Annotated in this window: 39 protein-coding genes; 17 read left to right on the forward strand and 22 right to left on the reverse strand. The window is 31.8% G+C overall.

All coding sequences use genetic code 11. The features are described from left to right. Positions 1–131: 131 nt before the first annotated feature. From KPL55_RS20020 to KPL55_RS20045, 6 genes are read right to left on the reverse strand one after another with little or no spacing between them, the layout of a single operon-like run. Positions 132–296 (reverse strand): hypothetical protein, encoded by a 165-nt coding sequence (locus KPL55_RS20020; protein WP_216308524.1) that lies wholly within the window; start codon positions 294–296, stop codon positions 132–134. 33 nt (positions 297–329) lie between these two features. Continuing rightward, positions 330–1,850 carry an oxaloacetate decarboxylase subunit alpha gene (locus KPL55_RS20025; RefSeq protein WP_216308525.1) on the reverse strand — a complete coding sequence of 507 codons (1,521 nt, stop codon included), beginning with the start codon at positions 1,848–1,850 and terminating at the stop codon, positions 330–332. Between the two features lie 57 nt (positions 1,851–1,907). Beyond that, positions 1,908–2,942, reverse strand: a complete 1,035-nt coding sequence (locus tag KPL55_RS20030; RefSeq protein ID WP_216308526.1) for a 5-oxoprolinase subunit C family protein — start codon at positions 2,940–2,942, stop codon at positions 1,908–1,910. 34 nt (positions 2,943–2,976) lie between these two features. Then, positions 2,977–3,702, reverse strand: coding sequence for a 5-oxoprolinase subunit PxpB (pxpB, locus tag KPL55_RS20035; RefSeq protein ID WP_216308527.1), 726 nt, complete (start codon positions 3,700–3,702; stop codon positions 2,977–2,979). Positions 3,703–3,717: 15 nt separating this feature from the next. Beyond that, complete coding sequence (locus tag KPL55_RS20040; protein ID WP_216308528.1) at positions 3,718–4,947, reverse strand: NRAMP family divalent metal transporter; 1,230 nt, start codon at positions 4,945–4,947, stop codon at positions 3,718–3,720. Between the two features lie 15 nt (positions 4,948–4,962). Continuing rightward, positions 4,963–5,736 (reverse strand): LamB/YcsF family protein, encoded by a 774-nt coding sequence (locus tag KPL55_RS20045; protein ID WP_216308529.1) that lies wholly within the window; start codon positions 5,734–5,736, stop codon positions 4,963–4,965. Positions 5,737–5,991: 255 nt separating this feature from the next. Between KPL55_RS20045 and KPL55_RS20050 the strand changes: the two genes are divergently transcribed. Genes KPL55_RS20050 through KPL55_RS20070 form a run of 5 tightly spaced genes read left to right on the forward strand, consistent with a single transcriptional unit; the run spans position 5,992 to position 9,279 of the window. After that, the gene (locus tag KPL55_RS20050) at positions 5,992–6,657 is read left to right on the forward strand and encodes a nucleotide-binding protein (RefSeq protein WP_216308530.1); all 666 of its coding nucleotides are present in this window, start codon (positions 5,992–5,994) and stop codon (positions 6,655–6,657) included. Positions 6,658–6,700: 43 nt separating this feature from the next. Next, positions 6,701–6,910: a 4Fe-4S binding protein gene (locus KPL55_RS20055; protein ID WP_216308531.1), complete on the forward strand. Its 210-nt coding sequence runs from the start codon at positions 6,701–6,703 to the stop codon at positions 6,908–6,910. 17 nt (positions 6,911–6,927) lie between these two features. Beyond that, a complete protein-coding gene (locus KPL55_RS20060) occupies positions 6,928–7,998 on the forward strand; it encodes a 3-methyl-2-oxobutanoate dehydrogenase subunit VorB (protein WP_216308532.1) in 1,071 nt (356 codons plus the stop codon). After that, complete coding sequence (locus KPL55_RS20065) at positions 7,998–8,747, forward strand: thiamine pyrophosphate-dependent enzyme (protein WP_216308533.1); 750 nt, start codon at positions 7,998–8,000, stop codon at positions 8,745–8,747. The genes KPL55_RS20060 and KPL55_RS20065 overlap by 1 nt, the downstream gene beginning before the upstream one ends. 1 nt (position 8,748) lies before the next feature. Further along, positions 8,749–9,279, forward strand: a complete 531-nt coding sequence (locus tag KPL55_RS20070; RefSeq protein ID WP_216308534.1) for a 2-oxoacid:ferredoxin oxidoreductase subunit gamma family protein — start codon at positions 8,749–8,751, stop codon at positions 9,277–9,279. A gap of 64 nt (positions 9,280–9,343) precedes the next feature. On the opposite strand, the gene KPL55_RS20075 is transcribed toward KPL55_RS20070, so the two are convergent. The 3 genes from KPL55_RS20075 to KPL55_RS20085 all read right to left on the reverse strand — a co-directional run bounded on the left by KPL55_RS20075 (position 9,344) and on the right by KPL55_RS20085 (position 12,172). Further along, on the reverse strand, positions 9,344–9,685 hold the full coding sequence (locus KPL55_RS20075) for a hypothetical protein (RefSeq protein ID WP_216308535.1): 342 nt from the start codon (positions 9,683–9,685) through the stop codon (positions 9,344–9,346). A gap of 734 nt (positions 9,686–10,419) precedes the next feature. Then, positions 10,420–11,916 (reverse strand): NAD(P)H-hydrate dehydratase, encoded by a 1,497-nt coding sequence (locus KPL55_RS20080; protein WP_216308536.1) that lies wholly within the window; start codon positions 11,914–11,916, stop codon positions 10,420–10,422. 25 nt (positions 11,917–11,941) lie between these two features. After that, positions 11,942–12,172 (reverse strand): hypothetical protein, encoded by a 231-nt coding sequence (locus KPL55_RS20085; protein WP_216308537.1) that lies wholly within the window; start codon positions 12,170–12,172, stop codon positions 11,942–11,944. Positions 12,173–12,394: 222 nt separating this feature from the next. Between KPL55_RS20085 and KPL55_RS20090 the strand changes: the two genes are divergently transcribed. Together KPL55_RS20090 and KPL55_RS20095 are read left to right on the forward strand one after the other, a co-directional pair. Then, the gene (locus KPL55_RS20090) at positions 12,395–12,727 is read left to right on the forward strand and encodes a PadR family transcriptional regulator (protein WP_216308538.1); all 333 of its coding nucleotides are present in this window, start codon (positions 12,395–12,397) and stop codon (positions 12,725–12,727) included. Further along, on the forward strand, positions 12,720–13,397 hold the full coding sequence (locus KPL55_RS20095; RefSeq protein WP_216308539.1) for a hypothetical protein: 678 nt from the start codon (positions 12,720–12,722) through the stop codon (positions 13,395–13,397). The genes KPL55_RS20090 and KPL55_RS20095 overlap by 8 nt, the downstream gene beginning before the upstream one ends. Positions 13,398–14,093: 696 nt before the next feature. Here KPL55_RS20095 and KPL55_RS20100 read toward each other — a convergent pair. From KPL55_RS20100 to pbp4b, 7 genes are all read right to left on the reverse strand, one after another. Then, complete coding sequence (locus KPL55_RS20100; RefSeq protein ID WP_216308540.1) at positions 14,094–14,552, reverse strand: hypothetical protein; 459 nt, start codon at positions 14,550–14,552, stop codon at positions 14,094–14,096. 19 nt (positions 14,553–14,571) lie between these two features. After that, complete coding sequence (locus tag KPL55_RS20105; RefSeq protein ID WP_216308541.1) at positions 14,572–15,204, reverse strand: HAD family hydrolase; 633 nt, start codon at positions 15,202–15,204, stop codon at positions 14,572–14,574. Further along, positions 15,194–15,871, reverse strand: a complete 678-nt coding sequence (locus KPL55_RS20110; protein WP_216308542.1) for an epoxyqueuosine reductase — start codon at positions 15,869–15,871, stop codon at positions 15,194–15,196. Before KPL55_RS20110 ends, KPL55_RS20105 begins: the two co-directional genes overlap by 11 nt. A 369-nt stretch (positions 15,872–16,240) precedes the next feature. Further along, entirely contained in the window at positions 16,241–16,588 is a 348-nt protein-coding gene (locus tag KPL55_RS20115; RefSeq protein ID WP_216308543.1) for a hypothetical protein, read from the reverse strand. Positions 16,589–16,846: 258 nt separating this feature from the next. After that, positions 16,847–17,614, reverse strand: a complete 768-nt coding sequence (locus KPL55_RS20120) for a GNAT family N-acetyltransferase (protein ID WP_216308544.1) — start codon at positions 17,612–17,614, stop codon at positions 16,847–16,849. A gap of 199 nt (positions 17,615–17,813) precedes the next feature. Further along, positions 17,814–19,739, reverse strand: coding sequence for a glycoside hydrolase family 3 protein (locus KPL55_RS20125; protein WP_216308545.1), 1,926 nt, complete (start codon positions 19,737–19,739; stop codon positions 17,814–17,816). Between the two features lie 11 nt (positions 19,740–19,750). Then, a complete protein-coding gene (pbp4b, locus tag KPL55_RS20130; protein WP_216308546.1) occupies positions 19,751–22,930 on the reverse strand; it encodes a penicillin binding protein PBP4B in 3,180 nt (1,059 codons plus the stop codon). Positions 22,931–23,221: 291 nt separating this feature from the next. Here pbp4b and KPL55_RS20135 point away from each other — a divergent pair, with 291 nt between their 5' ends. The 7 genes from KPL55_RS20135 to KPL55_RS20165 all read left to right on the forward strand — a co-directional run bounded on the left by KPL55_RS20135 (position 23,222) and on the right by KPL55_RS20165 (position 33,419). Further along, positions 23,222–24,019, forward strand: a complete 798-nt coding sequence (locus KPL55_RS20135) for a YIP1 family protein (RefSeq protein ID WP_216308547.1) — start codon at positions 23,222–23,224, stop codon at positions 24,017–24,019. A gap of 18 nt (positions 24,020–24,037) precedes the next feature. After that, positions 24,038–25,456 (forward strand): zinc ribbon domain-containing protein, encoded by a 1,419-nt coding sequence (locus KPL55_RS20140; protein ID WP_216308548.1) that lies wholly within the window; start codon positions 24,038–24,040, stop codon positions 25,454–25,456. A gap of 144 nt (positions 25,457–25,600) precedes the next feature. Then, complete coding sequence (locus KPL55_RS20145; protein ID WP_216308549.1) at positions 25,601–26,743, forward strand: GntR family transcriptional regulator; 1,143 nt, start codon at positions 25,601–25,603, stop codon at positions 26,741–26,743. Between the two features lie 252 nt (positions 26,744–26,995). After that, complete coding sequence (locus KPL55_RS20150) at positions 26,996–28,381, forward strand: extracellular solute-binding protein (RefSeq protein ID WP_216308550.1); 1,386 nt, start codon at positions 26,996–26,998, stop codon at positions 28,379–28,381. Positions 28,382–28,480: 99 nt separating this feature from the next. Next, on the forward strand, positions 28,481–29,392 hold the full coding sequence (locus KPL55_RS20155) for a carbohydrate ABC transporter permease (RefSeq protein ID WP_216308551.1): 912 nt from the start codon (positions 28,481–28,483) through the stop codon (positions 29,390–29,392). Positions 29,393–29,396: 4 nt separating this feature from the next. Then, the gene (locus tag KPL55_RS20160; RefSeq protein WP_216308552.1) at positions 29,397–30,233 is read left to right on the forward strand and encodes a carbohydrate ABC transporter permease; all 837 of its coding nucleotides are present in this window, start codon (positions 29,397–29,399) and stop codon (positions 30,231–30,233) included. A gap of 30 nt (positions 30,234–30,263) precedes the next feature. Continuing rightward, the gene (locus KPL55_RS20165) at positions 30,264–33,419 is read left to right on the forward strand and encodes an alpha-mannosidase (protein WP_216308553.1); all 3,156 of its coding nucleotides are present in this window, start codon (positions 30,264–30,266) and stop codon (positions 33,417–33,419) included. A 61-nt stretch (positions 33,420–33,480) separates the two neighbouring features. On the opposite strand, the gene KPL55_RS20170 is transcribed toward KPL55_RS20165, so the two are convergent. From KPL55_RS20170 to KPL55_RS20180, 3 genes are all read right to left on the reverse strand, one after another. Continuing rightward, positions 33,481–34,149 carry a metallophosphoesterase family protein gene (locus KPL55_RS20170; RefSeq protein ID WP_216308554.1) on the reverse strand — a complete coding sequence of 223 codons (669 nt, stop codon included), beginning with the start codon at positions 34,147–34,149 and terminating at the stop codon, positions 33,481–33,483. Between the two features lie 3 nt (positions 34,150–34,152). Then, complete coding sequence (locus KPL55_RS20175) at positions 34,153–34,458, reverse strand: putative quinol monooxygenase (protein WP_216308555.1); 306 nt, start codon at positions 34,456–34,458, stop codon at positions 34,153–34,155. Between the two features lie 71 nt (positions 34,459–34,529). Next, on the reverse strand, positions 34,530–35,456 hold the full coding sequence (locus KPL55_RS20180; protein WP_216308556.1) for a DMT family transporter: 927 nt from the start codon (positions 35,454–35,456) through the stop codon (positions 34,530–34,532). Between the two features lie 275 nt (positions 35,457–35,731). Between KPL55_RS20180 and KPL55_RS20185 the strand changes: the two genes are divergently transcribed. Then, the gene (locus KPL55_RS20185) at positions 35,732–36,622 is read left to right on the forward strand and encodes a LysM peptidoglycan-binding domain-containing protein (RefSeq protein WP_216308557.1); all 891 of its coding nucleotides are present in this window, start codon (positions 35,732–35,734) and stop codon (positions 36,620–36,622) included. Between the two features lie 346 nt (positions 36,623–36,968). Here KPL55_RS20185 and KPL55_RS20190 read toward each other — a convergent pair whose 3' ends face one another. Beyond that, positions 36,969–37,442 carry a hypothetical protein gene (locus KPL55_RS20190; RefSeq protein WP_216308558.1) on the reverse strand — a complete coding sequence of 158 codons (474 nt, stop codon included), beginning with the start codon at positions 37,440–37,442 and terminating at the stop codon, positions 36,969–36,971. A gap of 197 nt (positions 37,443–37,639) precedes the next feature. On the opposite strand from KPL55_RS20190, the gene KPL55_RS20195 reads away from it, so the two are divergent. Further along, on the forward strand, positions 37,640–38,872 hold the full coding sequence (locus KPL55_RS20195; RefSeq protein ID WP_216308559.1) for an ABC transporter permease: 1,233 nt from the start codon (positions 37,640–37,642) through the stop codon (positions 38,870–38,872). Next, positions 38,860–40,071, forward strand: a complete 1,212-nt coding sequence (locus KPL55_RS20200; protein WP_216308560.1) for an ABC transporter permease — start codon at positions 38,860–38,862, stop codon at positions 40,069–40,071. The genes KPL55_RS20195 and KPL55_RS20200 overlap by 13 nt, the downstream gene beginning before the upstream one ends. A gap of 113 nt (positions 40,072–40,184) precedes the next feature. Here KPL55_RS20200 and KPL55_RS20205 read toward each other — a convergent pair whose 3' ends face one another. Beyond that, entirely contained in the window at positions 40,185–40,802 is a 618-nt protein-coding gene (locus KPL55_RS20205; RefSeq protein ID WP_216308561.1) for a hypothetical protein, read from the reverse strand. Between the two features lie 140 nt (positions 40,803–40,942). After that, a complete protein-coding gene (locus tag KPL55_RS20210) occupies positions 40,943–42,082 on the reverse strand; it encodes an aldo/keto reductase (protein WP_216308562.1) in 1,140 nt (379 codons plus the stop codon). Between the last annotated feature and the right edge of the window lie 204 nt (positions 42,083–42,286).

Here is a 42,286-nt window from a genome sequence, read left to right on the forward strand (position 1 = left end):
GAAGCAAAGAAGAACAAACACACTGCATAAGAAATGCGACCAACAATTTGATCGCATCATCTTATACATTTTTAATTATTTTACGTGTCTACTTGACAGGTGTCGGTTCAAATTGAATGCCCTTACCTATTTTATACTCCATTTTCATTGCTCCCGAAATAATGCTTGGTGTTATCCGGTTTATCCAAACTACCTATTTCAGTTATATTAGCACCCTCTTCGCCACTCGCTTTTGTTACTTCCTCTATATCTACTTCATAAACTTTATCATTTAGCGTTATCCTATACTTCTTCATATTATTAACACCTTCCTAGGTAAATTACACTCATCATTTTATTCTTCTAATATTCAATATTCGAAACTCTGAATTAGGTTCATCTCTAGCTGCCATAGTAGATGCTACAAGTGCTACTACTATCCTCTCTTCTTCATCTATTCCATATATTTCTTTATCATCACTATTTGTTATTATTTCCTTATAACTATCATTAGTGTTGTTGTTTGTGTTACCATTTAACCTATCCTGAAAGAATTTTTTTGAACTTCGTGGAAATAGTGCATAAGATAACACGTCTTCATAACTAGTGGCCAAATCTCCAATTTCATTTTCATATTTGTCCATCTCCGGCGCAAGTAAGTCCGCTGGTCTTTGAGTTATAATTTTTATGTCCCCTATGATTTTTTTCTTTATTTCATCTTTTATAGGTGTTGGCGGAATTCCATAAAGTCCTTTAACATAATCTTTTAATTCTTTTGGAATTATTTTATATCGTACGCCAGAGAGTATATTAAATATTGCTTGAGTTCCTACCATTTGAATAAGAGGGGTAATTAGTGGTGGAAACCCTAAATCTTCTCGCACTCTAGGTATCTCTGTAAGGACTTCTTTATATCTAGATTCAACCCCTTGCTCCTTAAGCTCTAATAAAAGGTTCGATAACATCCCTCCAGGAACCTGAGATGTAATAATTCTAGGCTCTACATTCATAACCCGTGGATTTAGTATCCCATTTTCTCTGTATTTCTCTTTTATAGGTCTAAAATAGTCTGCTATTTCACCTAATAAATTAATATCTAATTTAGGATCACGTGGACTCTCTTTTAAAGTAAGGACCATCGACTCTGTAGGTGGTTGTGATGTACCCTCTGAAAAGGGAGAAATTGCAGTGTCTATAATATCTACTCCTGCTTCAACAGCCTTTAAATATGTCATAGATGCTATTCCACTAGTACAATGAGCATGTAAACACAATGGTATTTTTACCGCCGCTTTTAATTTTCCCACTAATTGATATGCAGAATATGGTGTTAATATACTTGCCATATCATTAATACAAATTGAATCTGCCCCTAACTCCTCAAGTTTTATTGATAATTCAACATAGTAGTCTATTGTATGTACTGGGCTAGTTGTATAACATATAGCACACTGACAGTGCGCTCCGCTTTCTTTAATAACTCTGATTGAGGTTTCCATATTTCTTGTGTCATTTAATGCATCAAATACCCTTATTATATCTATACCATTTTCTATAGACTTCTTAATAAATGCCTCTACTACATCATCCGCATAATGCTTATATCCTAGAAGATTCTGACCTCGAAGGATCATTTGAAGTTTAGTATTTTTAACAATCTTGCGAATTTCTCTAAGTCTTTCCCAAGGGTCTTCATTAAGGAAATGGAGACATGAATCGAAAGTTGCTCCTCCCCATACCTCCATTGAATAATACCCGACCTTATCCATTTTTTCTAGGATTGGTAATATCTCTTTTGTTGTTAGTTTGGTAGCAATTAAAGATTGTTGGCCATCTCTTAGTACTGTTTCAGTTATTTTAATTGGATTCACTGTATGATCCCTCCAAGATATTTCCCTAATCTATAATGATTTTTGTTGCATTTTCCCTTATATAATTTCCTCTACAACCACTTCATATTCCTTGCCATTTACTCTTACTTTAAGCCTTTTACCATTTATTGAGCTGGATTCGAATTCTTCCAAAATATCTCTTATGAAATCAAAGTCATTCATATACTTCCTATATACTCTATGAGCTTCCTCAATTGTTATTAATTTAAACCTGATACTGTCACCAGGCTTTAACTGACCCACTATGTTTATATCAGGAGTTATTATTGTAGCAATTTTCGTATATCCACCAGTAGTTTGCCTATCTGCCATCATAATTATGGGAGCCCCATCTCCTGGGACCTGCACCGAACCCATGGTTATTCCATCAGAAATAATGTCAGCACCATGTTTGTGAGAAATTTTAGTTCCTGATAACCTGTATCCCATTCTATCTGCTTCATTTGTCACTTCATATGCACAATCCAAAAATGTGTTTATCCCATCTTTGGTAAAATAATCATCTTGAGGACCCATTACCACTCGTACAATATTATCTTTGGAGTACGATGGTATTAGCTCAATTGGAAGCTTTTTGATACTTTTAAAATTATTTTCATCTAAACTTCCAATGTTAATTTCGTCACCAGCCTTAAGCATCCTGCCCTCAAAGCCTCCGACTTTCCCCTTAACATAGGTAGACCTGCTACCCATAACCTCTGGCACATCAATGCCATGCTCAATTGCTATATAACTCCTACACCCATTTTTTACAGTTCCAAAGGAAAGTTCATCGCCATCGAACACTTTAACTCCACACCACATTTCAATAGCCTTATTATTTATCATTGGCATTAGATCGCCGCCTGTAACTGCAATCAGGGCATCACCTTCAAATTTTATTTTCAGTCCGAAAAGCATAGTTTCTAAACACGCCTCACTATCAATGTTCCCAACAAGAATATTAGCCACTCTTAGTGAGAACTGATCCATTGCACCTGAAACGGACATACCGGATTTTTGATGATTATACCTGCCAATGTCCTGAATGGTAGTATACATCCCTGGCTTTAATATTTTCATTATTGTCATATACTTACCTTCTTTCCTTGCCCTTATAATTACTTTATATTTTCCTTGTAATTACTTTATATTTTCCTTCTGACTCTAAAGCCTCAATATTTTTGTATTCATTCTCATCTATTTTAACAAATTTTATATAATCACCTGCATTTAAAAGTACAGGATCTTTCCTATATGGATCATACAATTTAACAGGAGTCCTGCCAATTAATTGCCACCCACCAGGGCTTTCTACAGGATATATTCCTGTCTGTTTTCCTGCAATTCCTACACTTCCAACAGGTATTTTAGTTCTTGGATTTTGAAGCCTAGGAGCCTCGATTTTATCACTCATACCTCCAAGGTACGGAAATCCAGGTGTAAACCCAATCATATAAATTAAATACTGCGTATCTGTGTGAATTTTTATGACTTCATCTATTGATATTTTATTATGATCTGCAACGTACTCAATATCAGGGCCATACTCCCCACCATAAAGTGTTGGTATCTCTATAACCTTAGCTCCAGGAAGTTTTAATTCATGCATCCTTGAAATAATGGATTTTATAACTTCTATAAGTTCATCCAGTTCCATTATCATAGGGTCATAAATTACCATAAGTGACCTGTATGTTGGAATAGTCTCATTTATTCCTATAATACCTTCCTGCTCTATTACAACTGTAAGACTTCTAATTTTTGAATTAACCTGTTCTTCAATTTCATCTCCAAATTCAACAACTAGACCTCTATCTCCGGCGATTAAATACTTAACTTCTTCATACATATTGTATTTTACCTCCTATTTAAATAATGCTACTATTCCACCCATAGACTGGTAACCTGCAATTATTGCTAATATCACAACAATATAACCCGAATACATAAGCAATTTTGAATGTTTATATTCTCCAATAATATTCTTCTTTGTAGATGCAATAAGTATTATACCAAGTGCAATCGGAAGAATTAATCCATTAAGTGAACCAGCTACCACAAGTAACTCTACAGGTTTTCCAAGCGTTAAAAATATAAGAGTTGATATAACAATAAACCCTATAATAAATTTTGAGGTGTGTTTTTCAAAAACTGGTGCTAGTGTTTTTAAAAACGATACCGATGTATAAGCTGATCCAACCACTGATGTTAGCGCTGCTGCAAAAAGTACAACTCCAAATAACATATAACCAAAATTACCTGCTCCAAGTTTAAAAGCTTCAGCTGCAGGATTTACCGTTCCAAGCGGTTTGCCAATGTTTACAACAACTCCAAGAACAGCTGCAAAAAGAAGTATTCTCATAAGTGACGCTATTGTTATTGCAAGTACTGAACTTCTATTTATATCCTTCAAATGCTTAATTCCTGTAATTTTTGCATCAATTAGTCTGTGTCCTCCAGCAAATGTTATATATCCACCTACTGTTCCACCAACAAGAGTTATAAATGGCAAAAATGAAAAATCAGTTGGTACAAATGTACGTGCAATCATCTCCCCAACTGGAGGCTGAGTTTTAAATGCCACATATCCTATAAGAATAAGCATTAGAACGCCTAGCACTTTTGCAAAAGTGTCCATTGCTTTTCCAGCTTCTTTAGACATAAATATTATAATAGCTATAATAGCACTAATAATAGCTCCTAGTTTAACGTTTAAGCCGAATAATACATTAAGACCAAGGGCGGCGCCTCCGATATTTCCTATATTAAATGCAAATCCTCCAATACATATTAGAATTGCTAGGAATACACCAAGACCAGGTAACGTCTTGTTTGCAATATCTTGCGCCCTAAGTCCTGATACTCCAATAACTCTCCATATATTGAGCTGTGCTACAAAATCCACTATAACTGTAAGCAGTATTATAAAACCTAAATTGGCTTTAAACGTTTCTGTAAACACTGCAGTTTGTGTTAAAAAACCCGGTCCTATAGCCGAAGTAGCCATAAGGAATGATGCTCCAATTAGCACACCCCAATTACTTTTCTTTTCTATGTTACTATCTTGATTTTGCGAATTTGATTTATTACTCATAAATTTATATTCCTCCTATTTTATAATGTGACTAAGTGGTTTTATTTCAACTCTTGCTTTAAATAACTCTTCTTTAATAAGCTTTACAAAATCAACAGCCTCTGGATTGTCCCCATGAACACATATCGAATCCACATTAATATTTATATCTTCACCGTTTATTGCTGTAACCTTTCCTTCTGTAACCATTCTTATTACCCTGGAAATAGCTATATTCTTGTCATGGATCATTGAACCTGGAAGACTTCTTGCAACAAGAGTTCCATCAGAATTATATGCCCTGTCTGCAAAAACTTCATTTGCAGCTTTTAATCCTTTCTCTTTAGCAGCATTTATAAGTTCACTCCCTGCAAGTCCAAGAACTATTAAATCTCTGTCCACTTCCCATATACCATCTATTATTGCACGTGCTAGTTTGCCATCTTTAGCTGCCATGTTATACATTGCTCCATGAGGCTTTACATGCTGCATTTTAGCCCCTGCTGCCCTTACAAATCCGTATAAAGCTCCAATCTGATATATAGTATATAACTTCATCTCATCAGGAGATACTGTCATATTTCTTCTTCCAAAACCCATAACATCAAAGAATCCAGGATGCGCACCAATACCTACACCATTTTTAAAAGCCGCCTTCACAGTATCCCTCATAACAACAGGGTCACCTGCATGCCATCCGCATGCGATATTAGCTGATGATACGTATGATAGAACTTCTCCATCAAGTCCTATCTTGTAAGCTCCAAAACTTTCTCCTACATCACTATTTAGATCAACAAATTTTTTCATACTACTTTTTCTCCTTTGCTACGTTATAAATCGTCTTGTTATTAATTATCTTATAATTTCAGATGATGAATTGAATTTATCCTTAATTTTATCATTTATTGAGCCTAGTTTCAATGAATTATTCATTTTGTTACAAATTGCCTAATAAGCGCAATACTTTTACAACCTGGTTTATTGGTGACCTTTTGTGGTAGTATAGAGTTATAAATTTAATATTTTTAGTAATAAAAAAATTTATTATAAGTGGGTGTTAATATGAGCAGAATTAGCATTTTTACAGGTCATTTCGGAAGTGGAAAAACAGAGATTGCTCTAAACTATGTCATGGATCTTGCTAAAACAGGAAAAAAAGTAGCCTTAGTCGATATCGATATAGTAAATCCATATTTTTGCTCTAGACACATGAAAGATAAACTAGAGAAGCTAGGGGTTAAACTTATAGCCTCAAGTGCAAGTCTCATGAATGCTGAGCTGATGGTAATACCATCCAATGTTTATGCTGTATTTAATGACAAAAGCTATGAAGTTGTAATGGATATAGGTGGAGATGATCAGGGATCACTTGTTCTTAGGCAATATAATGAATATTTAAAGCAAGAATCTTATGATATGTATTTCGTTGTAAATAATAACAGACCATTTACTTCTAATAAAGAGGAAACAATAGAATACCTGAGATCAATCGAAAGGGCATCAGGTCTTATTGTTACTTATCTAATCTCGAACACCAATTTATCCTATGAGTCAAACACTGAAGATATAATTAAAGGTGATAAAATAGTTTCAGAAATTTCTTTTGAGCTTAAAATTCCATACAAGTACATTGTTTGTACAAAAGACTTGGAAGAAAGTATTAAAAACAAAGTACATGCCCAGGTATATTCTATTGATATATATATGAAACCACCATGGCGAGAATAAAAAAACGCTAAAATGTAATCGTTTTATATAAGGAGGGGTTTAAATGCCAAAGGTAACATTTAGGGAAGATAGATGTAAAGGGTGTAAGCTTTGCATTAGTGTATGTCCAAAAAACATTATTACCATGTCCAATAAATTGAATATCAAAGGACATCATCCTGCCTCAATAACTTCTGATAATATGAAAGACTGTATTGGATGTGCCTCATGTGCAATAATGTGTCCTGACTGCGTAATTACAGTGGAAAAATAACAAAGGGGGAAATTATTATGGGTAAAAAAGTTTTGATGAAGGGTAATGAGGCAATTGGAGAAGCAGCCATTAGAGCAAATTGTATGGGATTCTTCGGTTACCCAATTACCCCACAGACCGAAGTTGCAGCTTTTATGTCACGGCAGATGCCCAAAATAGGCAGAGTTTTTTTGCAAGCTGAAAGTGAAGTTGCGGCAATAAATATGGTATACGGCGCAGCAGGAAGCGGAGTTCGATGTATGACCTCATCAAGTAGTCCAGGAATAAGTCTAATGTCTGAAGGCATTTCATATATAGCAGCAGCAGAACTTCCTTGCGTTATAGTAGATATTGTTAGGGGCGGTCCCGGGCTCGGAAGTATACAACCAGCTCAATCGGATTATTTTCAAGCAACACGTGGTGGTGGTCATGGTGACTATAATATGCCTGTTCTCGCACCGGCATCAATTCAGGAAATGGTAAATTTAGTTCAAGATGCTTTCGATATAGCTGATATATATAGAACTCCCGTTATGGTTATGGGTGATGGAATGCTGGGTCAAATGATGGAGCCAGTTGAATTTGAGGATAGACCAGAAAGAGTGCTTCCTACAAAGGACTGGGCAGCAAATGGCCTTAATGGAAGAAAAACTCATAATATAATAAATTCATTATTTTTAGATTCTGATAAATTAGAGAAACATAATATTCATCTTCAATTAAAATATGCCCAAATAATAAAAAATGAAGTTAGATACGAAATGATCAATTGTGAAGAAAACTGTGACCTTATATTAGTTGCATACGGAACGACTTCAAGAATATGCAAAAATGTAGTTAAAAGCACACTAAAAGAAGGTTTAAAAGTTGGACTCATAAGACCTATAACTTTATGGCCGTTCCCAGTTGAAGCATTTGAAAAAACAATAACTAAAACTAAATATGGTTATTTGTCAGTAGAAATGAGTTGTGGACAGATGGTTGAGGATATTAGACTTGCTGTTAATGGCAGAAAACCAGTAGCCTTCTACGGAAGGTCGGGTGGAATAGTTCCTCATCCTAATGATATCTTAAATAAAGTAAAAACGGTAATAGGAGGCGTAAAATAATGGCTATAGTATATGAAACTCCTAAAGCTCTACTTGATGTACCAACTCACTATTGTCCTGGCTGCACACACGGAGTAATCCATAAGTTAATTGCAGAAGTTATTGATGAATTAGAAATATTGGATAAAACAATAGCCGTTGCACCAGTTGGATGTTCAGTTCTTATGTATAACTATTTTGCATGTGATGTCTTTGAAGCTGCACATGGAAGAGCACCAGCAACAGCCACTGGCATTAAAAGAACAAATCCTGATAAAGTAGTTTTTACTTATCAAGGTGATGGTGATCTTGCAGCTATTGGCATGGCTGAGATAGTTCATGCGGCAACTAGAGGAGAGAACTTAACTTCGATATTTGTTAACAACTGCATATACGGAATGACTGGAGGTCAAATGGCTCCGACAACTCTTCCTGGTCAAATAACTGAAACCACTCCATATGGACGAGATGTAAAATTGGCAGGTTACCCAATAAGAGTATCTGAATTAATATCAACACTTACTGGTGCATGTTATGTTGAAAGAGTTTCTATTGATACAATTCCCAATTTATTAAAAGCTAAAAAAGCAATTAAAAGAGCATTTGAAAACCAAATTGCAGGTTTTGGTTTCTCAATGATTGAAATATTATCAATTTGCCCAACAAATTGGGGATTGTCACCTCAAGATTCAATGAAATGGCTAAGAGATAATATGATACCTTATTATCCTCTTGGTGTTAAGAAAAATACAACAGAGGAGGCTAAATAAAATGGCATCACAAGAAATAATATTTGCAGGTTTTGGTGGACAGGGTATTCTCTCAATGGGAAAATTCCTCGCATACGCTGGTATGGATTCTAATTTGAACGTTTCATGGCTACCCTCATACGGTCCTGAAATGAGAGGCGGCACTGCAAACTGCTCTGTCATAATTACAGATGAAGAAATTGGTTCTCCAGTTTTAACAAGAGCAGACACAGTCGTCGTTATGAACAGGCCATCACTAGAAAAATTCATAGATTTTATTGAGCCTAATGGTCTACTAATTATTGATTCGGATCAGATAACTGATATTCCAGATAGGAGTGATATCACTATTTATAAAATACCAGCTAAAACTATAGCAGAGGAAATTGGAAGCGCAACCATTGCCAACATGGTACTTTTGGGCGCTCTAGTTAAGAAAACAGGCATTGTTTCAATGGAAACTTTACTTAGCTCCCTTAAAACTCATGGAAAAGAAAAATTCTATTTGTCAAATAAAATGGCACTTGAAAGAGGAGCAGAATATATTAAATAATCTAAATTGGTAGGAATTTAATCACATGACTGCTTTTAAGGGAAGACAACTGTCTTCCCTTAATTTAATCTTCTTTTACCTTGCTCACTTTTTCAGAATATTTATATTGAATATAAGTTCTCATTACAACTCTTAAAATAATCATAAAACTTAAAGATAAACTAGCCATATTGTTAGAAATTATTTTAGTATAACATAAAAAAGCTATATCTTTTTCATCCTCAGCAATAAAACCAGCGTCTGATGTTTTAAGGCAAAAACCATTTAAATATCTAGAAATATTCGGTTGATTTAAAAATTCTTCTTTATTAGGTTTCTCCTCTCCTTCTGGAAAATAAATCATTTCTAATAACATATCCCATAAGAAATCCCTATCAGACTGTTGAATTGGTCTAATCTTTATCACAACAATCACATCCTTTTTTATCTGTATAACACATAATTATCATATAATTCGCTGCCTTTACTAATTTCCTAAAAGAATTTCACTACTCTTTACTTAATTATACTATTAATAGTGTTTATTCCATATATAAAGTAGTTAACCTTTATATTCATGCTATATTATGGTACTATTAGGTTAAACTTGTAATTGGAAGTGATTTTTATTTTTATTAATATCTGCAATCGAATCATTAGTATTAAAAGTATCATATGACTTAATAAGTATGAGTGAGGAGGTTTATAATGGAAGATAGAGCAAGTTTAGTAGCTTTAATTCTAGGAGCATTAATATCAATATGGACAGTTGGTATGACTTGGCGTGTTAAAAATAAAAACAAGAATAAATAATCTTGGATTAAATATTTTTATTAGACTATGTAAATATAAAAAAACATTTAATATAATAAGGCTGCACTCCTTTTAAGATAATTTAAGGAATGTAGCCTTTATTAAAAGGCTATACTATATTTTCACATCATTTCATTTTTACTTTGAATATCTAGTGTTCTTATTTGGACTTTTTTAATATTATCGACTCTTTTTTTCCATTCCATTTTATATCAAAAGTAATATCCCTATCAGTTGGTTTTGGAAGTCCTGCCGTTAATTTTAACTTACCATTATACATTTTGGAGTTACTTAATGTAAATTTACCCTCTTCTCCCTACCTCTCTTCATGGGTAAATTGCATTCACCTTACACTTGAATTTCCTTTAATACATAGGGTAGTTCCTCCAAAATATGATTTGCATTTACACAAAACATTTCCTTTGAAAGTTTATCCCCACAATAGCCATGAATAAACGCACCAACGCAGGCTGCTGACATGATGTCATAACCTTGGGATATGAAAGAAGCTATAATGCCCGTTAAGCAATCTCCCATACCCCCTGATGCCATTGCGCTACTCCCAGTAGGATTAATTTGCAGGGTTTCACCATCAGTAATTATTGTATTAAATCCTTTAAGTAACAACACAACATTGTGTTTTTTTGCAAAATCTTTTGCTATATCTATTTTGTTTTCATTTATCTCATGTATAGAAAACCCTGATATTCTTGCCATTTCCCCCATATGAGGTGTAAGAACTATCTTACATTTCTTATTTTGAAGCATTTGAAGGTTCCCCGCAAGCACATTTAAACCATCTGAGTCAATTACAACAGGACATTTAGAATCCAATAAAACTTTGTCAAGTAACTTTAACGTAACATCATTATTCCCTAGCCCTGGACCAATTGCAATACAATTACTCTTAGTTATTAATTCATCTAATCTTTTCTCATCATTAGTTGAGGCAGTCATAGCTTCAACTAATTTTCCACTAAGTATATTTTGAATTGAGCTATCGCAGCATAATGTAACAAGTCCAGCCCCACTTCGAACAGCCGCTTGAGTTGAAATATAAGCAGCACCTGTAAATCCTACTGATCCTGCAAAAATAAGTGTTCTTCCATAATCACCTTTATGTGAATACTTATTTCTTTTCTTAATTAACCCTTTAATAAAATCTAAATCCATTATAGATTCATTTTCATGAAATTTATCTACCACCAATCTTGGTATTCCAATCTTCTCAATAACAATTTCTCCAGTAAACGAATCTGAGTCATCTCCTAGAAAACCCTTTTTATAAAGTTCAAATGTAACTGTTTTATCACTTCTAATACAATTACCCATCATTTTTCCACTATTACAATTAAATCCTGATGGGACATCAATTGATAAAATATACTTACTATTTTCATTTATAATTGTAATTGCTAAAGAATAAATGCCGTCAACATCTCTAGATAATCCTGTTCCAAAAGTCGCATCTATGGTAGTTTCGCAGTGAATTAAACTTTCTTTTAGAATTTCAAGGTCCTCATTACAATTTATATTTATTATTTTCACACCCATATTTTTTACAATATTAAGATTTGCCTTGGTATCAACGCTCATATTCCCCTCTGAACCAAGACAAAATATCTCGACATAATCTCCTCTATTTAAAAGATGCCTTGCTACTGCAAACCCATCTCCACCGTTATTTCCGCTTGAGCAAACAATTACAAATTTTTTAATGTTTTCTGGTATATTTTTCATCACCTTTAGTGCTGCATTTTCCATTAGTACAATGCCTGGAATCCCTAAAACATCTATACAATAACGATCAATACTTCTCATTAAATGGGATGTTGCAATTTTCATTTTCATTCCCTCCAAAGATTTAAAATTATTTCTTTCTATATCCTGATACAAATAAGTATATTCCTATTATAATAAACATTGGAATAAAAGCATTTGTTAGCAAGCCTGGCAAACTGGGTTTAATGGGGAAACTTCCTGTATGTGCATTCATCTCTCCAACCCATGAAAAATATGCAATAAATCTCTCTATTGTGTATAAAATTCCACTTGTAGTAATAAATAATGTTCCTAATCCATAATAAAATTTCTTCTCCATAGAATTCCTCCATTATTATTTATTTATAATATAGCGTATTGAAATATATATAATCATAACATGCCAACCATATATTAAATATACTTACAATACTTAACAAACAAAAAAGAAACTTTAACTAGACTTATGATACAGTAATTATTATATTTTTCATACTTGACATAGCAACATACTTGCAATACAATATAGTCATTAAGTTGCATTACAAGGTAGGTGAATAAAATGGCAAATTCTTCTCAATTATTAAAAGGAATATTAGAAGGTTGTATTCTTAAAATAATTTCTAAAAAAGAAACCTATGGATATGAATTATATAATTCAATTAAAACAAATGGTTTTGATGACTTATCTGAAGGCACTCTATATCCTTTACTCATTAGGTTAGAGAAAAATAACTTGTTATCATCCGTTAGCCGTGACTCTCCGCTTGGACCAAAACGAAAATACTACTCCCTTACTAAAATAGGAGAAGAAGAACTAATCGTCTTTTGTAATTCCTGGGATAAGATTTCTAAATCAGTTAATAAGATATTGGGGGATGATCTAATTGGTTAAAACAAAATCACTAATAAAGCAATTAAATAAAGCATCTGAAAACTTATCTTTAGAAAACAAAAGTATATTTACTGACATTGTAGTCTATATTCGAACATCGAATATAAAAGTAAGAGATGCTGAAGAATTTCTTCAACAGATATTAGACAGCTTCTTAAATGCAGAGCAGCAAGGCGTAAGTATTGAAACTGTACTTGGAACACCAGATATTAAAGACTACTGTGAAGAAATAGTAAAGACATATAAATCAAGCTATAATTACCTATCACTGTGTAGCGAATATGTTATGTATACCGGTATGCTCATAACAATATTATCAATTATTAATTACATTACACAAAGTTTTTCTATTATTAAAAAAAATTTCCTTATTAAATTCACCCTCTATTTAAACTTTAATTTAGGAATAATCCTTGAATTTATGCTTATAAGTATAGCTATCATTGCTATTATGTCTTATACCAAAAAAAGCTGTTTTGAGCAAACTGTAAAAGTTAACAAAATAAAAGAATTTTTTAAACTTTGGGTAATAGCATGTCTATGGATTTCTATAATGATTGCTTGCATGATGTTTTTAGATAAAATACTAGTTTTTAGATTAAATATAATTATAGTCGTTATTATTGGAATCGCTTTACAATATACTGGAAATTATTTATCTGAAAAATAAATAATTTAAAATTCAGCGGGTTGTTTTAAGCCGTGACTCTCCTCTGGGACCAAAACGAAAATACTACTCTCTTACTAAAATAGGAGAAGAAGAACTACTAGCCTTTTGTAATTCCTGAGATAAAATTTCTAAATTAGTTAATAAGATATTGCGGGATGTTCTAAATCATTAAAACAAGTGTATTAATAAAACAATTAAATAAATCAGCTAAAAATTTATCTCAAGAAAACAAAAAAGTATTTGATGACATTAGACTTTATATTAGATCATCAAATATAAAAACAAGAGATGCTGATGAATTTCTTCAACAAATATTAGATAGCTTCTTAAAGTCCATCTGAGCCCTTGAGTATTTCGTCATAAACATAATATGCTTTGTAAAAACCCTTTTATTTTTGTCCAATAAATAAACGATGCAAACTACACCCTAATGTATTTACATTTTCGCAAGTACTATAATGATAATTAAGATACTCATTGAATTCGGTATCTGAAATGCTTTGGAGTTGCATTAGACTTTCCATTAGATTTATAGGAAGTTACAACAAATAGTGGTGATGGTATTGCAGTTACAAAATCCATCCACTAAAAACCATAAGTTTCCATATATTTCATTGACTTTGGTATAGTTGAGTATTCTTTTTTCATTAAAATTCACCATCCTGTTATTAAATAATAACTCTATATATCACTCTTTTAATATCCTATATCCAGTGCAATTTTTGAAAGTGAATCCCAATTTTTCTTATCATTAGGATTAATACTCATAAAATACAACCACTTTTGTATAGCTTTTTCATTTTCTGTAAAAGCTATTGTTCTATTAGTAGATTTGGATGTATCATTTATTGTAATGGACATGTAAAGTTTAGATAGTGCTGTTGAATCCTCAGTTTTATTTTCAATGTTAGCATATGACGTAAAAGGTAATATAGATATAGCTGTATGTAAATATGCTGCTGCCTCCATATAGTATGATATTTTATCTTCCCTATCAACTTTACTGTAATCAATCCCAAAGCAACCTGTAAGTTGATAAATACAATGTATAAATTTCTCATTTGCTTTTTTCCTTTGTATATGCTGATTAATTAAAGTGTATGTGCCAAAAATAAAACTGATTATCAGAGCTATTGTTAATAAACGTTTTTTCAAAATAATTCCGCCTTTTTATTTAATGTATTTTCATAAGTTTCATAATTTCCTCAAAACTGTCAATAACATATTCATATTCTTTAACCTCTCCAAAGCCATATCTTGCATAAATAAAAGGTATACCAGCAAATCTTGATCCTTTTAAGTCACCGTCAGTATCCCCCACATATATTGGACTTTCTAAATTGTTTCTATTTATTATCAATTTAATATTTTCACCTTTAGTCAAACCAGTTCTACCAGAGCTCTCATAGTCAACAAAATATTCATTTAACTTATGTGATTCGAAGAATGATTCTATGTATCCACATTGACAATTACTAACAATAAATAGTTTATATTTTTCGGCCAAATTCTTTAAAATCTCCTCTAACTTATCATACAGAATTGCACCATGTTTTTCTAAATATTCACATTCCTTTATATAACAATGATTAACAATTGTAAGCCTATTTTCTTCTTCTAAATAAGGAAAAAACTTTAAAGCAACATCTTGTATTACTAACCCCATAACACTTTTCATATCCTCAACTGTTAATTTGTTTTTCACCTCACTATAGATACCTATAGTTTGATTCCATGAATCTATAACACTAGTTGTTGAATCCCATAGAGTACCATCTAAATCAAAAATAATACTATCAAATTTCATAATAAGCCTCCTCTTGCACATCTTTTGTATACTTCTGAGTCCATTTACAATTAGATAAACATTTTAAACAACCATCACAGTGGTATACATCTACTATTAAATCTCTATTCATACCTATTTCCCATGTAGTTCCATGGATAACACCCGTGGGACAAATATCCTTACAAACATTGCATTCACCGCATTTAGGCATTATTATTGGCCTATTTCCATTAGGTAATGGTGCATTTGTCAATACACTACACATACACAATGCACTTCCATATTCCTGAGTAACTAACAAATTGTTTTTTCCAATCCAACCCACTCCAGCCAATATCGCAATTTTTTTATGTGGAAGTGGTGTGCTTTTCGTAGTTTTATCATATAGTCCATGTGAACCAACATTTCTTTCAGATCGGGCGAAGGCCTTGTATCCTTTTGCTTTTATAAAATTAGCCAGCCATTCCGCAAGTTTATCGACACCATTTTCCTTTTCGCTATACTCGGAATAGTCTATTATATTTTCTTTAGACAAACGTAAAATATAGCCTGGACTCAAAACTATTCCTATTAAAATAGCACTACTATATCCTCGATTTTCTATTGCCGATAGCATTGATATATCGACTACCTTAACAAAATTTGCACCCCCGTTATTTAATTTTGAAATCAACTCGTTCAACATATGTTACACTCCAATCATGCTTTAGTTACATCCAATACATCTATTTTCCTAATATTTCAACATTTCCTTTCATAATATTAAGCAGATTATTTTGAACTATTATATCATCCAAATTCCGCTATTTCCTATATAGATTTAGAAATCGTTCAATAAAATTATGCTATTTAAACATCAATAGATGAATTTATATCCATTTTTATCTTATTCTATATTACATATCTACAATCCTTTAAAAATATATTTCAAAAGTGCTATTTAGTGAAATGAATAATTAACAAAGTTCTAAAAAAATTCATTAATTCTCTAACGATATCAAAATAGGCAAAGTAAGTTAAATATTATTTTAACTTACTTTGCCTATAGTCTCAGCTAATCATTTATTATATATTTCTCTGTATTCTCTGAATTACTGTACTTATAACCCTCTACTAATTTTATTCCTTTGGAGTTTATATGTATCTTATCCCCACATATTGTAGTTACATTATTATTATATTTAGCACTACGACTTCCGCCTTTAATAAAAGCATCTCTTTCTTCATATTTTACAAGGCCTAACATTTTTAATTTCTTTAAACGGTAAGCAAATTCTTGTATCTTCTTTTCTGGATCTTCCTCTATTAATCTATAATTTCCGATTTCAAATGGCATTTCTGGCATCATATCAGCATCATAGATATCGATTAACATCTCACTTTCTATTGTATTTAATTCCATATTTTCATTCTCCCTTTTACTCTAGGTTATCACGTACAATATTTTAAAATGTATTATACTAATTCCCTATTGATATTTTTTCATCAGTCAATTCTCAAATTAACTACATGTTTTACTCATATTAATAGTATATTGTTAATATTCTACATTTATTCCATATTTCCTCTTATTTATTAGATAAATTTTATATTTAAATTAAAAATACATTAAGACATTAACAATTCATTACCTATTCTCACTAATTATAAAAATAGTTTCTCATTTGAAATTGATTTTTAGGTTCCGCTCATAAGGTGATCTTCCATCAAAAGTATTTTTATAACTACACATCCAGGTTGGCATAAATCCGCTTCTATATGCTACGGATTGTGATGCAATATTTGAAGAAGCAGTCCCATAGTATGGTACGATTCCTTGTTCCATAATCATTATTGCGAGATTGCTGACTAAACTTGTGGCAAGTCCATTATTTCTAAATAGCGGTAACACATCAATGCCTATTTGCCACATTAAACTACTATCGGTAGATGCTCCTGCCATTGCTACAATTTCATTACCACACATTGCATATATTACAATTATATCGGGGCAAGAATGATTGATATCATATTGAATTGCATTTTCAAAACCTGAAATTTTATATAGTTCGTATATTTCTTTCCCTTCTTTTATATGAAAAGTAAAACCATCAGGCCAAGATAACCTTTTTATCCTATCACAATCAGGAATATAATAAAGAGAGTGTCCGAATAAAAACGGGGCAACAAATATATCTTCTCTTGTTTTAGTTTTTAATAATGGTTTTAGCTTAATTAAAATATCACTATCTGCTGAAACAACTGTGCTTTTTCCCATTGTAGCAATTTCAACAAACGGAGATTGTCTATCAAACATTCTCCTTCCCTCATTTGATTTGGCTTCACAAAATACTATGCTATCTTTAAGGAAATCCTCTATATTGCAATTCATATCTATTGCTAATTGTTTTCGTACAATTTCTAACATTTTTGATTTATTAAATTCCATAATACACCCCTCTATTTCTAATGCAAATGATCGTTTTATATTTCACTATTATTCTAATTAATGGTTTAATTACATTATTCCACAAATGGTTAATTATACCTTCCTAATTGCATTAAATATATGTAAAAATAAACAAACCAGTCAATGTGATCTAATATCACATTGGCTGGCTATTTAGTAAAACTAAGTATGTTATTTTTTATTGTACTTGCGATGTATAACTTAATCCATAACCAACATTGTGTAATATACCTGTATTATCAGAAGTTGGAATGGCTACCGGAAGTTTACCCGTAGGATTAACTTCCCCAAATATTACTCTCATACCTGCCTGTATGTTCTGCCAAGTCTTTGTAGGTTGTATGCCATCTGCTCCATATACAGCTATAAAATTTTTAGCATTAGTCATCTGATTGATTTCATATGGATTTCTTATCCCCATAACTGCTACTAGTTTACCTTTGCTCTGTGCATAATTTATTACTTCATTTGAATACTTTACATAATTAGAGCCTGCCTGCCTACTAGCCGCGTCATAACTATACGTCCCAAGCACTACGTAATTCGCATTGTCTATTTTTGCTTTAGTAATATCATCTACAATAAAGCTATTTGCATAAGTTACTCCCTCTACCTGAACATTTTTAAGCCCTTTTGCCATAGCAATACTATTTGCTTCTTGGGTCATAGCTGCAAGCCTTGTATCCCAAGGTCCTATACATAATACTTTCTTTGAATCTTCTAATTTAAACGGTAATACATTATCATCATTTTTCACTAATGTGACCGCTCTATTTGCCGCTTCTTTTTCTATATCTTTGTGCAAAGCACTTCCTACTGTAGCTACAGCTTTTATAATTTTCTGGTCTAGTGAAGTTGTATCTGCGCTTCCACAATCGTTATAGATTCCTTTTTCTATCTTTAATGCTATTACTCTCTTAGCCGAATCATTTATTCTGCTCATAGCTATTGTTTTATCATTTACTGCACTTACTACTGCTTTAAACATACTATCGAAATTTGCTAAATCACTTGTCTGATGTATTGTTGCAGGCATTAATGGTATATCTACACCTGCATTTATAGCCCTTATAACTGCATCATTTTGTCCAAAGTTTTCAGCTATAGCCCCCATATTGAGTGCATCAGTTACTATTATCCCTTTGTATCCCATCTTTTCACGTAATAATCCAGTCAATACCTTTTTAGATAATGTAGCTGGCAATATTATCTGAGAACCATCTTTCTTTGAAGTTATAGTTGTATTATCTACCGCTGGAAATTGTATGTGCGCTGTCATAATAACATCTACCCCTGCACTAATAGCTGCTTTAAATGGTTTCAATTCTACTGCATTTAGTCTTTCCATATCATATGGAACTACTGGTAATCCTACATGTGTATCCATCGAAACATCCCCATGCCCCGGGAAATGTTTAACTGTTGGTATTACTCCCGCAGCTTGTACACCTTTCATAAAGGAAATCCCCATATTAGATACTAAATCTGGATCTCCTCCAAATGAGCGTACACCTATTACTGGATTATCTGGATTTAAGTTTACATCCATATCAGGAGCAAAATCCACATTTATTCCAAGAGATTTCACTTCCTCAGCCATTGCTTTAGCCACTTTATATGTCAGGTCGACATCATTTGCTGCCCCTAATGCCATATTTCCAGGCATACATGTTCCTCCGTTAATTCTTGTAACAATTCCACCTTCCTGATCTGTAGTTATAAGTAATGGGATCTTTTTAGATGCTTTCTGAAGACCATCTGTTAATCTTACTGCCTGCTCCGTTCCCTGTATATTTTCCGCGAAAAGTATGACACCCCCTAAATGGTAGGTTTTAATTACATTTGCAACTTCATCATTCATCTCGGTCAAATTCTTTCCATTCCAGGTTCTAAAATCAGGCATTAACATCTGCCCTACTTTTTCTTCAACTGACATTTTGTTTACTATTTTTTGTGCCTGTTTATTAATCATTTTCTCTGTTTGTTTCTTTGGCGATTTTTTCTGATTATTTGTACCTGCAAAGACAGTATTTGTACTTACCATAAAACATAAAGATGTGGTTAGAGTAACGCAGCTTATTCTTTTAACAAATTTTGATAACATAAAAAACCTCCTTATTTATATATATAATATTTTTCAGATAACTTTTTAAACTCTTGAGATTCAGAATCCACTTTAGCATATAGTTGCTCAAGAGTATATTTCCCTTCACGTACATAACTATCGCCTGTAAGTAAATCCATATAATTATTAGTAGTGTATTTAAAATCTTTAGGATACATGTCCCTTATAGTATATAACATGGATAGACCAGTTTTCACTGAGTTAAAGGCTTTTCTATCAGTAATATAAACTTGAACTCCGCCGCAAGCTTGTGCTTTACCTGTAGTATTATAAATAGTGTCTGTGCTTGAATATTTAGAGATTGTTGGAGTAAAGGATGTTGCCCTATATTTAACACCAGGTAAATTCAAGGAGTTTAATTTTTGTGCTAAATCAATTGAATTGATCCATGGTGCACCTATAAGTTCAAAAGGTCTTGTAGTTCCTCTGCCCTCAGATAAATTTGTACCTTCAAATACACAAGTCCTTGTATATACTATTGCAGTATCCAATGTAGGCATATTAGGTGATGGCATAACCCAAGTTTTAGAACCAGTATCATCAAAATACATATACCTTGTCCACCCGGTCATTGGAATTACAGAAAGTTTACAATTTATGTTATATTCCTTATTAATAAATTGTGCTAATTCTCCAGCAGTCATTCCATAACGCTGGGGTATTGGATACATGCCAACAAAGGATTTAAATTCAGGATTAAGAATAGTTCCTTGAACAGCACCACTAACTATATTAGGTCTGTCAAACACTGCAAATGTCTTATTATTCTCAGCACAAGCCTCCATAGCATAGGCCATAGTATTTATATAAGTGTAAAATCTTGCACCAACATCCTGCATATCATAGGCTAATACATCAATATCTTTTAACATAGCCGCAGTTGGCTTTTTAGTTTCACCATAGAGACTATATACAGGTAACCCTGTTTTTTCGTCGATTTCATTACCTACAGTACCGCCAGCCTCACTGTTTCCTCTTATTCCATGCTCGGCCGCAAATAAAGCTACAAGTGATGTATTATCTTTAAGAATGTCAATGGAACTTATAAAATTACTATTCATTCCAGATGGATTAGTAATAAGTCCAACTTTTTTATTACTAAATATGTTTTTATAAGTATCAATATTATCTATGCCTAATTTAATTTTCCTTTCCTTTGCAGCGTTAATCCTTGCTATAAGAGATGTTTTATCATTCCCATCTACTAAGGCATTTACAAGAACTAATGCCGCATCTATATCACTAGAAATAATTGAGTTTTCTGCTTTTACAACTGCTTTTGTTGCCACATCTACCAAAGTTTTTAATACTATATTATGTTGTACTACTTTAATTCTTGCTACCAAATTTGCCTTTTCCTTACCTGATGGCACAAGGCTCATTAATGCATTTGCAACATCCAAATCGAGTTGTGATAAACTTTTTTCTGCTATTGAAATTTTATCAGACGCAGCTTGCACTGCAGAAGTATCAGTAGAATCCCCTTCTTCGCGTAGAGCTTCATATATGAGGGACATTACACTTCCATATTGCCCTGTTTCAAATATGTCCCCTCTAGAACTATTGGGGTTTTTCGTAGCATCTATTAACGGAGAATGCTTTTTATTGGTTAATAGAATAATAGCCATGTCATTTACCGGATCAATACAAGTTACTGTACCTGTCCAACCAGTATGGCCTATAGTTTCAGGACTTGCATACGGACCAAATTCCCATGCCTTTCCTTTAGCACCGGCTTTGTCCCAACCTAGACCATAGTTTGGTGAAATGTCTGATGTCTTAGTAAACTTATCTAATGTGTTTTTATCAAATATTCTGGTTTGACCATATCCTCCACCATTAAGTACTATTTGTGCAAGTACAGCCATGTCATGAGTATTTGAGAAAAGACCTGCATGACCAGACACTCCTCCCATTGAATAATAAGCCTTTTCATCATGTACTTCTCCTTGAAGTGTATAGGTTCTTATATTAGGAAAGCTCACTATTCCATCTCTGGTGTTTCCATTGATCTCTGTAGCAGCACAATCCACTTTACTAAATCCATTTTTTAATGGGTTATATGTAGTCCTATTTAGACCTAATGGTTTATAAATATTATCATTCACATATTTATCCTCGGCCTGACCTGTTATATTTTCAATTATGTATCCAAGTAACATGTAATCCACATCACTATATAGTACTTTAGTTCCTGTTACATATGTAAGTGGGGTTTTCTCTATCATCTTTAAAGTTATTTCTCTATCTTGAGAGTACAAATCCTTTGCTACTACTGGATTAAAATATTGTGGATCTGGAGTAAATCCTGCACAGTGATTTAATAAATCTCTAATTTTTATATTGGCTTTTCCTTTTACAACGTCGCTTGCAGCGTCTTTAAAGTCAGGAATATATTTAGTTACTAGATCATCTACATTGATTTTGCCTTCAGTAACTAGCTTTTGTAAAGCAAAGTTTGTAGCATACATCTTAGTATTAGATGCTAGATCAAACATAGTATTAGTAGTCATTTTTTCTCTCTTATTTTCGGGTAATAAAACACTATTTTCATACTCTTTAGCGTAGCCATAAGCAGTATTTTTAATTATTTTTCCATCTTTCACTACTATTAATGCAGCTCCAGGGAATCCAGCTTTTACTTCTGCATTTATTAGAGTATCTACTTTTGCTAGCTTTTGTGATGAAAACCCGACATCTTCTGGCTTCTTTGCCTCTACTAATTCAGGATAAGTTGTATTTACATTAATATAACTTCCAGTTGGTGATACATTAACAACCTTTAATAGATTTTGTCCATCTTGAGTATATTTTCCTATGTCTATAGTTTGAGTTTCATTAGGACTTTTTAAAACTTCTTTTATATTAACTTTTCTTCCATTAACATAAACTTCTGCAGATTTTGATCCGTGATTTTGAATTACCATAGTACCTCTTCCTTTATAGGCCTTAAATACAGTCCTTGATTTTGCATAAACTCTAGTTGTAGGATTATCTTCTGGAAATTTAGGTTGACTTTGTGAGTTAATGATACTGCTGTTTGCTGAAGTTGATACTGCTAGAAGCTGTGTAGATTTGCGTTGAGAAAGGGACTGAGCCATCGCAGTATAAGTAACCCATATATTTATGGCTACTATCGCTGTAATGATTTTCACTAGTTTTTTATTCATTTCTACTCCTCCTAATATAGTAAAATTTTAAACGTTTACTTAGTAAAACATTTTAATTTTGTGAACTATCATAAAAAGGGCTTTACTCTGTTATTTGGTTACTAGTACCATTTTTAATTAATTTATATCAATTTGTAATTATTCTCTATATAATACACTACGACTTTTTAACTGATTTTGCAAATTGAATTTCTATGCTATATTATGCCGCAAACAAGTCTAATTTCCCATAAATAGTAATATACTAATCATAGATGAATTTTTTTAGTTATAAATAAGGAGGGATACAATTTGAATTTTTGTAAGAATTGCGGTCAAAAAACTAATTTAGGTGAGCAATTCTGTAGCAATTGCGGAGCATCTGTATTAGAGAATAACGATTTAAATAGTATCTCAAAAAAAGTTAAGAAAATTAGAAATAGTCATTTCACTGTTTATATTACTGAAATATTAGAGATAACTAAAGGTATCCTAACAAAACCAGTCACAACAATTGTGAATTGCGATGCATTTTTAAAAAAGGAATCTTGTGGTATTTTAGTTTTAGTTTTATCAGTCTTATTTGGTTTACTTAATATGTGGGCTATTAAAATGAGCACAAGTGTGGCAGATGAATTATTTGCTGGCCTAAGAAATAGCATTCATGGATCTGATGGGTTACTAGGTCAGATGTCGCAGTTTATAAGTGGTGATATAGCAAGCGACAGAGTTTTTTTTATAACCAGTTTTCTATTCATTGTCGCTGCGTTAATACTTTTTGCTTCGAACTATTTAATAGGTAAATACATTTTTAAGTCTTCAGTAAAAGCATCGATAATTCTAAAAGTAATTTCATGTTCAGCTATTCCTTTTATATTTGCATTATTATTAAGTATAATCTTATCTTATATAAGTTCTACATTAGGATTTATAGTATTATTTATAGGGACAATTGCTACACTTATAATCTTATTTAGAGGCATTACAGAAGCACTTAATATTTCAGAAGAAATAACAATATTTATAATACCTATTTCATTATTAGTTATGCTTTGGGTTGAATATATGGTTATTATAAAAATTCTAAAGAATATTTTAAGTAATATATAACAGCGAAAGGAGATTCTTATGAACATTTGCTCTAAATGTGGAAGTGAATTTACTGAGGAGAAAAATTTTTGCACCCAATGTGGGAATAACTTAAGAGAAGAAACAAGTGATAATGCTGAATCTAGCTGCGAAGAAAATTCATTGGTTATTACACCCCAGAAAAGTAGTACATCTAATTTGAAATTATCAAGAAGTTCAAAAATAGCTATTATATTATCTACATTTTTAATATTAGCCTTAGTTATTATTATTAATGTTGGTAATTCAATATATGCTCCCAATAAGCTTGTAACAAGATTCAAACATGATGTAGATTCAAATAATGTTACTGATTTAGTAAAAATATTTTACTGTAAGGATGATAGACTTACGGTCGATAAAAGTAATCTAACACCATTACTGTCTTACTTTAAAAGCAATCCCTCATATTTTAATAAAGTTATTGAGAATTTAAAAGATAATGCTATTTATCCTAAGGATATCAGTAGTCTTAGCATAACGTCTGGCAATACAATAACGCTCGCTAAAGATGGTAAAAAGTTTCTTATTTTCCCTAATTATAAAATAAATATTAAGCCTTCTTTCATTGATATAAAAACTACGGTTAAAGATGTTACTTTCTCAATTAACAATACGTTGATTGGTAAAAGCAGCACTGATAAATCCACTAAAAAATTTGGTCCATATATGCCTGGTAATTATTCTATCTTAGCTAATTATAAAGGAAAATACCTAACCTTGAGTAAGCCTTATCCTGTGGATCTTGTATCAAATACCACCGGAATAGCAAATTTAGATATATTTACTGATATTACCTATTTAAATATATCATCCGATTATCCCGATGCAGAAATTTTTATTAACGGAAAAAATGTTAATGTTAAGGTTAAAGATGCTACTAAATTCGGACCAGTAAATCGTTCTTCAAAAATATCAGCTAGCTACGAAAATTACAATAAAAAAATTACAAGCAAAGAATATTCAATAATAGGAAGCGATACAGACCTCTATTTGGATTTCCAAGATTCTAGCTATGAAAATAATGCTAATTCTCAATATCCTACTGCCGATGAGAAAGATCCTGTGGCTCTCTTAAACGAACTTTTAGACAACTATGCTTCTTCTTTTACTCAGGCTATTAATACGAATAATGTCTCATTAATAGATTCTTACGTAGCTTCAGGAAGTGATCTATATCAAATGCAACAATCATATATACCAAAAGCATTTACAGCCGGAACAAAAGAAAACTTTATTTCTGCTGATATTATAAATTGCAACTTTAGTGATGACAAAAAATCTGGTAGTATAACTACCTCCGAAGTTTATAGCATTTTATCTAAAGATGGCACTTATTCTAATAAAACCTTTAATTATAAGTATGAATTTGAATACAATTTTTCTATTTCTAAATATCAATTAACACGGCTAAAATAAATCTACTCAAACCAAATAGGTATTGTCATGAAACACTTTAAGTAGTACATTAGATAATAGAAAGCAGAAAAGCGAACTATATAATAGCCTTAAATTGCATTTAAAAAATCTATGACACTGTAAAGTGGCGGAAGTGAGGCTACTATGCCGAAACCTAAATTAATGTATCAACAAATTTACGATTATACATTAAATGAAATTCATATTGGACATTATAATAAAGGTGATTACTTACCAACGGAAAAAGAGTTTGGGGATCAATTCAATGTAAGTCGTATTACCGTTAAAACTGCCATGAACATGTTATCAGAAAAAGGATATATTACTCGTATTCGTGGTAAAGGATCTTTTGTTGGTAAAGCTGAAAGTCCCTCTTTATTAAAAAGCACGCCAATAGCAACACCCACTAAATTAATCGGATTATGTAGTAGCGCATTTGGGGATGAGTACGGGATTGAAACCTTAGTAAGTGCAATGAAAACAGCTGAAGAAAACAGTTATTTTTTAGTTCCTACGAATATTATGGACAATCAAGATGTTGAGAGTGAAAAAATATCAGCACTAATAAAATTAGGCGTAGATGGGATAATTATAATGCCTGTCAACGGCGAACATTACAATTCACGTATCCTCGAATTAATACTATCTGAATATCCCATAGTATTTTTTGATAGATATTTAAAAGGATTAGATGCTCCATTTGTAGGTACAGACAATTTGATGGCAAGTAAAATGGGTACAGACTATTTATTAAATCTAGGTCATAGGCATATCGGTTTTATTTCTCCACCACTAATTGATACTTCCTCACTAGAGGATAGACTGGAAGGCTTTATCAATAGTCATGCAAAGCAAGGAGTTCTGTGTGATCCAACTCTTATGGTAAATGATATTTTAAACATGCATCCAGTTATTAGTACAGAATCTAAAATTTCAGAAAATATTAACAAGGTTACAAGTTTTTTAAAAAACAATCCCAAAGTTACTGCTATTTTAGCTGCAGAACAATCTATTGCAGTGATTATTTTAAAAGTGGCAACTTCACTAGGCATTAAAGTACCTGAAGATCTTTCTATATTGTGCTTTGATACTCAAAGTAATTATTTAAAAGATACTTTTTTCACTTATATAAAGCAACCTGAATCTATAATAGGAAAAATTTCTGTTGAGTTACTGCTAGAAAAAATTAAAGATCCAAAGACTCCCAATAGAAGAATTTTACTTATACCAGAATTGGTAATTGGAAGGTCAACTGCAAAGGTTAAAATTAAAACTTTAAAAAAATAAAAAGCAATTATGATATATCAAATTATATATCATCATTACTTTTTATTTTTTTGTAACTATTTACATATTTAATTAAATTGTGTAGTATACTTATATTGTTACATCACAGTTTAGCAAATAAATTCTACTGAAAATCCAACTAATATTTTGGAATATCCAACTTAATTTAATAGCATGTTAATCATTTTATATATCTACTTCTAAGTTGGTATATAAGATAATTTAATATAAAAATTGTTAGGGGGTATAAAAATGAAAATCAGAGAAAAAAGAATGCTATCCGCATTATGTGTGATGACTATGGGTATTTCTTTACTTGTAGGGTGTTCTACCACAAAAAAAACAACTACAGAAGTAAGCACAGCTCAAGACTCAAAAGTTAAATTATCTTTTACTTTCCGTGATGATGGATTAGGTGAAAAAGGTAATCTATACAAGTGGCTTAAGCAAATCACACCAGAATTCACAAAGAAAACAAATATCGAAGTAGCAGTAAATCCCATTACAGCCTCAGAAGGCGATTATTTTGCAAAAATTGCACTGGCTCTAAAATCTCCAGACACAGCACCCGACATAATAACTGAAGATACATTTCAAATTAATGGAGATGTAGCAGCAGGTTACTTAACACCTATTGATGATTATCTAAAAAAATGGACTGATTGGACAGACAATAGCTATTATGAGGCATTAAAGAAAGGTGTTACAGCTTCAGACTCAAAAGTATATGGTGTACCTTATAACACAGATTCAAGAGGACTTTGGTATAACAAAGACTTGTTTGAAAAAGCTGGACTTCCAAGGGAATGGCAACCGAAGACTTGGGATGAAGTTATAGCTACCTGTAAAACATTAAAGGTAAAATTACCAGATGTTATTCCATTTTGGATGAATTCCGGTAAAGCAACAGGTGAAGCAACCTCGATGCAAAGTTATGAAATGTTACTATATGGAACAGGAGAACGTCTTATTGATGACAATAATAAATGGATAGTTAAGAGCCAAGGAATTCTAGATTCACTCTCCTTCATTCAAACGATTTATACACAAGGTTTAGGTGCTCCAATTTCTAAGGTATTAGATGCTCAAGCTGGAAATATGTCTGCCCGTGATTATATGCCAAAAGGAAAGCTTGCAATATCCTTAGATGGTAGTTGGATTACAGGTAATTGGTCCAAAGGAGGAGCAGCTGAATGGTCAGGTTATGAAAATATAATGGGATTTGCAAAAATGCCAACAAATAAAGGTCAAGGTTCTGGTAGTGTTACATTAGCCGGTGGATGGGCTCTATCTATACCTAAAAATTCTAAAAATCACGATGCTGCTTGGAAATTCATTGAGTATGCTATGAGCAAAGATAATGCTCTTGCTATGTCAACAATAAGTGGTGAAATTAGTTGTCGTCAAGATGTAGCTGCAGACCCAACTTATCAAAAAACACCTTTTAAGAAGCTTTCTACTGAATATTTAGAAGCTGCAGAGTTTCGTCCTGCAAATGAATCATACCCTCTTGTCTCAACGGAAATTCAGAACATGGTAGAGTCCGTAGTAACTGGTACAAAACCTGAAGCTGCAATGAAAACGTATGGTGAAAATGTTACTCGTGTTGTTGGAGATACTAATATTATAGAAAAATAATTAAATACTTGGTTAAGTCGGCAGCAAAGTAAACGTTTTCTATGTTGCCGATTAAAATAAATCTTTAATTAAATATCTAAAATATAGGAGGTGGATTTTATGAAGCATAATACTTCAATACAAAAGCTATCTAATAATGTTAGACCTAACATAGGCAAATATCTATTTTTACTTCCTTCGGTAGTAATATTACTTATATTCTTTATTTACCCTATAGTCCTTACTTTTATATATTCTTTTACTAATTTAGCGCTGACTGGTGAAGCCGCAAAAAATTTTCACTTTATTGGATTTGATAATTATAAAAGAATGTTAGATGATCCTGCAGTTGCTGGGAGTATTGTTAATACAATAATATTTCTAGTTGGATCGTCTTTAATTGGTCAACAGATATTGGGATTCACTATTGCGATATTAATGAAAAAAAAGAATGGAACTTTCAGACGTGTAATTGGTACAATTGTGCTTGCTGGATGGGTTATGCCTGAGATAGTATGTGCTATTTGTATGTATAATTTTTTCTATGACGAAGGTACACTTAATACAGTTCTAGGTCTATTTGGAGGATTACCTGTAACCTGGTTATTTACTTTTCCAATGTTGTGTGTTATTATCGCAAACGCATGGCATGGAACAGCTTTTTCCATGCTTGTATATCAGTCAGCATTGGATGGTGTCCCTAAAGATATTGAAGAAGCAGCCACTGTAGATGGAGCTTCTAAACTTCAAAAACTAATTTATATAACCCTTCCATGTATTAAGCAATCAATTACCACTAATATGATGATTAACACTTTGCAAACATTAAGTGTTTTCGGATTAATTTATTCAATGACAGGTGGTGGACCAGGAACAAAAACTCAAACACTTCCTGTAATTATGTATTTAAGTGCCTTTAAAAATTATCAACTTGGTTATGGTACTGCTATATCAATGATTCTTTTACTTATTGGCATTGTTTTAAGCATTTTCTATGTAAAAGCAATGAATACAGAACATAAGGGGGCATAATGATATGAAAACTAGGCCAACTGCATATAGTTTACGTAAACGTCTACCATATATTGTATTAATACTTATAGGGATCTTATTTCTTGCTCCATTATTGTGGGTTTTATTAGCATCTTTTGATACAAACGCAAATCAGGCATTAAAGATTCCAAAAAATTTTACTATGGGAAATTATGTTGAAGTTTTAACAAGTCAAACTAATCGAAGATCCTTTGGAATAGGTTTTTTGATTTCAATAGGTCAGACTATTTTAGTTGTTATTATGTCTGTGCTTGCAGCATATCCACTGTCCCGTTATATAATGAAGGGCAAACAATTATTTATGTATAGCATTTTATTTATGACATCTTTACCTATCACCGCTGTTATGGTACCAGTTTATCAATTATTTGTGAGCATTAAATTTTATGATAGTATTTTTGGTGTAATGATTTTCTTTACTGCTTCTGCTTTACCTTTTGGTATTTGGATGATGAAAAACTTTATGGATACAGTGCCTATTGAATTAGAAGAAGCTGCATGGGTGGATGGTGCAAGTACATTTACTTGTGTACGTAAAATTGTAGCACCACTTATGTTACCAGGTATATGCACAGTAGCAATTTTCACATTTTCCGGGAGTTGGGGCAATTTTTTTGTTCCTTATATTCTTCTTAGCACAGCTAAGAACTTTCCCGCTTCAGTTTTAATTTATCAATATTTCGGTAACCATGGAATGATTTCCTATAGTGGTTTGGCAGCGTATTCCATTTTATATTCTTTGCCATCGATCATGTTGTATGCCCTCTCTCAACAATTTATGTCACAGGGTTTTAATATGCAAGGATCTGCTAAAGGTTAAACTTAAATATTTTTTAAAGGAGGTAATAATTTGTATTTTTTAGAAGAACGCATTGGTAGGATTCTTGAAGAACTTCAGCAATGTATAAATATAAAACACTTACCAATTACAGAATATAGTTATCAACATACTGATAGCAACGTGCCCGAACATCCATTACTAGATATAAAAAATTGGAATAAATTTAACGAATGCGACACCTGGGGTGGCAAAAGAGAATATTTCTGGTTTGTTACCAATATAAAAATGCCTGACGATTTTAATAAAAAGTGTGTTGCATTTGACCTTATTACTGGTAAAGAAATGGGTTGGGATGCCCTTAATCCGCAATTCTTTGCTTTTGTAAACGGAAATTTAATTCAAGGCATGGACATTAATCATCGTAGTATAATTCTTACTGATAACGCAGAGAAAGGTGAGATCATTCAACTTGCCTTACATGCTTATGCCAGTGATGAGGATAATTTTAATATGAAGATGAAGGGCAATATTTCAATAGTTGATAAAAAAACCGAAAAACTTTATTATGATATGAAGGTTGTTTATGACGTTGCTGTGCTATTACCTAAGGACAATAACGACCATATTGATATGATTCAAATAATTAATGAGACTGTTAACTTAATAGATTTGCGTCAACAGTACAGTAATGAATTTTATGAGTCTATCAATATTGCACAAAGCTATTTAACAAAGGAGCTTTATGAAAAAATGTGCAAACCAGGCCAAGTTCAGGTTAATTGTATTGGTCACTCTCATATTGATATAGCCTGGTTATGGACATTAGGTGTAACCCGAAAGAAAGCTGCCCGTAGTTTTTCAACTTTTCTTGAACTTATGAAACGTTATCCAGATTTTATTTATATGTCAAGCCAACCACAGTTATATAAGTATGTGAAGGAAGATTTCCCTGAATTATATGCCGAGATTAAACAACGTGTAAAGGAAGGACGTTGGGAACCTGAAGGCGGTATGTTTGTTGAAGCTGATTGTAATATTTCATCAGGTGAATCTTTAGTTCGTCAGTTTCTTTATGGCAAACGTTTTTTTCAGAAGGAATTTGGAGTAGATAATGAAATACTTTGGTTACCAGATGTCTTTGGCTACTCTGCTGCACTTCCGCAGATATGTCAGAAAAGCGGAATCAAATATTTTGTTACCACTAAAATAAGTTGGAATGAATACAATAAACTTCCATATGATACATTTGAATGGCAAGGCATCGATGGAACTAAAATTCTTACTCATTTTATTCCTACTTCTGAATATAAGCCGGTAATGGATACACATTTTACAACCTACAATGGTGAAATTAAACCAAGTCAAATAATGGGTTCATGGCAGCGTTACCAGCAAAAGAACTTAAATCGTGATGTGTTGTTTTCATTTGGATATGGAGATGGCGGAGGCGGTCCAACACCAGAAATGCTTGAAAATGAAAAAAGGATGAATCAAGGGATTCCTGGCTGCCCCACTGTAAAAATAACTAAGTCAAAAGATTTCTTTCATAAACTCGAGAATGATGTAAAGGATAATAAATATTTACCAATCTGGTCTGGTGAACTTTATCTTGAGTATCATAGAGGCACCTATACTACTATGGCACGAAATAAAAAATATAATCGTAAATCTGAGTTTATGTATCAAAACGCTGAGCTATACTCAGTATTGAATAATTTACTTACGGGTTCTAATTATCCTAAGGAAGTCCTAAGTAATGGATGGGAAGTTATTTTACGCAACCAGTTTCATGATATTTTACCTGGTTCAGCTATTAAGGAGGTTTACGATGAATCTCGAGATGAATATGAAGGCATTTTAAGTGAGGGCACTGCATTGATCGATGGAGCGATTAATGCATTAGCCTCTGAGATTAATGTTGATTCAGATTCTGTAATAGTTTTTAATCCCCAAGGATCTGTATGTAGTGATATTGTAAGTTTCATATTGCCAGAAGGAGTAAAAAAAATAAGCGTTGTGGACACATTCACAAATAAATCCTATCCTTGCCAGATATGTGATAACAATCAAGCTATTTTCTTTGCAGAGGATGTTCCAGCAAAAGGATATAAGACATTTACTATTATAAAGGCGTCTATTGTTCAAGATAACGATATATCAATTACTAAAGAAACTATGTCAAATGACTTCTTTAATATTAAATTGGATGATAAAGGGCAGTTTACTTCAATATTTGATAAACGTGTCAATCGTGAAGTTTTGAAAAAAGGAGAAAAAGGTAACGTACTTGAGGCTTTTGAAGATAAACCACATAATTGGGATGCGTGGGATATAAATGCCTACTATCAAGAAAAAATGTGGTATGTGGATGAGGTTAAGTCTATTAAAGTTGTTCAAGTTGGACCCGTTAGAGCATGTTTAGAAGTAATAAAGTGCTTCCAACAATCCACTATAATACAACAAATTTTCATTTATAAAAATTTAGCTCGTATTGATATTAAAAACAATATTGACTGGCGTGCAAAACAAATACTTCTTAAGGCAGCTTTCCCAATTGATGTTTTCACCCAGGAGGCTACTTTCGATATCCAGTATGGTAATGTTAAGCGCCCAATTCATCGCAATACCTCCTGGGATGTTGCAAGATTTGAGGTATGTGCTCACAAATGGGCAGATTTATCCGAAGATGGTTATGGTGTTAGTATGCTTAATGATTGTAAATATGGTTGTGATATAAACAATTCAGTTATGCGTTTATCATTACTAAAATCCTCAGTGTATCCAAATACGCAGGCAGATATAGAGTTACATGAATTCACATATTCTCTATATCCTCATGTAGTAGGCTGGCGTGAAGGTGGTACTGTAAAGGAAGCTTATAATCTTAATAATCCACTTTCCGCGGTTGTACGCGCCTCACAAAAAGGAAGTTTACCAGCTAATTACTCACTAGCTAGTGTAGACAATGAAAATGTAATAATAGAAGTTCTGAAAAAGGCTGAGGACGATGATGACTTGATTTTACGTCTTTATGAATGCTACAATCGTCGTACAACGGCTACAGTACTACTTGGAGTAAATGCGCAGTATGTTACTGAATGCGACCTAATGGAGAATGTGACCAGCCATCTTGAGGTTAAAAATAACAAAAGCTTTACTTTTGAAATTAAACCATATGAAATAAAAACATTTAAAATTAAAGTATCCGTTCCGTTTATTGATTAATAAAATAAAACCTAAAAGAGGACATCGATAGCTATTATTGCTATTTATGTCCTCTTTATTTCTATAATATTATTTTCTCAAACGCTGCAGTTTCCAAATTTACAACCCAACCTCTTGTTGAAACCTCATCACAAGCAGCGTTGAAAACAAATGTATTATGTAACTTTTTAAAACCAAAATCATGATGTACATGTCCACAGAAAAAATATGTGGGCTTTTTTTCCTTTATCATATCTCTAATAGCCTGGCTACCAAAATTAACCCCATTATTAGCTTTATCTAAACATTTATATGGTGGTACATGTGATACAATAATACTCTTATTATCTATATTAAGTTTAGATAGCCTGTACGTCATATCCTGCTCATTTCCTTCACGTTTTGTTCCATACATTAGAAAGTTTATATATTCAATAGACACGAAATTATTAAATATTTCTTCAGTGCAATAAGGTAGATAATTTATATCCGTTTTATCAACATTAAAAACATCATGATTTCCTAGAATAAATAAAACCCTTTTGTTTGTTTGTCGCAACATCTCAACAATTTTTTTATAATCTTCGTATTGCTTATTCTCAAGCTCATCAAAAGTAGCACCAGGATAATCTGATGTTATATCTCCACATAAAATTACACACTCTATTTCTTCTCGTTCTTTAACAAACTTAACAATTTTATTAAGCACATCAACCCTTCCATGAATATCACTTGTTACAAATACTTTCATAACTTAAAAATCACTTTCAGATGGTACTATGGCATTGTAAAGAACGCGTTCTCTTGGTTTTGCAAACCAAGGTGTTACAGCTTCATTCCATTTAATAAAGTGTTTAGTTTTCATATGTTTTTCTACGGCCTCTTCATCTTTATAGACTTCATAAAACATAAAACTAGTTGGTTCATCTTTACCTTGAAGTACATCAAAACGTATAACTCCAGCTTCTTTTATTGAATTCTTTTGATTTTCTATTGTTGCCTCTATAAACGAGCCAACAAACTCAGCTTTTATAAACATGGTTACGCTTTTAATAATCATTTTACATCCCTCCAATAAATTCTAATAATATTATAATATAGGATTCACTATCTAAAGACAAGCATACGACTTTATGATTTAATTGTATTGGTTTGCCTACTATCTTCAGTAATAACTATCTTTGACTTTGATCTAAGCGCAGGCAAAACACATCTTAATGTAACTGCAGTAACTACTATAACTCCACCTACAATTGCCCATGGTCCTGGCGTTTCACCAATTAGAATGAATACCCAAACTGGATTTAATATAGGCTCAATTATGGGGATTAAAATTACTTCTAGAGCCGTTACATGTTTTATAGCCATTGAATATAATACGTAAGGAATTCCAAGTTGCACTACTCCCATTATCAGTAACATAATCCACCCCTGGCTATTAATCTCTGAACTAAATATAAATGGGATTCCAATTATAGCAGTAAGAATATTTCCTAAAAAAACTGATTCTAAAGGCGATCCATCCTTTTGCATTCTCATAAAAATCGCAAGAAATCCGAAACATACTCCACTACCAGCTGCAAGTATATTACCTAATATTCCACTAGTGCTAAGATTGTCCAAGAAAAATAAAGCCATACCTCCCAAAACTATAAATATTATAATCCAATCAAATATTTTTGTTTTTTCTTTTAAAAACCAAGCTCCAAATAGTGCTACATAAATAGGAGCTGTATATTGTAGTAAGATAGCATTTGCGGCTGTTGTAGTTTTGTTTGCCATAACAAATAAAATTACTGTTCCCGAATAAGCTAATGCAGCACCTATCTGCGCGAAAGACCAGGTTAGCTTTGGTTTTTTTATCACTATAAGCAGCACAATAGCAGCGATGGCACTTCTCATTCCTGCTATTGCAACAGGATTACACTTTATCGACTTTATAAGTACTCCACCTAAACTCCATAGTATTGCTGTTATTACGAGTAATATTATAGATTTTGTACGCTCTGATTTAATTTTAACAGATGATATTCCCTTTATATTTAAACTACTTGCCATTTTATTCTTCCCCCTGAACCTATATCTTTTCGTTAAATTTTTTATTATTGTTTTTATGAATTATCAGCTTTTATTATACTATAAAATCTATCATTTTATCTTTATTTCACCTATAATATTATCTTATTTATTTTAATACTTTCTTATAATTCCTTATATTACCTATGTAACCATTAATACACCAACAGCGTTTATATAAAGATACGCTCTAAACATTCGATAATTTTACTGTAATAATAAAAAATTTTATACTAAAAATCGAAGGGGTGTTTCTAATGAAAAACGTAAACAAAATATTATTATCTGTAATTATTATTCCAATGTTACTTGCACCAATAAAAGCATTAGCTGTAGGAACTAAAACTACTTACACAGTTAAAAAAGGGGATAGCTTATGGAAAATAGCTACTGCTAGCAAAGTTACAGTTGATTATCTTAAGCTTTTAAACAAATTAAATACTAATAATATAAATATTGGACAAGTTATTAAATTACCTCCTGTAGCTATTCAAAAACCTATGGTTATAATTACTACTCCAAATCCAGTAAAAGTATTCCCTTCAATTACATACATTGTAAAAGCAGGTAATACTGCAACTTCGATAGGCAAGTTGTTTAATGTCTCTGCAGCTGATATTATGAAATATAATTATATGGGTGTAAATGATTGGTTTAGCGAAGGACAAAAAATCGCTGTAAATGGCTATGCCACGAGAGATTATGCTGTAACTCCAGGAATGGATAAATCTCCTACTCAATACGGCGCGGCTATAGACTGGTTTAGAGATGGACAATATTTATTAAAGAGGAATGATTTATTTACAATTGTTGATTTTGCTACTAGAAAACAATTTACAGTAAAAGTAATGGGTGGATATAATCATTGTGACATAGAACCTCTTACTTCCTCTGACACCGCAGTTATGAAAAGCATATTTTCTACTTGGAATTGGTCACCGAGGGCAGTTGTAATATTTAAGAATGGTATGAATATAGCAGCCTCACTGTCAGGCATGCCTCATAGTTTCGATACAACTCCAAGTAATGGTGTTATTGGACATTTTGATCTATACTTAAAAAACAGTATCCCACATGGCGGCTCTGTATCACAAACTTATGTTAAACAGCATTACAACAATATTCCAATATCTTCTGGTCAAAAATAATTTATCCTTGCTATTTTATCAGAATGATAATCTTATTGAACAGACAATTCTTCTATTAATATATATTATTTTGATTTAAAAATAAAGTATTGAACTAATTCTTTTGCTAAATTTGCCTGAACATTTTGGTTACCATCAACAAATGTTCCATTGCTCCACTTATATAATAACATAGTGTTCACACAATCATTTGATATTTATAATACAATTAAATAGTATTATAAATATATAGCAACTAAATAATTTTTTTTAATTAGAGCCCCCTTTAATTAAATATAAAAAAATAATACGAGTGATATTATACATATAATATCACTCGTATTATTTTATAAGATTTTTATGAATTTTATTTTATAATCTTTTCAAGCGTTTTAATAAGTTTATCTTTATTATTAATCATATCAGTTAATATTTTATATGTTCTTGTATTTATATCATCTGCATTTTTCATAAATCTGCCCTGGAGGTCAATAAGCAGTGACTTTCCATCCTTCTCTAAATCAAGTGAAAACTTCAAATACTCTATAATATTATTAATTTCTTTAACAAATGACTTTTTATTAAACTCATTTATTAAAAAAGACATCTTATCATATATAAAAAATTCTATTTCAATTTCTTCATCCTTTTCTTCACTTACTTCATTTTTTAATTTCTCATAATATTTAATAGATTTATCTACTTCTTTAGCTAAGACCTTTGACATTATCTCTATAGATGGAATATCACATTTCCTGTGCCCTATGCCTTCATATATATCCTTTTTACGAATAGCGATATTTATTGCTTTATCAATTAAATCTATAACGTTGTATCCCATAACATCACTCCTATAATTATATCACCGAAACTATAACATATTTCTATTAATGTTACAATAAAACAATGAATACAACAAATAAATTCATATAAAAACTCATTTCAAAAGAGGAAATTTGTAATTTATGGAGAATACTAATAGTTTACTAAGTTCCAACTAGGTTTAACCTAACTATTGAAAATTCAGGGAGAAAAATTATGATTACAAGGCTAAAAACTTTAATACTAAAAGAATTATTAATTATTATAAGACATAAGGAATGGTTGATAGCAGCTCTATTTCTTCCAGTTATAGTGTTTTTTATACTTTCTTCTTCATTTAAAGACATGATGAAAAGAGAGTCAGATATTTCCCCAATAAAAGTAGCAATTGTAGATAATGATAATAGCACTGCAAGTAAACTACTATTATCTAGTTTTACTAGTAATAAAAACTTTTCAAATTTTGTTAATATAGATGTGTGTACAAGAACAGAAGCTAAAGAAAAATTTAATAGTAATTTATTAACTGGAATAATAGAAATACCTAAAAACTTTTCTAACAGTTTGTTATCTATGGAAAATCTACCTTTAGATATGACTTTAAACTCAGAAGAGCCGCTAAAAAGTTCAATACTAAAAAATGTTATGCAAGGGTATTCACGGATTATAGGAGCCGTAGAAATAGGAGTTAGTTCTGTAGACTATTATATGGATAAATATAGTGTTGAGCAGGAACAAAAAGAGAAAGTGAATACATATTTGTCAAGAGATTTGATCTTTACAGCATTAGGTAGATCTAGTTTTTTTACTTATGAGCCTCACAATGATATTCCCTCTACCACCTCTATAGAATATTACGTTATTGCAATAGCTGTACTTTTGTTAATGTATATAGGTATAATTTTAGGGAACCTACTTATAAAAGAGCGAAATTCAATGGCAATTAAACGACTCCTAACCACTCCTGTTAATAGCTTTGAGATCATCTTCAGTAAGTGGATATCATACTCCATATACTGCACCGTACTTTTAATGATTTTTATGACACCTATATTTTTATTATTTAACCTAGATACAAGTGTAATAAGAAATTTATTCGTGTTTATAATTATCAGCGTTGGACTTATAACGAGTTTCTACATAATGCTTGCTACTTTTTTTAACAATGAGGAGAGTTATATTTTAATGGCTAATATATATGTATTTATATCTGCAATTATAGGTGGAAGCTTTATACCACTACAACTAATGCCTGAAAACATAAGGAACATTTCTAAACTAACTCCTAACTATTGGATAATAAAAGGGAATATGTTTTTAATAAATTTGTATTCCCTAAATGATATTAAATATATTATATGGGGGATGCTCTTGCTAACTATTGGAATGCTTACTACTTCAATGTTTATGCTAATAAGAGGTAAGAGGATATTAAAATGGATTATATAATGATATTAATAAAAACAAGAATGAGAATACTATTTAGAAAGAAAATACTTATAACACTTAGTATCATAGCGCCTCTAATTTCATTAATTTTTGTTGCAAGTATTTTTAATAGGCCATCTTTTTTTGATAAAGTTCCTATAGCTATAATTGATGAAGACAATTCTGCAACATCCAGAAAAATAATCGAAGGGTTATATCATAGTAACTCACTCACTTGTAGAGTTATTAAAAAATCAGAGATTACTAAAAATCTTAATGATAGTCTCGTTCAGGGAGTATATATATTCAATTCTGGACTAGAAAAAAATATAGAAAAACAAAATCTTGATAACCTAATAACTGTTCATTATTTACCACATAATCTTTTCGCACCAGGAATCACCGATATTGTTGCTAGTGAGCTTCTCTACTATGTCTGTGGGGTTAAGTCTGCGACCACAGGTCAAGAGGTCATACATAAAACTACTGGTATAGATGTTTATGACGATATTATCACGTATAATTTAAATGGTATTAATGATTCAAAATCTAACTTACCACTAAAAATAAAATCTATTTCGCCTAATACTAAAAAGGAAAATGGAGCTATGATTAAAGGAGATATTGTCTCTAAGCAGTTTGCATTAGGAATGGTTATAATTTTTTCCACCCTGTTCTTATTATCGGGAAGTGCAACAATTATGAAAACCAGAGCCTCTGGAGTTTACAAACGAATTCAAGCAGCTGGAGTTCCTTATTCCTATTTACTCTTAACTGATGTAATTAGTAATATACTAAGTGGAGGTTTTGTAGTTTTATTGCAATTTACTTTTTTATATAAGGTACTTGAAATTCAGAGTGTACAAAGTTATGGTTTAGTTATTATAAGTTGTTTAATCTATATATTTTGTATGTCAAATTTGTTTGTACTACTAACTCGTATTTTCAAAAGTCATATTGCTTTTCAAAGCATTATGCCAGTATTTATATTAATAATTGGTTTGCTTGGAGGTTGTTTATGGAGTATTGAACTTTTGCCACAAAACTTAATCCTTGTCGCACATCTTATGCCAACATATTTGATACATAATGGTATAACTAAATTGATATTATATAATGGAAACATTGCGGATATTTTATTCAATTCTACCTTATTAATCGGCTATGGAATTGTGTTTATGATTATAAACCTTATAATAGAAAGGGTTAATATGCATTAATGAACTAGCGTATAATGCTCCAAAAGTAATTTTAGCCATAGCAAAAGCGGCCTAGCTTGATTAGCTTAACCGCTTTTGTTTTACTCTCTTTCTTATAACTTTCGCTCCTGTTTTTATTTTTCTTTGCCCTTTTGTTTAGCCTTATCTTTATCTATATCCTTCTCTTTATCTTTTTCCTCATCCTCATCCTTATCTTTTTCCTTATCCTTATCTCCCTCTTTACCTTTACCTTTAGATTTAACTTTATCCTTCTCTTTATCCTTATCTTTGTCTTTGTCTTCATCTTTGTCTTTGTCTTCATCTTTAGCTTTATATTTTTCAATATATTCTATAAGAGCCATGCTAATTAAATCCATGCTTTTAAACTCATGATTTATCTCTGCAAAATCTTTAAACTTGTCACAAACATCTGAATATATTCTAATAGAAGTTGTAGTCTTAGATTCTCTATTAAGTATATCCTCATCAATTTTTATTTCTTCTGATTGCGGCACTGTAATTATTATTTCTTCTTCTATTTCTTCTATTTCTTCTATCTCTTCTATTTCTTCTATCTCTACTACCTTTTTTTGTTCTTGTACAAATTCATAAGCTAAATCAACAGCATCTTCTATGCTATCAGAATTAAAGCTCATGCTAGGAGTTGTATTATCTATAGTTAAACAAAATTTAGAACTTGATTGAATTTTAACCTTAAATCCATCGTCTATTAGTTTTTCTAATTTATTCATTTTTCACACACCTTTTACTTTTTCGTATTTATTATGCGTACCTTAATATACATTAGGTTTTACCATTATAGCTTAAATAATACACATAATAGACACTTAATTATTTTATAGGTGGTGTAATGATATAACTCTTAGATCATCTATGCGTTCTTCATAGCTAAATTAACTTCTTTTAAATGTTTTCTTATTTCCAAATGTTGAGGGCATAGTTTTTCGCATTTACCACATTCAACACATGAAACTGCTCTTTGTTTTAATGTTAAATCATTATTATAAGTTTTGGACTGATCTTCATATTCGTCATACATTGAAGCATCATTTAATAATGCAAAGTTCTTTGGTATGTCCACCCCAGCAGGGCATGGCATACAGTAATTACAGGCCGTACATTGAACCTTTATTAACTCATTATATTGTCCTTTTACATTATCAATTAATTCTAAATCTTTCACTGATAATGAATTTGGAAGAGCCACATCTGCTGTTTGCATATTCTCTATAACCTGCTCCATTGAATTCATACCACTAAGGATAGTTGAAACTTCAGGATGATTAAGTACCCATCTCAAAGCCCACTGCGCAGGAGTTTTCTTAACTTCAGACTTAGCCCATTCTTCTTTTACTGAAATCGGTGGATTTTTCGCAAGTCTTCCACCTTTAAGTGGTTCCATAATTACAATACCCATACCTTTTTTCGCTGCATATTCTAACCCCTCAGTGCCTGCTTGATAATTATTATCTAGAAAATTATATTGTATCTGGCAAAAATCCCAATCGTATCCATCTATAATTTCTTTAAAAGTATCCAGTTTATCATGAAATGAAAATCCTATTTGCTTAATTCTTCCATCACATAAAGCGCTTTTCACAAATTTAAAAATATCTAATTTTAATAGATTGTCCCATCTTTCTTTATCTAAAGCGTGAAGAAGATACATGTCTATATGATCTGTTTGAAGTTTTCCTAACTGCTCATCCAAATATTTATCAAAGTCCTCATAAGTATGAGTAAGCCAAGTAGGTAATTTGGTAGCTAATTTTACTTTTTCCCTGTACCCATCTTTTAACGCCTTCCCAACAAGAATTTCACTACTTCCCTTATGATAAGGATATGCTGTATCAATATAAGTAACCCCATTGTCTATAGCATATCTTATTAAAGCTATAGCTTTTTCCTCATCAATTTGTTTATCATCATTATTTATTATTGGTAGCCTCATACATCCAAACCCTAGTGTTGAAACTTTAAAATCACATTTTCCAAATTCCCTATATTTCATTTAATACTCCTTTCAAATCTGCTAAATTAACTTGCTTAAGCTTTTTACATATATGAATATTTAGCTTTATTTATTGGAAAGTTATCCTAATCTTCTTAAGTAAACACAGGCGTTACCGCCCATGCTCCTCAACGGAACCGTACGTGCCCTATTAAGGCATACGGCTCTTCACCCCATATTTCCAATCATCAATAGAATAAGCTT

This window comes from Clostridium lacusfryxellense (genome assembly GCF_018861735.1).
GTDB classification, from domain to species: Bacteria; Bacillota; Clostridia; order Clostridiales; family Clostridiaceae; genus Clostridium_AD; species Clostridium_AD lacusfryxellense.

What these genes read in the sequence shown, in the direction of transcription:
- pxpB (WP_216308527.1), bottom strand. Translation starts at nt 3,702, where the DNA reads ATGTATGAAGAAGTTAAGTATTTAATCGCCGGAGATAGAGGTCTAGTT.
- KPL55_RS20105 (WP_216308541.1), bottom strand. Translation starts at nt 15,204, where the DNA reads ATGAAATTTGATAGTATTATTTTTGATTTAGATGGTACTCTATGGGAT.
- KPL55_RS20175 (WP_216308555.1), bottom strand. Translation starts at nt 34,458, where the DNA reads ATGATTATTAAAAGCGTAACCATGTTTATAAAAGCTGAGTTTGTTGGC.
- KPL55_RS20200 (WP_216308560.1), top strand. Translation starts at nt 38,860, where the DNA reads ATGGATTATATAATGATATTAATAAAAACAAGAATGAGAATACTATTT.
- KPL55_RS20085 (WP_216308537.1), bottom strand. Translation starts at nt 12,172, where the DNA reads ATGGAGAAGAAATTTTATTATGGATTAGGAACATTATTTATTACTACA.
- KPL55_RS20170 (WP_216308554.1), bottom strand. Translation starts at nt 34,149, where the DNA reads ATGAAAGTATTTGTAACAAGTGATATTCATGGAAGGGTTGATGTGCTT.
- KPL55_RS20050 (WP_216308530.1), top strand. Translation starts at nt 5,992, where the DNA reads ATGAGCAGAATTAGCATTTTTACAGGTCATTTCGGAAGTGGAAAAACA.
- KPL55_RS20040 (WP_216308528.1), bottom strand. Translation starts at nt 4,947, where the DNA reads ATGAGTAATAAATCAAATTCGCAAAATCAAGATAGTAACATAGAAAAG.
- KPL55_RS20180 (WP_216308556.1), bottom strand. Translation starts at nt 35,456, where the DNA reads ATGGCAAGTAGTTTAAATATAAAGGGAATATCATCTGTTAAAATTAAA.
- KPL55_RS20145 (WP_216308549.1), top strand. Translation starts at nt 25,601, where the DNA reads ATGCCGAAACCTAAATTAATGTATCAACAAATTTACGATTATACATTA.
- KPL55_RS20045 (WP_216308529.1), bottom strand. Translation starts at nt 5,736, where the DNA reads ATGAAAAAATTTGTTGATCTAAATAGTGATGTAGGAGAAAGTTTTGGA.
- KPL55_RS20140 (WP_216308548.1), top strand. Translation starts at nt 24,038, where the DNA reads ATGAACATTTGCTCTAAATGTGGAAGTGAATTTACTGAGGAGAAAAAT.
- KPL55_RS20090 (WP_216308538.1), top strand. Translation starts at nt 12,395, where the DNA reads ATGGCAAATTCTTCTCAATTATTAAAAGGAATATTAGAAGGTTGTATT.
- KPL55_RS20060 (WP_216308532.1), top strand. Translation starts at nt 6,928, where the DNA reads ATGGGTAAAAAAGTTTTGATGAAGGGTAATGAGGCAATTGGAGAAGCA.
- KPL55_RS20205 (WP_216308561.1), bottom strand. Translation starts at nt 40,802, where the DNA reads ATGAATAAATTAGAAAAACTAATAGACGATGGATTTAAGGTTAAAATT.
- KPL55_RS20120 (WP_216308544.1), bottom strand. Translation starts at nt 17,614, where the DNA reads ATGGAATTTAATAAATCAAAAATGTTAGAAATTGTACGAAAACAATTA.
- pbp4b (WP_216308546.1), bottom strand. Translation starts at nt 22,930, where the DNA reads ATGAATAAAAAACTAGTGAAAATCATTACAGCGATAGTAGCCATAAAT.
- KPL55_RS20210 (WP_216308562.1), bottom strand. Translation starts at nt 42,082, where the DNA reads ATGAAATATAGGGAATTTGGAAAATGTGATTTTAAAGTTTCAACACTA.
- KPL55_RS20065 (WP_216308533.1), top strand. Translation starts at nt 7,998, where the DNA reads ATGGCTATAGTATATGAAACTCCTAAAGCTCTACTTGATGTACCAACT.
- KPL55_RS20185 (WP_216308557.1), top strand. Translation starts at nt 35,732, where the DNA reads ATGAAAAACGTAAACAAAATATTATTATCTGTAATTATTATTCCAATG.
- KPL55_RS20160 (WP_216308552.1), top strand. Translation starts at nt 29,397, where the DNA reads ATGAAAACTAGGCCAACTGCATATAGTTTACGTAAACGTCTACCATAT.
- KPL55_RS20110 (WP_216308542.1), bottom strand. Translation starts at nt 15,871, where the DNA reads ATGTTGAACGAGTTGATTTCAAAATTAAATAACGGGGGTGCAAATTTT.
- KPL55_RS20190 (WP_216308558.1), bottom strand. Translation starts at nt 37,442, where the DNA reads ATGGGATACAACGTTATAGATTTAATTGATAAAGCAATAAATATCGCT.
- KPL55_RS20125 (WP_216308545.1), bottom strand. Translation starts at nt 19,739, where the DNA reads ATGTTATCAAAATTTGTTAAAAGAATAAGCTGCGTTACTCTAACCACA.
- KPL55_RS20195 (WP_216308559.1), top strand. Translation starts at nt 37,640, where the DNA reads ATGATTACAAGGCTAAAAACTTTAATACTAAAAGAATTATTAATTATT.
- KPL55_RS20055 (WP_216308531.1), top strand. Translation starts at nt 6,701, where the DNA reads ATGCCAAAGGTAACATTTAGGGAAGATAGATGTAAAGGGTGTAAGCTT.
- KPL55_RS20115 (WP_216308543.1), bottom strand. Translation starts at nt 16,588, where the DNA reads ATGGAATTAAATACAATAGAAAGTGAGATGTTAATCGATATCTATGAT.
- KPL55_RS20155 (WP_216308551.1), top strand. Translation starts at nt 28,481, where the DNA reads ATGAAGCATAATACTTCAATACAAAAGCTATCTAATAATGTTAGACCT.
- KPL55_RS20150 (WP_216308550.1), top strand. Translation starts at nt 26,996, where the DNA reads ATGAAAATCAGAGAAAAAAGAATGCTATCCGCATTATGTGTGATGACT.
- KPL55_RS20080 (WP_216308536.1), bottom strand. Translation starts at nt 11,916, where the DNA reads ATGAAAATTGCAACATCCCATTTAATGAGAAGTATTGATCGTTATTGT.
- KPL55_RS20030 (WP_216308526.1), bottom strand. Translation starts at nt 2,942, where the DNA reads ATGACAATAATGAAAATATTAAAGCCAGGGATGTATACTACCATTCAG.
- KPL55_RS20020 (WP_216308524.1), bottom strand. Translation starts at nt 296, where the DNA reads ATGAAGAAGTATAGGATAACGCTAAATGATAAAGTTTATGAAGTAGAT.
- KPL55_RS20070 (WP_216308534.1), top strand. Translation starts at nt 8,749, where the DNA reads ATGGCATCACAAGAAATAATATTTGCAGGTTTTGGTGGACAGGGTATT.